The organism is Mucilaginibacter gynuensis (genome assembly GCF_039541195.1).
GTDB classification, from domain to species: Bacteria; Bacteroidota; Bacteroidia; order Sphingobacteriales; family Sphingobacteriaceae; genus Mucilaginibacter; species Mucilaginibacter gynuensis.
Genome location: NZ_BAABFT010000013.1, coordinates 1 through 57671, shown reverse-complemented (window position 1 = coordinate 57671; position 57671 = coordinate 1). Strand labels below are relative to the sequence as shown.

The following is a 57671-nucleotide window of genomic DNA, read 5'->3' as shown; positions in this document are numbered from 1 at the left end:
AACACCCGATTATTAATCTTTTTTATAGCGAAATGAAAAAATTTGACACTGATTAAATAAAAAATTTGATTAATTTGCAGGTTAGAATGAATATGGTAATTTTTTGGAGGGTGATAAAAAATTTACACTCGACATCGTTATATATTATTTATTCATACTATTTTTACAAAAAATTTAAGCAGGGTTAATACATGGGTAAAAAGCTACACCAAAAGATTGCTCAGTTCCAGGATGCAAATATGATCAGGGAGAAAGGTCTGTATCCGTTTTTCAGACCAATCGAATCAGGACAGGATACTGAAGTTATTATTAATAATAAACGCGTACTCATGTTCGGGTCAAACTCCTATTTGGGGTTAACCAACCATCCTAAGATCAAAGAAGCATCCAAGAGAGCAATTGATAAATATGGTACAGGCTGTGCAGGTTCTCGTTTTTTAAACGGTACACTTGACATACATATCGAATTAGAAAACAAGCTGGCTACCTATGTAGGTAAAGAAGCCGCGGTTTTATTTAGTACCGGTTTCCAGGTGAACCTGGGGGTACTGTCGTGCATTACAGGCCGTAACGATTATTTGATACTTGACGAGTATGACCACGCTTCTTTAATAGATGGCAGCCGTCTTTCTTTTTCAAAAGTTATAAAATACGCGCATAATGATATGGCTGATCTTCAGCGCAAGCTTAGCTTGTTGCCAGAGGAAGCAGTTAAGGTAATTGTGGTTGACGGTATTTTCAGCATGGAGGGTGACATTGTTAAGTTACCTGAAATTGTGAAACTTGCCGATGAGTACGGTGCCAACATTATGGTTGACGATGCCCACAGTTTAGGCGTTATCGGCGAAAATGGTTCGGGTACAGCGTCACACTTCGGCCTAACCGGCGAGGTGGATCTGATCATGAGCACATTCAGTAAATCACTGGCATCATTAGGTGGTTTCATCGCCAGCGATCATGATACTATTGATTACCTTAAACACCGTGCACGTTCATTAATGTTCAGCGCGAGCATGACCCCGGGCTCTGTAGCCAGCGTAATTGCCGCGTTAGATATCATCGAATCAGAGCCTGAGCGTATTGCCAAGCTTTGGGAGAACACTAACTACGCCACCAAATTATTTACAGAAGAAGGTTTTGATATCGGCGCGTCAGAAAGCCCGATATTGCCTATCTACATACGTGATAACGATAAAACCTTCCTGGTAACTAACCAGCTGCAAAACGATGGTATATTCGTTAACCCGGTTGTATCACCTGCTGTACCTTCTGATTCATCGTTACTCCGCTTCTCGTTAATGGCCACACACACCTTTGACCAGATAGACGAAGCTGTTGAAAAAATATCGAAAGCCTTCAAAGAGGTGGGCGTTACCACCATCAAAGAAAGAATATAAATTAAATAGAGCACCGCGACAACGGTGCTCTATTTAATTGTACCACTACATAAACATCATTATACCATAATGAAACAATTAGTTTCGGTTAAATCGAAAAAAGAACTCGCGGCTTTTATTGATTTCCCGCACGATCTGTATAAGAACGATCCTAATTATGTCCCCGAACTATTTATCGCCCAAAGGGACATTTTAACTGACACCCACCCCTTTTTCAAGCACTCATCCCTGCAATTGTTTTTGGCGTATGATGGCGATAAAATAGTTGGCCGTATAGCCGCTATATTTAACAACAATCATAACAGCTTCAATAATGTTACCGATGGCTTCTTTGGCTTTTTTGATTGTATAAACGATTGGGAAACCGCCAAAATGCTTTTCGACGCGGCTACCGATTGGGTAAAAGAAAGAGGTGCTACCAAACTAGTTGGTCCGGCAAATCCTTCAACCAACGAAACAGCAGGTTTATTGATCAAAGGCTTCGATAGTCCGCCTGTAGTGTTGATGACCTATAACCCGCCGTATTATATTGATTTGGTGGAGAAATATGGTTTAACCAAACAGGTTGATCTTTTTGCTTACAGCTGGAAAGGCCAGCATTATAACGATAAATCGCTTACCTTGCTTGATAAGCTGCAACAGCGTTTAACACGCAGCAATATCATCATCCGTAAAATCAACCTTAAAAACTTCAAACAGGAAGTTGCCGCGCTGCGCGAGGTGTATAACCATGCCTGGGATAAAAACCTTGGTTTCTTCCCGATGACGAATGATGAGTTTGATTACATAGCTAAAGACCTGAAGCTAATATTAGACCCCGACTTTGCCTTTTTGGCCGAGCAGGATGGTAAAATAGTAGGTTTTGGCGTAGCCGTACCCGATGTAAACCAGATATTGCGCACCATTAAAAGAGGCCGCCTGTTGCCTACCGGTATCTTCAAATTACTATTCAACAAAAAGAAGATACGTGGCATACGCATTATGCTGCTTGGTGTAATAGATGGCTACCGTAAAATGGGCATCGAGGCTTGTTTGTATGGCAGCATTATTAAAGAATACCGCCGCAAAAACCTCGATTATGCCGAGGCCAGCTGGACACTTGAACACAATGAGATGGTAAATCGTGCTATTGAAGCCATAGGCGGCAATCAGTACAAAACATACCGTATCTACGAAAAAAATATATGAAGGAGCGGGTTTTAATAACCGGTGCAAGCGGCTTTGTAGGGTATCATCTTGTTAATGAAGCTTTAAAGAACAATTTAGAGGTGTGCGCCGCTGTACGTAAAAGCAGCAAAATAGACCACCTTAAAGAGTTTGATATTCAATATATCTACCCGGATTTCAGCGATCGTGAGGCATTGACCGAAACGCTGAAAAATGAGAAGTTCGATTATATTATACATGCCGCGGGGGTTACCAAAGCGCGTTCGCAGCGTGAATATGATCTTATAAACGCCGGTAATACAGCCAATTTAGCTGCCGCTGCTGCCGATTCGGGCGTAAAAAAGCTGGTGCTGATCAGCAGCCTTGCTGCCGTAGGCCCTCTGCACAGCCTTGATGGTATTATAAAAGATAACACTACGCCTAACCCGGTAACGGCTTATGGCCGCAGCAAACTGGCAGCCGAAGAACGCCTTAAAGTATTTAAAACCTTGAACTATACCATACTGCGCCCAACGGCTGTTTATGGCCCGCGTGATAAGGATATATTTATTTTTTTTAAACAGGTTGTTAAGGGCATTGAACCTTACATTGGCTCAAAAGCGCAAAAGCTGAGCTTTATTTACGTAACAGATTTGGCGAAGGCCAGCATAAAAGCCTTATACGCAGGTAATAAAAAAACTTATATCATTGCCGACGGAAATTTTTATGATAAATACGCGTTAGGAGATATAACAAAAAGTGTGTTAAATTTGCGTACCTACAAATTTCATCTGCCTGTAAACTTTGTAAAAGTGATAGCCGGTATTGCCGAAAAAGTTAGTTCTTTGAGCAATAAGGCTTCGGCACTGAATATTGAGAAACTTAATGAACTTACTGCTGCTAACTGGTATTGCGATATAGAAGAGGCAAAACACGACCTTGGTTTTACCCCGCACTATGACCTGCATGCCGGCTTAACAGAAACGCTTAATTGGTATAAAGCTAATAAGTGGCTCTAAACCATATTATATAATTAACAGAAGAAGAAGAATGAAAAGCAACATTAAACCTGCTGAAGGTAAATTAGGAATTTTACTTCCTGGCCTCGGCGCCGTAGCAACCACACTGATTGCCGGTGTTGAAGCTGTAAAAAAAGGCATCTCACAACCTATCGGCTCTCTTACTCAATTGGGCAATATCCGTTTAGGTAAAAGAACTGAAAACCGTAACCCTAAAATCAAAGATTTTGTGCCATTGGCTAATCTTAACGATATTGTTTGGGGCGGATGGGATGTTTACGCTGATAACGTATACGAGGCTGCGAGCCACGCGCGTGTATTAGAACAACATCACATTGAAGCTGTAAAAGAAGAATTACAGGCCATTGTGCCTATGAAAGCCGCGTTTGATAAAAACTACGCTAAAAACCTTGATGGTACCCACGTTAAAGAAGGAACCCGTTATGAACTGGCCCAGCAATTAATTGAGGACATCACCAACTTTAAAGAAAAAAATGGTCTTGATCGCGTTGTATTGGTATGGTGCGGTTCAACCGAAGTTTACTTTGAAGCATCTGACGTACACAGCTCGCTTGAAAAATTTGAGCAAGGCTTAAAAAATGACGATAAGCAAATTGCACCAAGTATGCTTTATGCTTACGCTGCATTAAAATTAGGTATTCCTTTCGCTAACGGCGCGCCTAACTTAACTGTAGATATCCCTGCACTTATCGAATTGGCTAAAGAAACCCACACGCCGATTGCCGGTAAAGATTTCAAAACCGGTCAAACGTTAATGAAAACCATTTTGGCTCCGGGCTTCGAGGCTCGTGCTTTGGGTGTTAGAGGCTGGTTCTCTACCAACATTTTGGGTAACCGCGATGGTTTGGTACTGGATGATCCGGATAACTTTAAAACCAAAGAAGTATCAAAATTAGGTGTACTGGAAGATATTTTAAAACCGGAAAGCAATCCTGAATTGTACGGCGAGATCTACCACAAGATCCGTATCAACTACTACCCTCCTCATGGCGATAACAAAGAAAGCTGGGATAACATCGATATCTTCGGTTGGATGGGCTACCCTATGCAAATTAAGATCAACTTCCTTTGCCGCGATTCAATCTTAGCCGCGCCTATCGCGCTTGACTTAGCTTTATTTAGCGACTTCGCTAAACGCGCTAATATGAGCGGCGTACAGGAGTGGTTATCATTCTACTTAAAATCGCCGCAAACCGCACCTGGTTTACCGGCCGAGAATGATATTTTCAAACAACTGATAAAACTGCAAAACACTTTGCGTTACCTGATGGGCGAAGATTTGATAACCCACTTAGGACTTGACTATTACGAAGAACTTGTTGAAAGCGAACAATAGTTAAAACTATAAATTGTAAAGCCCGGTTATTGTTATAAATAACCGGGCTTTTTTGCGTACTTTCGCGCCAATTAAAAATTATTTATAGTAAGTAACTTTTTGCTGTTTTTTACGTCAATATAACAAAGCTAAAACAACAATTGCCTTACAAGCCTGGTAAATGAAGTACGCCGGCAAATAATATTAATGAATTGCTATTTAATGATTTAGGAATATAGTTTATATTATGGCTACGTTTATAAAAGCCCAGGCTTCTTCGTTAATAGCATCAGTAATTGACTATCTGACCACCGTGGTATGTAACGAGGTTTTCCATGTGTGGTACCTTTATTCAAACTTTACGGGTACGGTTATGGGCGGCGTTGCCAACTTCGCTTTAGGCCGGTTTTGGGTTTTTGATGGTAAAAAAAAAAATGCGCCTACACAAATTATTAAATACATAGTGGTTTGGATAGGTAATTTGATATTGAACAACGGAGGCGTTTTTTTAGCTACACACTTTGGTGGTTTAGATAAATATATATCAAAAATAATTGTGTCGTTGGTGGTGGGTATAGGGTATAATTATTTCCTCCAAAAAAAGTTTGTTTTCGCGTAACGCTCAATCATATAAATGGACTGTAAAATCTTGTTGAAAAAATTACTTTTATTCCCCCTATTCCTACTCACTTCATCCATACTGTTTGCTCAAAACACGGTTGTTAACGGCATAGTTACCGATGCCCGCACCCACAAAAGCATATCTTATGTATCGGTTTCGTTTACCGGCAGCACCATTGGTGTAAGTACCGGTAACGAGGGTAAATTCACTATACGCTCTACCAAACCGCAAACTGCTATACAGGTTTCATTTGTTGGCTATAAATCAGCCACCGTAAATATTAAGCCGGGGATTGAACAAACGGTTAACGTACGCCTTGTGGCCGAGGCACAGGAGCTTGACGAGGTGTCTATAAAGGGGGCCAAACGAGCAAAATACACCAACAAGAATAATCCTGCAGTTGAGCTCATCCGCAAGGTTATTGAAAATAAGGAGAAGAATCAGCCCGAAAGCTATCCGTTTGTGGAGTACAAAATGTACGATAAAATGCAGTTTTCGTTCCTCAACGTATCTGATAAACTATCCGAAAAGAAATTTTTCCGCAAGTATAAGTTCATTATTGAGAACCGCGATAGCACCACCGTACCGGGTAAAACGCTGCTGCCATTTTACCTGAACGAAAAGATATCGCAGTACTATTACCGTAAAGATCCTAAAAGGGAGAAGACCATTGTACTGGGCGAACGCGGTGTAAACTTCGGGTCGTTTATTGATAACGATGGTATGGGCCAGTACTTTAAGCACATGTACGCCGAGGTAAATATATACGATACCAATATATTTTTACTTACCAACCAGTGGCTTAGTCCTATCTCGGGCCCGGCACCAACATTTTACAAATTCTTTATTACCGATACCGTTACTACCGAAAATAACAGCAAACTGGTGGAGCTGAGCTTTACGCCCCGCAATACTACCGATATGCTTTTTGAGGGTAAAATGTATATCACCACCGATGGTAATTACGCCGTGCAGCGTGCCGTTTTATATCTGAACCGCAACATCAACCTTAACTTCGTTAAATCGATGCGGGTTGATCTGGATTTTGAACAAAACCCTGATGGCCGTTATCACCTGAGCAAAAGCAGCACACTTGCCGACTTTGGTTTCAACAAGAAAAGCAATGGTGGCTTGTTCGGAATACGGACGCTCACCTTTAAAAACTACGCGGTTGGTTCGCCTCGGCCCGATAGTACCTACCGGGGCGATGCCGTTGAACAAAACGACGAGGTAAAAAACCGCGACGAACGCTTTTGGACGGAGAACCGACTGGATACCCTTACTACGGCAGAATCAAAGGTTTACAAAAACATCGACAGCCTTACCCACATGCCATCGTACAGGCGCTTATCTGATATTGCCTCGTTACTGGTATTTGGCTACAAAGGCTTTGGTAAATTTGAGATGGGCCCGGCTAACTCATTTTACAGCTTTAACCCGGTTGAAGGTTTCAGACTGCGACTGGGCGGGCGTACCACGCCAGAATTGAGTACACGCGTTTACTTTGAAACTTACGCGGCTTATGGTTTTAAGGATGAACGCTGGAAGTATTTTTTAAGCGGTACGTTCTCGCTTAATAATAAATCTATCTACAAATTTCCGCAGCATTTTATAAGGGCAAGCTTTCAGCGGGATACCAAGATACCCGGTTTAGTGCTCGATTTTGTACGCGAGGACAATTTCCTGCTATCATTTAAGCGTGGCAATAACGACAAGTACCTGTATAATGATTATTACAAGCTTGATTATGTACACGAATTTAAGAACCGTTTTTCGGTTAACCTGGGCTTCACCAAATGGACACAGGAGCCTGCCGGGTCATTATATTTCAATAATTTTATAAATAATACCCTTACTACCGATAAAGACCTCACTACTACCGAGCTATCGGCTACTTTGCGCTATGCGCCGCACGAATTGTATTATCAAGGTAAAATGTTTCGCAGAACGGTGCCAACCAAGTATCCTATCTTTTATTTTAACTATACTCGCGGCGTGAAAGATCTTTTCAACGGCGAATACAATTATAACAGGATATTTGGCCGTATAGATAAGCACTTTTACCTTTCGGTATTCGGTTATGCCGATGTATCGGTTGAGGCCGGACGCATATTCGGGCAGGTACCTTATCCCCTGCTGAACATACACAGGGCCAACCAAAGTTATGCTTACGATATTGAATCATATAACCTGATGAACTTTTTGGAGTTTGTGAGCGATCATTACCAGGCTATCAATATCGATCAGCATTTTTATGGTTTCTTCTTTAACAAGATCCCGCTGCTTAAAAAATTAAAATGGCGCGAGGTTGTATCATTCAAAGCGCTTTATGGCGGTATCAGAAGCGAGAATGATCCATCTCTTCACCCTAACCTTTACCAGTTTCCGGTGGATGCCAATGGCGCGCCTATAACTTATGCACTTGGTAAAACCCCTTATATTGAGGGTAGTGTAGGTATTGAAAATATTTTTAAATTTATACGTTTAGATTTGGTTAAGCGATTTAACTATTTAGATAACCCAAATGTATCTGAATGGGGTATACGCACCCGTTTAACGTTTGATTTTTAATAACACGAATTAAAAATTATGGCACAAACAACAACAACTACAACGCTGCGCACCAATTTGCAGCTGGGTATTTATAAGGTGATTGATCCTTTTGTAAAGGTATTGATCAAACTTGGCCTTACTCCTAACGCGGTTACCTCAATCGGTTTTATACTGAATGTGGGTGTGGCCATTATATTTATTACCGGCGCCGAAGGCGGTAGCCGTATTGATTTTAGCTATGTAGGCTGGGCCGGTGGCCTTATCTTGTTTGCAGGTTTATTTGATATGCTCGATGGGCAGGTAGCCCGTTTAGGCAACATGAAATCAACCTTTGGCGCGTTGTACGATTCGGTGCTCGACCGCTACAGCGAACTCATCATGTTTTTGGGTATTTGCTATTACCTGGTAGCGCACCATTATTTTTTAAGCTCGATATTTGCTTTTATAGCGTTGATTGGCTCAATGATGGTAAGCTATGTACGTGCACGTGCCGAAGGCTTAGGTGTTGAGGTAAAAGGCGGTTTAATGCAACGCCCCGAGCGTGTGGTAACCATTGGCCTTTGCGCCATGCTTTGCGGTATCATGTCTAACTACATTGGCGGCGATTATAAATTGTTCATCCCCGGTATCAGGTACCACGTGTTCGAAACCATGTCTATCTTCACCATACCTATTACCATACTGGCCGTTTTAACCAACGTTACCGCTTTTAACAGGTTGAGAGACGCTAAAAAAGCCCTTGAAGAAAAGGAACAGGCGTAAGCATGAGGTTAATTTTTACTGTACTATTCTTTTTTTCGTTCGTATATTTTAATGCATCTGCAAGTGTAAATAACCATGGCATTGCTAAGTTAGATACCCTTGCAGATGAAAAGTTCCCCACCCCGGCAGCCAATCATTTACGTTTATTTTACCTTCAGCGCGATCCTAATACCAATACCGTAGCCTACGATATTGTATTGAATAAGAACGGCGAAGCCGATGAAGACGACGGCCCGGTGCATGCTTACTGGCTGCGTTATACCGATAAAGGGCAACGCGAAGAGCTCAATTTTATCCAGCGAAAATTCGCTTACGGGCTCAATATTAAAAATGTGGGCAAGGATAAGTACGATATCAGATTTGTGTCATACAAAAAAATTCCGCTCACGTTAATGAAGGGAAGTGACGGAAAATATCATATCTTCGTAACTATTTCTAAAAGGCAAGTAATTCTTAACCGTATTTTCATCAGGATTAATGGAGGAGCCTTTTGGTCGCCAAACGTTATATATGTGGAATTTAAGGGCACAGATATATCAACAGGCAAAGAAATAACAGAAAGGTTTAAACCCTGAATAGTAAGATGAAGAATTTTGTTTCAAATTCACAGGAATCGGTAAGGATGTTCAAAAACGACTTCCTTGAAAGTTTATCTAAAGTACATTACACCGTACCATTATATGTGTACGTTCCGGTTATTCTATATTGCTCATACCTTGCGCTTTTTGAAGATAATATTGGCGTAGGCTTATTCTTTGGCCTGGTGTTGGGCGGCTTATTCGTATGGACGTTTGTTGAATACATATTACACCGCTTTGTTTTCCATTTTGTACCTAAAGCCGGGTGGGCATTGCGTTTGCATTTTATTTTCCACGGCGTACATCATGATTACCCGAGCGATGCCAAAAGATTGGTAATGCCGCCATCGGCAAGTATCCCATTGGCTACCGGTTTTTACTTTTTGTTTAAATGGTTATTGCCGTTGCATTATGCCAATGCTTTTTTCCCGGGCTTTATTATAGGTTACCTGGTGTATGATATATCTCACTATGCCATCCATCACTTTAATTTCAAAAACAGCTTTTGGAAAAAAATTAAGCAGCATCACATGCTGCATCACTACTCCGACCCAAGCAAAGGTTATGGCGTAAGCTCACCTATGTGGGACAAGGTGTTCCGTTCAGATTTCATTAAAAAATAATATGGCACAAACTGCTGCCGCAGTTAAAACATTAAACGCCACATCGGTACTTACTGTTTCGCTTGCTTCTATTGCATACCTGCTGCTATCATGGCTGCTGGTAGGTTTTAAAACCGACCAGTTATTTCTCGTATTTCTTTTTAACGCGTTCTTTTACGCGTCGGGCATTACGCGTAAGTTTATTACAGGTTTTGCCATCTTCGTGATCTACTGGATCATTTATGATTATATGAAGGCTTTCCCTAATTATGATTATAACCCGGTACATATTGCTGGCCTGTACAATGCCGAAAAATCTATCTTCGGGATTAATTTTAACAGCAGCCTGCTTACCCCCAACGAATACTGGCGACTAAACAGCCTTACATTTTTAGATGTAATGAGCGGTATATTTTACCTCTGCTGGATCCCTGTACCTATGGGCTTTGCGGTTTACCTGTTTTTTTATAACCGCAGGCAGTTTTTGAGCTTTCTGCTCACCTTCTTTTTGGTTAACCTGCTGGGCTTTGTGGTTTACTACACCTATCCCGCCGCACCGCCATGGTATGTGCAGCATCACGGGTTTGATTTTATTAAACATACTCCCGGCAATACCGGCGAGCTATTTAAATTCGACCGCTTTTTTGGGGTGAATATATTTCAAACCATTTACGCCAAGGGATCAAACGTTTTCGCGGCTATGCCTTCGCTACATTCATCGTACCCGGTTATTGTACTGTATTATGGCATCAAAAACCGACTGGGTTTAGTTAACCTGTTTTTTGGTTTGGTGATGATAGGTATATGGTTTTCGGCAGTATACACCAGTCACCACTATGTGTTGGATGTATTGTTTGGTATTACAACCGCCATTGTGGGTATTATCACTTTCAACCTGCTGTTTACCAAAGTGGCTTTTCTGCGCAACTTTTTAAACAAGTACGAGCTGCTGATAAAATAATTTCCTGAACATTTATTGTACTAAATATTATACTAAGCCGATGATCTGCATTATCGGCTTATTTTTTATCCGGAATATTTTTCAACCACCGAATGTCCGAAACATACTAAAAGGCTATAATGTTTTTACATGAGTGAAATAATTTGAGTAGAAGCAAAATCGGGGCATTCTATTTGTTGTAGGCGTAATAAGTTATTTACAGCCTGTACAGTATATGAAAAAACTGCTTACCCTGATTACAATTATTATTGCCGTTTCCATAAGATCATCAGCCATTGCCGGTGATACCGATACCCTCCGTATTGGCCTTGATAGCCTGAAACAACAACTGCAACTTACTACTAATGATTCGCTGAAAGGTCCTATCTATATTCAAATAGCCGGTGAATACATGCTGCAATACGATAGCTTGCTGAATAAACGCCAAAAACTAAATTGCCAAAACGAGGCCCTTAACTATACCTATCAGGCGTTGCATGTGTACAGCAAATACAGCGATACTACAGGTTTGCGTACTTCTTTTGATAACCTGGCTAAGATATACCATACTCAAAAAAAATACAGCCAAGCCAAATGGTTCATACTGCAATCGAACACGCTATCGCGGATGAAGAATGATACAGCCAACATTATCACATCGTTGATAAAACTGGCGGCTATAAAAACCGATATTAAAGATTATACCCTTGCCATGCGCGATCTGAACGAGGCCCTCGAGCTATCTACCCATACCGGCGTTGCACCTAAGCAGGCTGTGGTGCAAAAAAGCTACGCAAGGCTGTACACCAAAATGAAGGATAAAAAGAAGGCATCAATAGCGCTCCGCAAATCAAAATTATTGAGCGATACCTTACGCATCAATAGCGCGAAAACGCTTAGCATAGCCGATAATCAACCGGTAAAGAAGAAAGCGTTGAATAAAAGAACCGCGAAACCTGTTGTAACTAAAAAGCTGGCATCTATCTGATCCTGATTTAAAAATCAGCAAACCTACATAATTAAACCACCGGCTTTATCGTTTGTCATACTGATATATGAAACGATTGGGATTAAGTATAGCAGGATTAAGTTTTGTATTGATACTGCTCAGCAACACGCAGGACAGTAACAGCAGTTTTAAACAGGAGTTTTTAGACCGCATAAACCGCGTACGACAGGCTGGTTGTAAATGTGGTACGCAATACATGCCGCCCGCACCTCCCCTGGTTTGGAACGAACAACTCGAAAAGGCCGCCGAAGGCCATGCCGAAGACATGGCCAAACGCAACTACTTTAACCACGAAAGCAAAGATGGCCGCCGCATTCAGGATCGTGTTATTAACGCGGGTTATACCTACAAAGGTTTCCGTAGTTTTGAGATTGGCGAAAACATAGCCTTTGGGCAAATAAGCATTGAAGAAGTACAAAACGGCTGGTTTAAAAGCGAAGGCCATTGCCGCAACCTCATGAATCCGGGCTTTAAAGAAGTAGGCGTATCAACCAGTAAAAAGTATTGGGTGCAGGATTTTGGCGGTCGCGAAGAATTTTCGAAAGAGCAGCAACTGATGATTAAGAAAGGTGCCAAGATCATTCAGAAACGGGGCTAAACGTTACAGTTCATCCTGCTCTTCGTTTATCCTTTTTATGTAGAGCATTATTTCGTTTACCTGCTGGTAGCTGATGTCGCCGAAGCCGTTATACTCCCAGTTTTCCATCTTACTGTCAAACACGATCTCGCCCAAACCTACAGGCCCTTCAGAAAGTTTATACACACCCGTTGAATGCAGCATCCCATTTGGAAGGGTTTCATTTACAGGAATAATGGTAATAACACGATACTTTCCATCATGGAATAGTCTATAACTAACAGGGGCTAACATAACACGCTTTTTTAATAATTACAACGTGCCTTACAATTTTGTTTTTGAAAACGTGATGCTAAATCGTTATTGAAACAATATTTTTACGAGATACTCATTTCGGTTATTAATTACAAAGCCCAGCCCATCATATCCATAACCTGTTTAAAGCCAGGCAATACAGGCGCGTTTATAGTTACCTGCTCACCGCTTACGGGATGTTTGAACACTAAATTTTCAGCGTGTAATAACATGGTGGTCATGTCCCACTTCTCTTTAAAAAGCTTGTTTTGTTTGTTACAGCCGTGGGTACGATCGCCAATAATTGGATGAAAAATATGGCTTAAATGCTTACGGATCTGGTGCATACGCCCCGTAGTGGGCACCACCCTTAGCAGCGAATACCTTGAAGTGGCATGCGCGCCCAGCGGCACATCAATTTCGGCACGTTGCAAGGTGGTGTAAGCGGTAAAGGCCTCCTGCAAGGTTCCGTTCTCCTTACGTAAGGCATAATCTATCTCGCCGTTGTCATCAGTATAACCACGCACTATGGCCAGGTAGCTTTTGCTCACCTGGTTTTCCATAAACTGCTGCTGCATGGCTATCTCTGTTGGTTTATCGAAAGCAAACAGCAGCAGTCCGCCGGTTTTCCTGTCTATACGGTGCACGGGGTTCACCTTTTGGCCAATCTGATCGCGGAGCATTTGCAGGGCAAACTCCTCGGCATCAATGGCAATGGGCGAACGGTGCACCAGCAAACCATGTGGTTTGTTAATAGCTATCAGGTGTTCATCGCGAAAAAGAATATCAAGCATGCTGTTTATGTAAGCCGCAAAGATATTCTAATTTCCGCTTATCGTTCATTTATGGTGTAAACGTGAGTTTGGTATCGCGCCCGGCAGCCAATGGGTATTGCTGATGGGTACGATCTAACACCACGTAAATAGAATCTTTAAACTCGTTTGTTCCCCACAAAATAACCCGGTTTGCCGTTGGCCTACTGTAGTGCAGCTCCTGTTTCTGATCGCGGTTCGCTTTGTTTTTATTGATCAGGTGCAATACGTGATTAACCGTATCGGCCTTATAATAATAGTATTGCCTGCCGCCCAGACCGGATAACTCCCAGGTAATGCTCAAATCGCGTCCTTCAGCGCTGTGCTTCTTCTTTTTCTTTCCTTCTTTAAACCTGCGGATATCGCCACGCCAGTCAAAATGCCATTTACCATCGTACACCTCATCATTGCCGGGATAACTGCCTGCGGCAAACATTTCTATTTGCTGCGGCCTGTTAGCTACCTTAAAGCTTAATGACGACCATTCTTCAAAAGCGGCATCGTGCCATCGTATGCTATCCAGCGGCGAATACGGGATCACCTTGCCGTTCAGCTTAAACTCGGTTACATTGTAGTAGCCCTTCGCTCCTGCTAAACCTGGCGTGTTCGGGATCTTATAAAAATCGTTATGCGTATAGCCATATACTTCAAAAATGAAGAACAACAGCACGAATACAAAATTGAACGAATACTTAATAGCCCAGCGCAGGTACTTTTGCCAGCGCACTTTAAATACCGGGTAGTAATGCACTATGCGGGTATTCACCTGGTTCACTATCAAATTCCATATTCCGGGCAGATCATACCATAAAATAAACAGCGAAACAGCGGCCAAACCTGCGCTTGGTACATGCTCACCAATATCATAAGCGTGATTTGCTATCGCGATGTTACCGAACACCACAAAGGTAATGGCCGCCCCTAATCCCGTAGTTTTACGGAACAATAGCAGGAAGCCGCCAATAAATTCGGCGAAGCCTAAGAATACTTCGTAACGCGGGGCTACACCAATGGCTTCCCAATACAAACGCTTGGCGAAAAAATCGATAAACTCGGTATTATACAAGCCCTCGTTTCCGCTGGGCATTTGCATAATGAACAGCTTTTTATAACCCCACGCAATAGCGGCATAAGCCACACGGTAACGGGCAATTACCCTTACCCAATAGTAGAGCTTATGATACTCTTTACTGTTTTTATCAAGCCTTGTCCAGATAGCCGCGGTAAGCAAGGCTACCAGCAGCACAAAGGGTACGTTCACATAACTCTCCAGCCCGAAAAAGCCGCTTGCCGAAAATATATTTATGAACTGCGGATTAAAGAATGCCACAATTTCGGTAAGCTGCCGGTAGTTTAAGTGGGCATAATCAATATTGTATATGAACACATAAAAGCCTTCATCTAACGGGATAGAGAACAAACCGAAAAACACGAAGGCTATACGGAAAGCGATCTTCTCGATGTTTGTCCAGGGGTTAAATTCAAATGCCTGTGCCGGTATTTTCACTTCCGTGTTAGCAGGAGCGGTTTGGGGTTCGGTAATTACTTCAGCCATGATTATTAATTGCTAAAATTTATATTATCAGGGGTTATCAATAAAGGGCTTTTCGCGGCCCTCGTAAAGCGCGTATTGCTTGTCGTTTCTGTCCAGCACTACGTAAATGGGTTGTTTATACTCGTTGTTGCCCCATAACACAATGCGGTTATTATTCGGCCGGTTATAATGCAGCACCAGCTTTTCGTACTTATATCTTTTGTTCTTATTATATAGCACGAGGATCTTTTTCACGGTATCCGCCTCATAATAATAATGTCTGCGGCCACCGCCGGTACCTGCCGACTCATACGTGCGGTCAACATCTTTAAACTGCTTGCCCCGCCCCGCTTCGCCATGTATATTGAAGGTGTTGAACACGGTAAATGATATGGTTGACCATTTTTCGAATGTTACATTTTGCCAGCGTAAAGAATCAAGCGGCGAGTATGGCACAGGCTGATTATTCACTTTAAATTCGGTGACCTCATATAACCCACGTGAGTTGGCCAATCCCAGCCTTGCAGGTACTTTGTACGAGTCGTGCTTGTAGTTATCGTAATGCAGATAAGCGCTCAGCACAAAATAAATAGCCACCGTAAACATTTTAAGCCCAACGCGGACAGCCTTTTGCCATGGCTTATTGAACGGGAAGTAGTACAACTGCGGCTTTACATTTTTTTCGCGCACCAGCAAATTCCATATCGCGGGCAGGTAGCGCCACAATACAAAAGTGCCGCCCAGGGCGTAAAACGATGCCAGTACATGCACCCCGCCATCATACACATGGTTTGATATGGCGATGTTGCCTATCATTGATACCGCCAGCGCGGCACCAAATGCCCTTGTTTTACGGAAAAAGAGCAATATCATCACCAGCAGTTCGGCTAAGCCTAAAAAGGTTTCGTACCGGGGTACAAAGCTCAGCTGTATCCAGTAAAGTTTTTGCGCTACAAAATCGCCAAAGGGGGTATTCAATTGTGTTAAGGCCAGTTCGGGCATTTGCGAAGGGAAGATCTTTGAAAAGGTAAGCCCCTGCAAACGCGTGATCATGGCGAAGGTTACCGCAACCGTAATAAAGTAGTACAATACCCGGTAATTGGTAGTTTTACGATCAATCAATGTCCAGATGCCTCCACCAATAATGGCGATCAGCAAACTAATGCCCCAGTTGATATAACTGGCCAATCCAAATATGCCGCTCTCTGATTTAATACTTGTAAAGTAAAGACCAGAACCACCAAGGCCTCCCAGATCGCGGATATGAGGATTGAGCCAATTTATATTAAACCATTGCTGATAGTACTCCAGTGTGAGCGGAACTGTCAGTATAAAAAAGAAGATAAAAGCGATACGGAAGGCTATCTTTTCGGTATTTGTCCAAACCGGGGCTGCCGTATCTGAACCTGTAGCGGCGGCGCTTGCTGTTGCTACAGGTTCTTCTGCAATTGTATCTGTGTATGCTGCCATGGCCTTACAGTTTTATAGGTTTTCTGCGGCCTTCAAACAAGAGGTATTTCTTGGTGATCTTGTCCAGCACTGCATATACCGAATCGCGGTGCTCATTTACCCCCTGAACAATAATGGTAGAATCGTTTACCAATTGATAGCTAAGCTGATACTTTTCGTTAGGGTAATATTTGTTTTTATTTTGAAGCGATATGGTTTTGCCCAGCGTATCGGCCTTGTAGGCATAATAACGCCTGCCGCCTACCCCTACCGATTCAAAATCGCGGTCGATATCGTTTACATGGTATACATCGCCGGTACCCGCATCCAGCTTAATAGGCTTGGCTATCTTGATACTGATGGTAGCCCATTTTTCAAATACCACATTTTGCCAGCGGTTGCTATCGGTAATGGTGTATGGAATCTCTTTATTGTTCAGCTTAAACTGGCGTACATTGTAAAAGCCATAAGTGCCTTTTATGCCCGGCGTTTGCGGTAATTTATAGGGTGCGGTATTGTAGTTGGCATAAGTAGTAAAACCTAAAAGCACTACAAACAACACAAACACTGCACGTAAACCAATCCGCAATTTCTTCAGCCCGCTTTCGCTGAAAACAGGGTTGAACTTATTGGCGATGGTATAATTTTCCTGGATGAGCAGGTTGTATAAACGCGACGCATCGTAAGCGAATAAGAACAGGGCTATAACTACGAGGTAGGCGCTGTACACCTGCTCGCCGGCATCATAAGCTATGTTGGCAGCCAATACGTTACCGGTAAAGCCCAGTATAATGCCGGTACCAAATGTAACCGTACGGCGAAAGAACAGCAGCGCGCCCGCCAGTATTTCGGCTATGCCCAAAAACACCTCGTAGCCTTGTACTATACCTATGGTATGAAAATATATCTTCCAGGCAAAAAAATCGCCGTAGTTTGTGTGCAGGTTGCTTAACGATGGATAAGGCATTTGCAGCGGGAACAATTTAATGAGCCCGTAAGCGATAATGCCGATAGCCAGCCTGTAACGCAATATTACCCGCAACCAGTAAAGCTGACTGTCGTAATTCTCTTCCTTTTTTTGCACGGCCGTCCATATAGCGGTGCCCGCTAAAGCTATCACTATAGCTACCAGCCAATTGCTGTAGCCGGTAAGTGAAAAAAATTGCGGCGAGTATTTCGACAGGCTGAACAGGTCGTAAAAATTGAGGTGCAGCCAGTTTATCGAAAACAGGGCACGGTAAAACTTCCAGTCGAGCGGTACGGCCTGTATCACAAAATAAATGAAGAAGAAGCGCAGCGCCAGTTTTTCATAATTCTTCCATTGCGAAGAATGTCCTTTGGATATATTAAAAAAACTCATACGGTTATAATTTTAATAGCGGTCTGATAAATTAATTGCCTATGTAGCCGGGGTTTTGCGTTAAGTTATGGTCGAGCTGTATTTGGGTAATAGGAACCGGGAACAGCAACTCATAAGCTTCAACTTTAATGTTAGGGTCGATGGCTTCCAGCACTGTTTTAGCCCTGCCGGTACGTGCCAAATCAAACCAGCGGTGTGCTTCCCAGGCAAATTCCACACGGCGTTCGTTCTCAATGGCCAATAGTATTTCCTGCTGCGTAACAGCGGTTGATGGAGCTACCTCTGCCCTTGCACGTACCTGGTTCAAGTCGAACAACGCGCCATCCACATCTGATAATTTATTAAGATGCGCCCTTGCCTCTGCACGGATCAGGTATATTTCGGCTATCCTGAAAATGTAAGCCGGATCGGTAGCATCTTTACGATAGTATAAATTACCAAACCACAAGGTATTACCGGCTTGGGTAACGCTGCCTATTAAAGCTTTACGGCCACCCGATACAGCAGGATCATTCAGTAACTGCACAAACTTATCTGTTGGCGCGTAGCGATAGGTACCGCCATTGGTAGGATGCTGCATTTGCGCACGGATGGTGCTTTGGTTAATGGCACTGTATTCCAACTCAAAGATCGACTCCTGCGTGGCCACCACATTATTGGCAAACCACGAGCTGAAAGGCTTCAACAGTTTGTAATCGGCCGGTTTATCGATCAGCTTGGTTGCAAATTCTTCGGCCAATGCCCATTGCTGGCGATACAGGTATAACCTTGCCTTTAATGCCCACACGGTACGTTTTGTAGCACGAATGCGGTTTACGGCATCGGGCAATACAGCTTCGGCTTCGTCCAGGTCTTTTAACACCTGCGCATAGGTTTCATCTAAAGTACTGCGTTTTATGTTCGGCAGGTCTTGTATGGATGTGGTTGGTTTCAGGATGATCTGCGCGCCGCCCCATGCCCTTGCCAAATCAAAGTAAGCCAGCGCGCGGATAAATTTAGCTTCGCCTACTACCTGGTTCTTGGCAGCGTCGGTAAACAAAGGATCTTGTACATCGGGCACGCGGGTAATTACGTTGTTAGCACGGTTAATGGTGTAATAAATAGCCGTCCACGCGGTATTAAAGTTTACGTCATCAGCCCTGAAATTTACATTTACCAGGTTAGCCGCGCCGCCAGTGGTGAGGTTTTTCACATCCCCGGTAGGGAAATAACCTAACGTAACATAGGTTTCGCCATAATAACCGGTTGAGCCTAACTGGCGGTATACACCACGCAAAGCGGTTTGACTGGAAATGGCATCGAATATGGGTGTTTCGTCGGAAACAAAGTTTTTGGGCTCGGTTTCAAGGTACTTTTTGCACGATGACAGCGCGAATACCGTTATCAGCGAAAGTGTTATATATGTTAATTTTTTCATGATATTAAAGCGTTAAGTTTAAACCGAATTGAATGGTGCGCGGCTGCGGCGGCACGCCATAATCGTATCCCTGTATGTTATCGCGACCGATGTTTGATTCCGGATCGGCACCTTTGTATTTGGTGAACAGCAGCAGGTTTGAACCTGTAACAAATACACGCAGGCGCTCAATTTTAGCCCTTTCGGTAAGTGATTTTGGCAATGTGTAACCAAATGACAGTGAGCGCAATCTCACAAACGAGCCATCTTCTAAAAAGCGGCTGTTCTCCTGTCTTGAATAGTTGGCATCAGTTAACCTTGGTACATCGGTAATTTGTCCGGGAGTTGTCCACCTGTCCAATTGTGAGGCCAGTAACACGCGGTTGGCATCCAGCGTACCGCCGGTTTCGCCCAGCATACGGTTGTGGTTCCATACTTTATTACCGAATGAGTAAGTAAAGAAGATACCCAGGTCAAAGCTTTTGTAGCTGAAGTTGTTGGTTAAACCACCAAAGAACTTAGGCCAGGTACTGCCGATAATCTGGCGGTCTTCGGCGGTAATTTTACCATCCTTATTTACATCTTCAAATACGGCATCACCGGTTTGAGGGTCAACAGATAGTTGTTTGTATAACCAGTAAGAGTACAGTGGTTTACCTTGTTGCAGGCGGATCAAATCGCGACCTGCGAAAGGAATATCGGCCTGGATCTTATCAATATTGTTTTTATTTTGTGAGATGTTGAACTCGGTGCTCCAGTTAAAGCTTTCTGTTTTAACGTTGGTAGAAGTAATGCCCAACTCGAAACCTTTATTGCTGATCTGCGCGAAGTTATTGAAGTAGCTTGGGAAACCTGCTATGGCGGCCAAAGGAATCTTCAATAATGCATCGCTGGTTTTTTTATTATAGTAGTTAAACTCAATGCCTAAACGATCGTTAAACAAGCCCAGATCTAACCCAACGCTGAACTGTGTAGTACGTTCCCAATGCAGCTGGCTGTTGCCTAACTGATATGGCGCCGTACCCGGACCTTCGCTGCCGCCGGCCTGGTCTGAATAGCCGTAACCGCCATTCCATAATCCGCGAGAGGCGAAATCGTCGATGCCCTCCTGGTTACCCACGCTACCATAGCTGGCGCGTAGTTTCAGATTGCTGATCTGCTGTACATCTTTCAGGAATTTCTCCTGGTTAATACGCCATGAAACACCCGCTCCCGGGAAAAAGCCCCAGCGTTTATCCGAACCGAATTTTGATGAGCCATCGGCACGTGCAGTAAACTCTAAATAATATTTTTTGGCATAATCATAACTCACCCTCGAAAAGAACGAAGCCAGCTTATTTACCGAGTTTGACTGCGATGCTGTTTGCAAAGCCGCCGATGAAATTTGAGTATATGAGTCGTTAGGGAAATTGGTACCTGTAGCGGTTACGTTCTTTACAAACTGCCCTTGTATGGTGTTACCAATAAGTACCCCAAAACTGTGGTTTTCAACTTTGTTATTATAGTTCAGCGTTTGCTCGTTAACCAAGGTTGACAACGCCGTTACGCTCTGCGTACCCTTACCACCGGCATTACCCAAAATGGTGTTCTTTTGCCAGTATTCGTTCTCTTCGTAGTTGTTGTAATCAACACCCACGCTCGAATGGAATTTTAAGTGCTTGCTGATCTCGATATCTAAATAGGTATTACCTATATAATGCAAACTGGTTGACCATAGGTTAACACGGCTGGTTAACGTGGCAATGTTATCAAAGTTCACCCATTTAAGCGGTGTGCCATTGGCATCAAATATGGGCAGGTAAGTTGGTATGTTTAACGATGCCTGTAACAGTGTACCATTACCTCCATTAGCCGGGCGGGCCTGGTTGCGGTAGCTTCTGCTCAGGGTATTGCTTGTACCTATAGAGATCTTGCTGCTGATCTTATGGTCGAGGTTGATCTTCATGCTCTCGCGCTCAAACGACATTGGTTTCCAGATAGATTCCTGGTTGGTATAACCGGCACCTAAGTAAAACTTCGTTTTTTCGGAACCTCCGCTGATGCCCAGATCATAATCGCGCAGGCTTGCGGTACGGTTCAGGTAACTCATACGATCATAAGTAGGCTGATCCTGGGGTAATCCCCTGCCTGCTACGCCATTCACAACCTCGCTGGCCGGTCTGAAAGGCTCGGCCTTGCCCATATTGCGGCTGTATTCGTTCACCAGTAAAGCATGCTCGGGACCAGTGGTAGTTTTCCATACCCTATCGGCTGGCGCTTTCGCGAAACCTTCTGTAGCGCTAAACTCTATTTTGGTTTTTTGTCCGTAATTACCACGTTTAGTGGTTACTATAACCACACCGTTAGCACCGCGCGAACCGTAAATAGCTATGGCAACGGCATCTTTCAGTACCTCGATACTTTGAATATCTGATGGATTGATATCCGCCAATGGCGATGTAGCCCTGTCCTGGCCAATGTTTTGCAGCGTACCGTTATTGGCAAATACACCGTCAATTACATATAGCGGACTATTGCTCGCGTTAATTGAAGTAGCTCCACGCACACGGATAAAGATATCAGAACCCGGTACACCAATGTTTGAATTGATTTGTACACCGGCCGCCTTGCCTTGCAATTGCGCATCGAAGCTGCCCTCGGGTATTGTTTTTGTTTTAGATGGATCTATTTTAGAAATGGAACCCACAACATCTTTACGTTGTTGTGTGCCGTAACCTACCACTACCACATCATTTAACTGTTGCGATGCCGGTTGAAGGCGAACTTCGATAGTGCCGCTGTTGGCCACAGTTTCCTGTGTGGTATAGCCTACAAAGGTTACAATAAGCGTGTACGGGAATTTTTGGCCGGTAACAAATTTGAATTTACCATCGCCATCGGTTGCTACCTGGTGGGTGGTACCTTTTATTGATACCGATGCACCCGGCAAGGTTTCTTTGGTTTGCGCGTCTACTACCCTACCCTCCAGTGTGGAGTTAATAATGGGTGTGTTTTGCGCCTTTGCCGCAAACGGAACTGTTAATATAAGGCTGATAAGCACAAGGGCCGTTTGCCTGTTAAAAAGCGAAAAGAAATTAGTAACACCCGGCTTTGCAAATGTTGAATTACGTGAATAAGCCGGTTTTTTGCTTACTAATGAGCTTTGCAGGGCGGTTTTATACCACTGCCCGGCATTGTCATTTTTTTGCATATTTTTACAATGTTTAATTATATGATTGATTCAGGTGCAACGCCAATTGATAACCTGTTTCAGTTTGATTGAATGCTGGGGAGGTGCCTCGTGCATCTCCTTTATGTTTATTACTGCTGTTTAAGCAGTTAACTGGTTTGATAAATGTTGTATTCCGTTAAACCTCCTTTTTAAATCAGGTAAAAGTTGAATGTTTTATTGACTGCCCCGTTGGCGGCAGTGCATACCCGTAGCATGAAAATTTATTTCGAGGCGCAACAAAACAAAGCTGTAAGCAGTTACAGTTAGGTATGAGCAATTAAAAAACCTGAAAAACTTTAAGACTTATCGGGATGGGATCAGCAACAACAACATACACATACTAAAATATTGTTGTCAATATTTAGCCATTGAGATGGAACAGTATGTGATAGCTTTTTCATTATTGAAAGTACATTGTGGTAATTGACAGCAAACTTATATAAAATAAACTACTAATCCTATAGATTTTATATTTTTTGTTAAATAATTTGTCAAACAGTGCTTCATACACAATATTTCATCCTTCAAAAAACCTCAAAAGACACAAAAAAACCTGCAATGCGTTATGCATTGCAGGTTTTTGAAATATTGAGGGAAATTATATCTTGTCTATACGAATCCATTGCATACCGGCGGCTTCGGCGGCTTTTACACCTGCATCGCCATCCTCAAACACCATACACTTTGCCGGATCGACACCCAGTGCTGTCGCGGCAGCCAAAAACGGATCGGCATGCGGCTTGCCATGCGGGGTTTCCCCGGCGCATACTAACACATCTGCCAATTCATATATACCGAGTATGCGCAACGTTTTTTCAACCGCGTGCCTGTGCCCTCCGGATACTATCCCTATCCTGATCTTACCCGCGTTGGCTTTCAAATGCTCTACCACAAAATCAATCGGCAAGGTGTCATCAATAAACTCGTCAAAAAATATCTTATAGCGTTGCTCGGCAAAAGTTACCGGGTCAAATGTGCTGTTAAAGCGTTTATTAATTTCTTCTACTACGTTAACTACCGGCCAGCCGGCCAGTTCGTCAACAATGGCGGCGCCATCCAGGTCAACACCGCTTTGGGCGGCCAGTTTTATAAAAGCTGCTTTATGGGCAGGCATATTATCGGCCAGGGTGCCGTCACAATCATATAAAAAAGCTTCGAAATCGCCGTCGGCCAGCTTGCTTAGGGCCCGGAATTTTTGGTCGGTATTTGCATTCATGTATACAAAAGTGTAAAAAATACACCAATGCTTCTGCTACAATTTTGTCAATAAAACATAAAATAGTTTCTTTAATAAAAACTTTTGATTTATATATTAATTTATTATTATATTTATATATAATTAACGTAACCAATTATGGACCGCTTATTCAAAATATTCGGGACAGTTTTACTCCTTTTAACACTTACAACTACCTACGGGCAAGATAAGCGCAGCTTCTCTATTGACTTTTACGACGGCACCTTTAACGCCGAGATCAACACCAATATGGTTGTCACGGCACCTGCCGAATTAAAACCGGCAGATATAAAAGCCTTTTACAGCAGCATTAACCAATCAGCCTATCAGCCATTGATGGATTCGCTTTTAGCTTATAAAAACGGCCACCACCTTAACGATTGGCTGTACTATCAGCTCATTCGTAAAACAGCGCAGGAAATAAGCCCCAAAGCTGATAATTACAGTCGCTATACCCTGTACAAATGGTTCCTGCTCGCCAAATCGGGCTATGATGCAAGGCTGGCGCTTACTGCCGACCATAAGGTGATATTTTATATTTATAACGATGAGGACATAAGCGATATTCCGTTTTTTGAGGTGAATAACAAAAAATACATGTGCCTCAATTACCACGATTATGCTAAAACAGACCTGCATAAGGATCCGCCCTACCCGGTAGATATTATAGTGCCAGAAGCTAAAAAAGCGTTCTCATACAAGGTTACCCGCATGCCCGATTTTAAACCCGAAAACTACGTAGAGAAAAAGCTGGAGTTTGAGTATAAGCACAAGGTATACCACTTTAATGTGAAGTTGAATAAGGACGTGCAAAGCATCTTCGCCAACTACCCGGGGGTTGATTTTGAATCGTATTTTAACATCCCGCTAAGCAAAGAAACTTACGGCTCGCTCATTCCGCTATTAAAGATAAACCTGGAAGGCATGAGCCAAAAGAAAGGCATCGATTACCTGATGCGTTTTACCCGCTACGCCTTTTTATATGAAGATGATGAGGAAAACTATGGCAAGGAAAAACGCCTGTCGCCCGAGGAAACCTTGTTTGCCCAATACAGCGATTGTGACGACCGGGCAGCTTTGTTCTTTTATTTGGTGCGCGAGATCTATAACAAACCAATGATAGCCATGCTGTATCCTACACACATTACCATAGCAGTACAGCTTGATAAACCTGTAGGCAAACCTATAGTTTACAAGGGCAAAACCTATTCGGTATGCGAACCTACCCTGCAACCCGAAGACCTGCGCATTGGCCAGATCTCCTCCAAACTTAAAAATACGCCTTTCCAGATCGTGTACCATTATGAGCCGGAAATAGTAAGATTTTAACCAGTACCTTTTACAACACAAAGCGCCGTGTATTTCTTGTACACGGCGCTTTGCTTTTTATGGTAGTTGTTTATACTAATCTTTTCGCTACGGCATCCCAGTTTACCACATTCCAAAAACCGGCGATGTATTCAGGTCTGCGGTTTTGGTATTTCAGGTAATAAGCGTGCTCCCACACATCAAGCGCTAAAAGCGGAGTACCTTTTACTTCGGCATTGTCAAATAGCGGGTTATCCTGGTTAGCGGTTGAAGTTACTTTTAGCTTACCGCCATCATTAACCAACCATGCCCAACCCGAACCAAAACGTTTGGTAGCGGCATCATTAAATTCAGTCTTAAATTTATCAAGCGAACCAAATGAAGCAGTGATAGCATCAGCCAGTTTACCGTTTGGGCCTGCACCACCCGGTGCACGCAGGCTTAACCAAAAGAAATTATGGTTCCAGGCGCCGCCTGCATTGTTACGTGCTTTTGCCGATAATTTTGAAGCATTGGCAAAAAATTCCTTTTCGGTAGTGTAGGGTATCTTTTCGGCAACTATGGCATCGTTTACATTTTTAATGTAAGCGGTGTGGTGCTTGGTATAATGTATTTCGTTGGTTAAAGCATCAATGCTTGGCTCCAGGTCGGCATATTTAAATGGCAATGCCACCTGTGTAAATTTAAAAGGCTCGGCACCTGCTAATGCATCGGCGGCAAACGCGCCTTTGGCCTGTAAACCTACCGCTATTGCCGCTGTAGCGGTTAAACTTGTTTGTATGAATTTTCGGCGACTTTTATTTTCCATGTCTTTATATTGATATGATGTATTTCGAACTGCAATTTATAAGATAAAGTATTCATATTCTCAACAATTACCTTATGCAACGGTTTTTTGACATTGCAAGTAATTTTTACAGACGTCGCGGGCAGATTCGAACTGCCGTATAAGGTTTTGCAGACCCCCACCTCTCCTCTCGGTCACGCGACTGTTTTGTGTTATTGAGTGATTTGGTGAATGAGTGATTGAGTGGGCACGATAACTAATTAACCTACAATGTTGTTATCACACCCTGCACTCATTCATCAAATTGCTCAATAAATTATTTGTTGGGTTGCGGTGTTAAGCGCAAATAAGGTTTAACCTGGGTAAAACCTTTAGGAAATTTGGCCGGGATATCTTCTGTCTTAATCGCGGGTACTACTACCACGTCCTCGCCTTCTTTCCAGTCGGCAGGTGTGGCTACGCTGTAGTTGGCGGTTAGCTGTAATGAATCTATCACCCGTAATATTTCCTGAAAATTCCTTCCGGTTGATGCAGGGTAAGTTATGATCAGTTTAATGGTTTTATCGGGCGCTATGATGAATAATGATCTTACCGTTGCGGTTAGCGATGCATTCGGGTGGATCATATCATAAGCCTCGGCTATTTCGCGGTGCTCATCCGCTATGATCGGGAAGTTCACTTCCACATTCTGGGTTTCGTTAATGTCCTGTATCCAGCCTTTGTGCGATTCTACTCCGTCAACACTTAAGGCAACTACCTTTACATCGCGTTTATCAAACTCATCTTTTAATGATGCCGTGCGGCCAAGCTCGGTAGTACATACAGGTGTATAGTCAGCAGGGTGCGAGAACAGCACGCCCCAGCTGTCCCCTAAAAATTCGTAAAAATCGATTTCGCCTAATGATGTTTGCGCCGTAAAGTTGGGCGCTTTGTCTCCTAATCGTAAACTCATGGTGATTATGTATTTATGTTGTTTGTATCCTAATTAATTATGCGGCAACCGAATCATAAACTGCTGCCAATACGCTTACTGCATGGTCAATTTCGGCAGCGGTATTGTATTTACTGAACGAAAAACGAATGGTGTTCCTCGATGCATCGGCATTGATGGCCTGTAATACATGCGATGCCGAACCGGTAGAGCAGGCACTGCCGCCTGATACCGATATATTGTTTTGATCGAGATAAGCTAACAGATCGAAAGCATTGGCGTTAACCGGCAAGCTCGCGCTTAGCACAGTGTAAAGGCTTTTATCTGCAATGGCCGAATTACCATTGAAATATACATCGCCAACCTGCTCCTGTAGTTTATAGATCATCCTGTTTTTTAATGTTTGTATATATTTTTGATGCTCATCAATATCGCGGTAAGCTATTTCCAACGCTTTTGCCAAACCAATTATACCGTGAATATTCTCGGTACCTGCCCTTAATTTGCGCTCCTGCGAGCCGCCATGTAATAACCTCGAAAGCTGTACACCATCGCGGCAGTAAAGAAAACCTACCCCTTTTGGCCCATGAAACTTGTGTGCCGAAGCTGCTATAAAATGCGTTTTTAGTTTTGACAGATCGTGGCGGTAATGCCCGATGGTTTGAACTGTGTCTGAATGAAAAATTGCCCTGTAGCTACAACAGACCTCGCCGATCAATTCGATATCGTTCAGGTTACCAATTTCATTATTGGCATGCATTACCGATACCAGCGAACGTGTATTGTTTTGCAACAAGGTTTCGAGGTGATCGATATCAAGGTTACCCCTGCTATCTATATTGATGAAGCTTAATTTTATTTCGCCCTGTTTTTGCAGCTCTTCCAGTGTGTGCAGTACCGCGTGGTGCTCAAAGGGCGTAGTAATTACGTGTTTTATTTGATGAGAACGTACGCTTGATAGTATGGCAGTATTATCGGCCTCGGTGCCGCCGCTGGTAAAGATGATCTCGTTTGGCGAGGCGTTCAGTAAACCTGCAATGGTTTGCCTTGCCTGCTCAATAGCGCTTTTTACCTGCCTGCCATGCTCGTGATGCGACGAAGGGTTTCCGAAAAATTCGAGTAAGTAAGGGGTGATGGTGGTAAATACCTCGCTATCGAGTTGAGTAGTTGCGGCGTTATCAAGGTAAATTCTCATTTTGTTTCTCTTTTTTATAAATCGTTAACAGTTATGTTTTTGTATCGACTTATCCGGAAAAGAGGCAAAAAAGAAAAGCTACTGAGCGAGTCTTAAAATATTTGTCATCTTATCTTCCTCCTTTGTGGCGGAGCAGGAATTAGCACCTTTTACAAGCTCAAGAGCCGGTACAGGTTGCTAAGACGTCATAGGGCCTTTCCCTCTGTCTTTCTGGATAAGTATAATAAAGAACAATTATTATGATGCAAACATACATATTTAAACTACTATTTACATAGATTTTATAGTTTTTATTTGAAATAATTTATTTAATACTGATTTACAGCTAAATAAAAATGCGCCCGGTAATTAAACCAGACGCTTTTTTCTCTATTTAGGTTGTTGAAAAGCTCAATTAGCAGATCATCTGCCCGCAAAATATTGCTCGCAAAGACCGAATGACAGCGTCATCCCGTTGCCGCCAACACCGTTGATAATGGTTACACCCGGTTCCGGATCGGTTATAAATTCAGTTTCGCCGTTCATCATTTTGGGGTAGATACCATGCCACGATTGCAACAGTTTCCAGTCTTTAAAAGTAGCGAAGGTATGCAGGTAATCGGTAATTAGTTTGTTAATGAATTCCTTATCGAACGGGTCATGCACCAAACCATATTCGTGCGAATCGCCTATGGTGAGCTCGCCGCCGCCATTCTGCGATACCATTACGTGGATGCCCCATTTTAAATGTTCAGCATATTGCTCCTCATAACGTTGCTTAAGCGCAGGCAATGATGCCGCGATTTGAAAACCCGGATAATGGATCATAGATAAACCACCGCAAAGCGACGGACCTATGCGCCAACCTTCGGGCTGGGTAACCAAACGCATCATTTGCAATTTACATTTGCTGATATTGGTTTGCAGGAATAATTCGGGATACAGGGTTTCAAAATCGGCACCGCTACATACAAATATTTCGTCGGCCTCCCAGGTACGTTTACCGGAGTAAACCTTTGGCGCTTGAATTTGGCTTATGGCCGTGTTCCAGTGAAACTCTACACCAAACTTGCCGGCAAGGTATGCGGCCACCTGCCCTACTGCTACCCGCGACTCGATGATCATTTCCTCACCGCTCCATAAAGCACCCTTTAAACCATCCGGGTTTACAGCCGGTGATCTTTGCAGCGCTTCGGCCGGTGTAAGTAAGGCACAGTCGCGGTCATTTTTGTTGGCTTCCACATAGTCGGCAATTACCTGTAGCTCATCATCGTGATAAGCCAAGTGCAGCGAGCCAACTTCGTCATGCCAAATATCGGCTTCGGTACAAACTGTTTTCCAGATGCTGCGCGATAACATGGCCCTTTCAAACATTGGCCCGGTGGCCTGCCCTATTGGCCACACCATACCAAAATTACGTATTGATGCACCCACAGCACGCTCGTTACGTTCAAATACGGTGACTTTATAACCTCGTGTAGCCAGTGCCCTTGTCGTTGCAAGGCCCACTATGCCTGCTCCTATAACTATTGCCGACTTTTGTTTCATACCGTGATGATGTTTAAATTTTTGGCGCTTTTGTTACTTTTTCGCGCACTTTGTAAAAAATATATTAATGACATTACCGCGCTTACGCCGCCAACTATGGCAACGATCAAAACGCCTTCCTTAAAAAACGCGCCCCAGCTAATGGTAGGTCTGCCAAGTTCTTTGATAAGTAATACGCTTACGCTGCCCAAATATCCGGCGGCATCGGCTATGTACATCACAAAACCCACGTTGCTTCGGTATTTAAATGAAGCGATCATCCGCTCGAAGAAAATAGCGTTGTAAGGTACATAACCCAGGTATAAACCTAATCCGGCCATAGTCATCCATGTTATTGCGCTGATGGCTTCCAGATCAAACAATATGGTTGACACGCCTACCAGCACACAGCCGCCGATGATCATGAGGTGAATAACGCTGAATGCCCGTAAGTTCTTTTTAATGAGGATGAGCAAGCTCATGGCTACCAGTACAATAACAGAGATAAGCGTATCGATATTAGTATAAATGCTATTGCTTTTCACACCCAGATCGGCCCATATCTCTACCTCGAAATTATCGCGTACATCGCGCATTATGGTGAGCAATACGTAAATGATAAGCGTGAGAATAATACCCGGCAAAAAACGTATGATAAATTGCCTGCGTTCGGCGGCGTTCATAGGTGTGCGCTCGGCACGCTGTTGTTTATCTTCCGCGGATGGTTGTGGTATCAGTTCCAAACAAAAAACGAACAGCAGCAGAGGCAGCACAAAAATAGCCCCGGTGATAAACGGCATCCAATATTCGTTTATATGGAACGCGCTAAGCAGCGTACGCCCCACCGTTTTTACAAAACCCGACGCGAATATTAAACTTATAGACATAACGGCTGCCATAAACTCGGTTGAGCGGCGGCCTTCGAGATACCCGAAGACCAACCCCCATATCATACCGAGCGGAAAACCGTTGATAAAAAGAAAAACTATATTGTAAGGTGCAGGTACAAATGCAAAACCCAGCAAAGCCAGCCATGATACACCGATGAGCAGCAATATGCTTTGCGCCCGCTTGGCCGGGTTTACTTCGGCAATAAATTTTATACCATAAAACTTACTGAAGGTGTAACCAACCACCTGCGCTATTACCAGCCAAACTTTGTAATCAACATTAAAATAGTGCTGACCGGTAAATGTACCTGCTGCAAAAGCCTTGCGGAAAGCGTACATAGAAGTGTAAGCGCCAAAAGCAGAAACCGCTGCCATTACCGATAATAAAGCGTAAGGCCAGCCCGCGACCTTTGCGCGCAAATTGTTAATGATACTCATTTTATTTGGCGCTAACTATGTCAACAATTTGTGCTATATCGTCAATTATATGGGTTGGATGGTAGGCTTCCAGCTCGGCGCGGGTGAATGTGCCTGTGGTTATGCCTATCACATATTTACAACCTGCGTTTTGGCCTTCGCGTACATCAACCTCGGTATCGCCAATTTTGGCCACTTCTTTTCCGGTTTTAATGCCGGCGGCATCCATCATTTTTTGGATCATGTACGGGTGCGGGCGACCAAGTTCTACCTCGTCAGACCCTACCAAATAATCGATCAACCCTTTCTCCTGCCATTGCAGACGGTTTACGATGGCATCGGCAATATCGCGCGAAAAACCCGTATTGATACCTATCTGTATATTTTTGGCGCGGAGCGCGGCAAATGTTTCTTCTACATTGGGCAATGGCTCAATACCGGGCGCTTGCCGGTAGTGCAGTATCATTTGCTGTACAAACTCTTTATGTATTTTGCCTACCAGTTCGGCAGTGATCTTTTCTTCGCGACGCTCGTGCAGGCGCAGCATTTGCCTGATGGCCTGATTTTTTTCGTAGCCCATCAACGGATCGATCAGCTCGACCGGAACCTCGTAACCAAACTTTTTCAGCGCCGCTTGGAAGGCTTTGCTTACATCATGGTCGTCTTTAACCGTGGTACCGGCTATATCAAATACTACTAATTTTATTGCCATTTATCGCACAAACAAAGTTTAACAATACTAAACTTTGTTTATTAAAATCAAACTAATTTTGTGTTAAAGTATAGTTAAGTATTCATGGCGAAATAAAACCGGCTATTTTTTATCCTCAAAGAAGTAAATCACCAGCATGGTAGCTCCCGTATCAGTAAGGCTGCGTGGCGTGTGGGGTATACGACCGTCAAAAAGCATCGAATCGCCTTCGTTAAGCGCTATCAGGTCATCATTAAACTGATACTCTACCCTGCCTTTTAATATATACTTATACTCAAAAGCTTCGGTTTCTACCAACGGACGATTAGCATCGGGTGTTAACTCCAGTATAACGATATCAATGGTTGATTGCTGTATTGATTGTGTGAAGATACGCTGGTAACTGAAACCATTAGCATGCTCCTTCTCAAAATGATCGTAATCTTCCTTACGTTTTATAAGTATAGGCTGCTGATTATCTTTTGAGCGGATATCTTTAAAGAACTCGTTCAAATCTATATCCAACGATTTAATAATATCTATCAATACTATTAACGATGGTATAGTGCGGCTGTTCTCAATTTGTGAAATAAGTCCCTTACTTACATTGGCCCTTATGGCAAGTTCCTGTACGGTTATATTTTTTTCGCGGCGACGTTCTTTTATTCGGTTACTTATCTGTAGCAGGATATCCTCTTCCATTGGTATAAGGTAGTTTTAAAAGTTACAAAGTAACTAATAAGCAAGTGCATTAGAAATAGGTTAACGGGTTAATATCTTTTAAACAAAAAAGCAACGGATGCTCATGGAGATATAAAAACCTGAATTCCAAATAGTTTAATAAAAACTTAACATACTGTTAGCCGCTCACCAATAGCACAATGTTACAAACACTTAATATTTTCATAATATGGTTATCCTGTTTTATGTATAAAAACATAACGGCAATCATCTTATATCAAAAAAATCAAAGTCGCGGTAGCATAATAGTTACCGCGACTTTTTTGTGTGGTTTGCTTATAAAAGGTAAATTATTGTAAATTCACTGCCTAAACCTGCCGTATGGCCAAACCAGCTATTTTGTGAGTGATTATTTTTTGTTTATTGATACCGAAGCTTCCGGGTTGCCCAAAAACTGGTCGGTGCCTTACACGGCTGTCGATAACTGGCCTCACGCGGTTCAGGTTTCATGGATAATTTACAATCACGATCGTGAGGAAATAAAACGGCAGGACCACTACATCCGCAATACTGATTTCGAGATCAGCGAATCGGCCCTGCGCGTGCATGGCATTACCGATGAATACCTTGCCCAACATGGCAAAAGCCGCAGCGAGGTAATGAATTTACTGGTGAACGATATGCTGAGGTTCAGGCCAATGGTTATAGGCCATTTTATTAAGCTCGATTATTACGTGATCAGCGCCGACCTGCACCGTGCAGGCATTGATAACCCATTGCATACCCTGCCCGTTTTTTGCACCATGCTCGCCTCCAAATACCTGGCCCGCAACCCTATGCCACGGCAGCTGCGGCTGGATGAATTATACAGGGTACTTTTTTACAAAGAACTGGAAGGCCAGCATAACGCGCTGGTGGATACCGAGGCTACCGCCGAATGCTATTTTGAACTGCTTAACCGCGGAGAAATTACTTCTAAACTTATTGATGAGCAAAACGCGGAAGCTGCTAAGTGGCGAAATCCTACAGGCAAAAATACGGGTTGCGTATTGCCCGCGTTATTAGTAGTATTGATAGGCATTTTAATCTTTTATCTGGTATGAATGAACGATTGGAATTTCTTAAAAGCGTAACTCCGTTTAACCTGCTCCCCGAAGATACGCTGCTGCAAGTGGCCGATCAGTTACAGGAGATCAGCTATAATAAAGACACCATTATTTATCAGCAGGAAATAACCAAGATGAATGGTGTGGATATTATTGTAAAAGGCCATTACGAATCCTTTTTTTACGATAGCGCCCAAAATAAACGATTGGTTGAAATACACGAACCCGGCTTTTGCTATGGTGGCGTATCCGTATTGCTGAACAGGCGACAATCATTACGTACGGTAATGGCTACCAAGGGTACTACAGTTTACTTTTTGCACCGCCGCGATTTCAGGGCGCTTTGCAAATCGAACGAAGCCTTTTTCCAGTACTTTTCGTCGGAGTTTGGCAAACGCATGCAGAACGAAGAGTTTGTGCATTTTTTTAAGCGCCCCACAGCCGTTGAAGAAGATTATTCGGCTGCGGATCAGCTGTATTCGCGGAAGATAGAGAGTATTGAGTACCGCTCGATTGTAAAATGCAGCAGCCTTACCCCTATCCACGAAGCGGCGCGTATTATGGCAGCGCAAAAGGTGAGCTGCCTTTTCATCTGCAACGAGCAACATAAAATAGAAGGTTACGTAACCGATATTACCCTGCGCGATAAGGTGATAGCACAACAACGCAATCCGCAGGATGCCATTAACACCGTAATGGATAAACCGGTAGTAAGTGTTGATGCCGAGGCTTATGTGTATGAGGCCTTGCTGATGATGTTCAGCACCAAAACACGTTATCTGCTGGTAAAACGCGATGGAGATTATATCGGTTTTTTAAGCCGCAACAAGTTATTGAGCGAGCAGGCGCAATCGCCGCTGGTATTTATCCAGTCGGTAAAGTCGGCTGTATCTGATGATGAATTGAAGCGCAAATGGGATGCCGTGCCAGCCTTTGTAAACCAGCTTTTACAGCGTGGTGTACATGCCCAGATAGCCAACCAGGTAGTAACTACTATTGCCGATACCATTGCCCAAAAAGTAATTGAGCATGTAATTGCCGGTTTAGGGCAGCCGCCTGCCAAATTTGTTTTTATGGTGCTGGGCAGCGAAGGCCGTAAAGAGCAAACCTTTAAAACCGACCAGGATAACGCCATTATTTACGAAGACAAGGCCAACGAACACCGCGAACTGGTAAGGGATTATTTCCTGGAATTTGCCACGCAGGTATCAACCAAGCTGGATACCATTGGCTTTAGCTTTTGTACCGGCGGCTTTATGGCGCAAAACCCAAAGTGGACGCATTCGCTATCGCACTGGAAAAAGAATTACGAGGAATGGATGGATGAATCAGTACCGGAAACGGTGATCAATTTTTCTACCTTTTTTGATTGCCGCACCATTTATGGCGATGATACCATTATGGATGAGCTTCATGATTTTTTGGGCGAAAAGTTACAGGAACCATTAGGCCGCTTGTTTTTCCACATGGCTAAAAACGCGTTGCAATACGAGCCGCCGTTAACCTTTTTTAACAATATCCGCACCTTTACTAAAGACTCCCGCGAGGTGTTCGATATAAAAAAAGCGATGTCGCCCATTGTTGACCTGGTGAGGGTTTACGCGCTAAAGAACAGCATTTTTGAAGTAAATACAGGTGAGCGGATGAAAGCGCTGAAAGAGAAAAGCATCTTCACCGATGCCGAGTATAACGAGCTAACGCAATCGTACTATTTTTTGATGAGCATGCGGCTTAAAAACCAAACCATCCAGCTACTGCACGATCATACATCGCCTGATAACTACATAGATATTTCGGGATTGAGCAAAATTGAGCGGGTTACACTGAAGGAGATCTTTAAGGTGATTCAAAATTTTCAAACTAAAATAAAACTCACCTTTACCAGCAGCTTGCTTGGGTAACATAAAACTTGTAACGATTACGGTTAACAGACAGGCCTCGCGCCGTCATTTGCAACCGTAATCGTGTATTTTACTTGGCTAAAGTCAGTATAATTAGCGCGGTGTTCAGTAATAGCAAAGCAGGTTGTGCTATTAAAGAAAAATTCTGTAATTTCTCGCTGCGGATGGCGCGTTTGTTTTGCGCCACATAAACAATGTCCTGGTTTTGCAGTACAATTGCCGGGTTGGTGAGCGAATTGATATCACTCAAATTGATCACCGTGGTTTGCGGATTTGATGTACCCCCGCGAATGATCTTTATCGTTTTTTCGTTCGCCTTATCGGTTAATCCACCGGCCTCGCCGATGATGTCAACCAACGTGGTTTTATCTTTAATTAACGGGTAGTTGCCGGGCACTTTTATTTCGCCAAAAAGGGTAACTTTCAGGTTAACTATCTTCACCTCAATAATGGGGTCTTTAAGCAGTTTTTCTTTGTATGATGCCTCTATTTTCTTTGCAGCTTCCAGTCTTGATAAACCCGCCACCGGGATGCGGCCTATAACCGGTAAGGCCACTGTTCCGTCTTCTTCCACCTGGTAAGCCTGGCCCTGCGCGTTGGCTGATGAAGATGAGCCACCGCCTGATGGCGTGGCAGCCGATGAAACATCTTCAACTATGTATTTGATATTTTGCAGGTTACGCACCTGCAAAATATCCTGTGGTTTAATTTTATATATCGGTGCTTCGTAGCCTGTGTTGCTTACAGGTGCCGCGCCCACCGGATTTTCAAAAAGCACCTGGTTTTGCTTGTACGAGCACGAACTGAATAACACTGTGGCCATGCTGATGAGGCAAAGCAAAGTAAGAAACTGTTTTTTTATAGGCATATATGGTTAGGTTTATGAATTTTCAAGCACTAAAGCAACCTCGGTACGGCCGGATACATTCGGGTATACTTTGGTTCTTTCCAAAACTATCGATTCAAAATGGCTTGCATAAGAATTGATGATGTTTTCGCAGGTATAAATATTGTTAATTTTATCCTTATTATTCACCAAAAACTTATTATAAACCCCGCTGCTTTTTACGGCGGCTATTAAACTATGGGCCACTTCATCGGCATTGGCAAAATACAATGCGTCATCGCCTAAAATGGCTTTATTAAACTTGTTATTGTGCGAGCAGATCAGGCTGTTTGATGCCATTGCCTCCAGTAACGAAGGGTTGGTACCACCCACTGTATGCCCGTGGAAGTATACGTTAGAATGATAGCGCAGGTTGTTCAGTTTACCCATATCATAAATACCTCCGCAAAAAATAATGTTATGGTGATCTTTAAATTTATCTTTAAGATAAGTGCCGAACGTATTATCAGTACAGCCTACCACCAAAAACTTACGGTTAAGGTTTGATTTGGCTACCCCATCCAGTATGATCTCTACACTGTTTTCGGGTTCCATACGGGCTATCAGCATATCGTAATTATATGGTTCCAGCTCAAAATCGGCTAAAATTGAAGTATTGGGTTGTTCAAACACGATAGCCCCGTACGGTATATAGGTTGACGGTTTGTGGTATTTACCACTCAAATAGCGTTGTATCTCTACCGAATCGGCAATTAAATGATCGCTATACCTTACCGCCAGTTTCTCCGCAAATTGTAGGAACTTTTGTACCGGTTTTGAATACTTCTGACGTTTCCATTCCATGCCATCCATATTGGTGGTGACTACGGCATTGCGCGGCAGTAACCATCCCCAAACCGAACCACTGGTGTAACCCAATTGAAGGATCACATCAAACTTATCTTTACGCACATCTTTTATGCAGTTAAGATCGTAAAGAAACTGGCCTATTGTACCCAGTTTAAATTCCGGATCGTAACAGTGCCGTATCTCCACCCCGTTCCAGTCTTTTTCCTGGTAAGGATGGTTGTGCGAGTTGTAAACTACAACCTCATAGCCCTTTTTTGCTAAGCCTGCCGCTAAATATTCGGCACATTGTTCAAAACCTCCGTAGTGGTTCGGAATTCCCCTGGTTCCAATGATGGCGATACGCATATTCTCAAATGTTTTAGTTCACGGATATAATTAATTACTATTTTTGAGTACCTGATGATGTGTTATCCCCCGGCTTCAAAAGTTTAATAATTATACGGACGAAAGCCCTTAAATGCCGTGTTTCAGGCTGTTATGAACAAACTGAATGAATTTGTTCACAGGCGAATAGAATAGATATTATGCCGAATTGGAGTTGTAAATAAATTGTGGTATAATTAAAGTATAGCTACATTAAACAACTATCAACGTATGAGCAAGGTGCTGAAACTGCTGAAAAGGATCAATCTTAAAACCATTGTTTTCAACCTTAAATACTTCCCTTTTAAAACCGCTGTTAAGCTGCCTGTATTTATATCAAACAATGTATACTTATACAAAACCCAGGGAAAGGTTACGCTGAACGGCCCCATTAAAACGGCCATGGTGCAAATTGGCTACGGCCGCATCGGCATATCTGATTTTAAGCGGTCGCGGGCTATTTGGGAGGTTTACGGCGAAGTGGTATTTAACGGCAGGGCCTTTATTATGCACGGCTGCAAAATCAATGTTGGCCCCGAGGGACAGTTGATCATAGGTGAAGATTTTAACATGAGCACCGAGTGCGCGCTGGTAGCCGCCAAAAAGATAGAGATAGGTAACCAAAGCGGCATCTCATGGGAATCATTAGTAATGGATACCGACTTTCACCATATATTCGATGAGAACGGCGAAGTATTCAATCACCCTAAAGAAGTAATTATTGGCGATAAAGTATGGGTGGGCTGCCGTTGTACTATATTAAAAGGTTCTGTTATTCCTTCGGGAAGTATTGTGGCGGCTAATTCGCTGGTAACTAAAAGACTGGTGGGCGAAAACAATATTTTTGGCGGAAACCCTATGCGGGTGCTCAAGTCAAATATCAGCTGGAAGCTTTAAATCGGATTATTATATAATGGGCAATATGGCATCGCCCAGATCATAAGTAAGATCTTCCATTCGTTTGGCTATCGGTTTGGCCGGTATGCCGCCTACCACGGTATAAGGTTGCACATCTCTGGTAACCACCGCCCCCGCGGCTACAACCGCGCCTTTGCCAATAGTTACTCCCGGCAAAATTACCGAACGCGAGCACAACCAGGCATAATCTTCAATCACTACCGTTTTACCTACCTGCGCGAAATCCGTAGTGTTATAATCATGGTGCAGTGTCCATATCATTACCTCGTTACTGATGTTCACATTACTGCCTATATGCAAACCCATGCGGGCATCAAGCAGGGCATTATGACCGATGATAGAACTATTACCCACGCGCAACTTCCACGGACTGCGTACCTCAAAGCCCCTGTAAATACCCACCCGGTTGCCTATTTTTGCTTTTAACAAACGTAATAGCCCAATACGCAACGTGTGAAACGGCAGCCAACTGATAAAGCCGCAGGCGATAAACAGGCATGATCCTTTAAACTTATTGAAACCGTTGCTCATTATTATACTGTATCTGTAATTAATATTATACCGGGATATCCCTGCTGTTTAGTTCTTTGCGGCTTTTTAATACCCTGCCCGGCACGCCAGCCACTACCGAATTTGCCGCTACCGATTTGGTTACGATACTGCCCGCCGCTATAACGCAACCTTCGCCAATAGTAACCCCGGCTAAAATGGTTACACCGGCCCCAATCCAGCAGTTGTTTTTGATACTAACCCCGCTGCGCGATACGCCCTGGTCTTTAATGTTCACATGCAGATCGGAAAAGTTATGGTTTTCTGAAAATATTTTTACCCCAGGCCCTATGATCACGTTATCCCCTATTTCAATTCCCCCCTGCCCGGCTAAATATGTGCCCGCGTTAATGCCGCTGTTATCGCCAATGGTAATGCCTTTTCCTTTTTGCGATATTACCCCTGTGCAAATAATGGTGCAGTTGCGGGCTATGGATACGTTGTTTTTGATATTGATGCCATCAAACGATAAAGCGTTAACATACACATTATCTTCCAGTATCAGGTTGGTGCCTGCCGAAAACAGGTAGGCGTGTTTGATCACTACGTTTGAACCCATAAACACCAGTCCGTGCGAGCTTTTGAAGAACATTTTGCCCCAAGCCCCACGCAGCAACTGGCTAAAGCGTCCCGACAGGATCACGAATAATTCCTTCAGGCTGTAGCTGTTCTCCCACTTATAATCAGGGTTGCCTTTTAGTTTGCGTATGATCTTTTCAATTAACATACGCGTTATCAATTATGTTGAGAAGATTATTAGCCGAACGTTCCCAGGTAAAGTTTTTAGCGTGGTTGATCCCTTCGGTAACCTTTTGGCGGTAATAATCTACATCGTTTAGCAGGTTATTTATTTTGTGGGCAATATCGAACGTACTATCCGGGTCGATATAAACCGCCGCGTCGCCGCATACCTCGGGCATGGCCGTGCGGTTTGATACTACTACAGGCACGCCGCATTGCATGGCCTCCAAAGGCGGTAAACCAAACCCCTCGGCAAATGAAGGGAAACAGAAGATCGTCGCCCGGGCGTAGATCAGGTACAGGTCTTCCTCGGGTACATGCCCGGTGAACACCACCCTGTCCTTCAAATTACCGGCCTCAATATGATCTTCAATTTGCGAGTTAATGCTGCCCTGTTCACCCACGATCACCAATTTAATAGCAGGGTCGTCTATCAATGCCAGCGCTTTCACCAGGCTGATCAAATTTTTGCGGATGTTCACCCGCCCTACACACAGCAGGTAGCGGCCGGGCAAATTATACTTGCGGGCTACATCGTCCATTTGTTGCAATGGGTAGCTGGATAGTGTTTTGAAATGATCGTTTATACCATGATACACCACAGCTGTTTTGTTCTCGCTGGATACATGGTTTTTTACCAGTCGCTCTTTCTCCGTACCTGATATGGTGATGATCATATCTGCACGGGCGGCGAGGTATTTCATGTTTTTAAAGTAGAGCAGCTCGGCTTTGGTGTAATACTGAGGATGATCGAGAAACAGCACATCATGTATATAGGCAATGGTATACAAACCCAGCGACCATAAACTGCTGAAATTTTGGAACAGCATTACTTCGATATTATGTTTCCAGGCCACGTAAGGGATGATGAGCATGTTGGATAACAGGTTGGGCACGTTTGGCAAAAAAATAAGGTTTATCCCTGCCGGGAAATGTGCAATAGCCTGCGCTTTCGATTTTTGGGTAAGCAGCAGGTAAATATCATAGCGGCCACGGTTGTTGCGTATAATTTCATCTACAAGGTTTTTTACCACCATGTTACCACTCGGCGGCCCCTCGAAGAACCATTTGGCATCGATACCTAATTTTATCTTGCTATTTAAGTCCAACTTCATTTGGTTATGCCATTAATATTTCAGGAACCCGTTTACGCTCGTTATGCAATGAAATTGCCTCGTTGTACATATTCTCTAACCGTACCAATCGTTTATCCCAGCTATGCGAATCGGCGCAAATACCTGTATTTTTGGCCAAAATCTCCAACCGTTGCGGATTGGTCAGCAATCCGTTTAAAGCCACAGCCAAATTGTTCACCATCATATCGCGGTCGTCTATATCTATACGGATGCCGCAGCTATCGCAAATCACATCGCGCATGCCGCAATGGTTAAGCGCCAGCGTGGGTACGTTAAAGCTCATGGCTTCAAATATTACGGTGGTATTATCTTCGGCAATACTGGTGATGATATGTAAATGCGATTGCGCCATTACGTTTATAGCCTCTTCCCGTTTTAGGTGACCATGCCATTTAATACGGTCGGCTATATTCAATTGGCTGGATTTGAGTTTCAGTTTTTCGGTAAGCGGACCGCTGCCTAACACATTGAGTACCCAGTTGGTCGCTTTAACTTTAGCCAAAGCGTCGAGGCACAATTCCAAATTTTTACGTTCGATATGACTACCCGACCATACCAGCTCCACATTTCCATCTGCAATATTTTTAAACTTATTGCGATCAAAAGGCATTTGCTTTAAAATGCCGACCTCGGGTAAGTAATAGCTATCCCTGTCAAACTTTTCTTTTACTATTTCCCTGCCCGATTGCGTTGAGGTGAACAGTACATCAGCCTTTTCAAATGCAGTTCTGATACGGCCCGAATTAAGCTGATAGGTATTAATACTGTTCTTTAACCGGAATTTCAACCGGGTTAAAAGAGCTTTGCCCTGCAAGAGGCGTTCATCTGTGAATATCATCCCGCCTATCGGCCCCCAAACCATTGGTTTGTCCAGTTCCCACAAAAAACCCGGCTCACGAAAGCCAATTGGCCCCAGTTGGTGCACTACATCAATATCAACCCTTTTTAAAATTTCGCGGGCTGTTTTTAAAGCCTCCTTTTGCCATAAATAATAGGCGAAGTAAAAGAACCAGCCCAAGCCAACCTTGTTCAGCAGGTTAATGGTATTGGCCAGCCAACTCCCGCGCACCTCAATAAAATGAACCGATGGCAGCGGATGGTCGATAATATACTGCCGCATGGTTTGCGTATCGCCCATGTGATCGTCAGACATGCCGTAGAGCACCCACAGTTCGTGATGATCGGCCAGTTTGGTAACCGTGTTCCAGGCCACCGCGAACTCCGACCCCTTCACCGGGGATAAAGCATAAGCCGATATCAGTATCTTTTTTTTCACAGGCTGACAGCGTTAGTTTAATTGCGTTCTGAAAGGATCGTTATACACAAAGCGCCAGCGCAAGCGGTTCAGATAATTGAACACGTACGAACTGATATAATTTAAACCGCGTAAATGCCTGCGCATTACGGCCAGTTCTTCACGGTGCATTTTAGCGGTATCGCTGCTTACACCGGCAGTGCGCATGTACACAATCAAACTATCTATATATCTTATTTTGAAGCCTTTACGTTTTATGCGTAAAAACATATCAAAGTCCATGGCTATTTTTAGGCCTATATCATAATTGCCTACCGCCTTGTAAACCTCCCGCCTTACAAAACAGGTGGGGTGCATAATATACATGCCGAAGTTGAGCCAGCCTACCTTGCTCTTTTTCTCCTTCTCAAAACCGTTATTACCTACCAGCATAATATTGCCGCAGCAAACCACATCCTGTGGGGTTACGTTATCCATCATTACTTCTACAGCGTTTGAGGTGTACCAGTCGTCGGCATTGATCATGCCTATCCACTCGCCCGTGGCCATGGCAATTCCTTTGTTAAAGCCATCGCCAATACCCTTATCCGGGCCTGATACGAAACGGCTGATCTTGTTGCGGTATTTCTCTATAATTGCCAGTGTGCCATCGGTAGATCCTCCGTCAACTACAATGTATTCTATATTCGGGTAGGTTTGCCCTATCACGCTCAATATGGTTTCTTCAACAGTTGCTTCGGCATTGTATACGATGGTTATTATCGTAACTTTTACAGGATTGGTGTTTGTCTGTTTCATATATCTAATAGCTAAGAGGCCTGAAACCCGGTTACTTTTATTTCAATTGGTTTTTCCATCTCCTTCAGCTTAAACAGCAGCGAGTGGAAGTTGAGGTAACTATAGCCCAGCGTTATCATGATGATGCTCATCTCCACATTAAAAAACGCGGTAACTATGTAATTGGTAAGCAGCAGACTAAGTATACAGCCTACCGTTAAAGCGGCAAAAAGACGTATTACAGGCTTTCCGCGTGCATCGGCATATTTTTTCCAGTTGATGGCAATGAGGGTGAAGAATACAATAATGTAGGCCATTACACCCGTAATACCCGTTTTCACCAGTATATACAGCCAGCCGTTATGCAGTACGGGGATAAACTGAAAATCAGAATCTTCGCCCAGTCTCACAAAGGTTTTAAGATCGATCAGTTTACCCAGACCGCCGAAGATCCAGTCTTTCACATCGCCTTCGGCATAACCTTTTAACGCCATAAATGATTCGTAACCACGATATTTGGTATTAATATCCTGCTCGGTATTGTATTCGCCGATGCTCATTTCAGAGAAAGAGTGCAGTATTTTATTTACGAAGGGGTTGGATGAATCGCTCTGCAATAAGTTGAACGGCAACACGATGAATATACTCGCGATGATAAAGATGATAGGCAGTATCCACACCTTCTTCATTTTATCGGCCACCAATAAAAACAGGAAGCATAACGTAATGATGAGATATGTACGCGACGCGAACATATAGATACCGAACGCGTTAATAGCCACCAATGCGTTAAACATCATAGGTTTATACAGCCTGATATTGAACTTATAAGTAAGCAGCAAGCACGCGAATGCTATGGGCGGCCCCGGCGTACCTACTATACCGATGGCATAATGCGCCGAATAAGGATCGGTAAGGGCGCCAAAGCCTACGTAGGATACCGATATAGCCGTAACCAAACCCGTTACTACTGTGCCCGCAACAACCAGCGTTTTCAAAAAGCTTTCGATAGTGATACGGCAGGCCAGCACTATGCCCGACGCGATGAACAGCACCGGCATCAGGAAGTAGTAAAAATCTTTTATAATCAGATAGTTATCGTTTTTATACCCGGCAATAAGGCCCAATACCGAAGGCAGCAATAATACAGCGAACAAGCGAGCCATTTTTATGGCGGTAAAGTGCCATTGCATAGGCATGGCAATTATAAACAGCGCTATAGCCAGTACAATGGCCTGCATGTGAAAGTACGATGCCAGTATCAATACCAATAATAAAAGCGGATATACTCTTTGTGCCATTTTATGCTGTTTTAAAAGCCGGTTGATAATAAGGCGATGTATCGCGGATGTAAACCGCCGGGTTGCCCGCCCATATCTGCTCATCGGGGATGCTTTGAAACACCACCGATCCTGCACCAACTATTGAATTTTTACCTATGGTTACCCCTTTTAATATAGTGGTGTGCCCGCCTATAAAAGCGCCCTCTTTTATTACTACCGGTTTGGTTTTTACGCCGTCAAGCCGTTCGGGGATACTGTTGCGCATATCGGCATACAGCGAGTGGAAATCTGTATCGTATATTACGGTGTTGATGCCTATTTTCACGTTATCGCCAATGCTGATGTTGTTGTGGCAAATAATAGCCACCGAGGTTACGCCTACGTTGTTGCCGATGGTAAGTTCGCCGCCGGCAGCTACTACAAAGTAGCACTGCTGCTGCCTGCCCCCCATGGCATGGTATTTACCGCCATTGAACCAGAATTTTTTGCCGATGCTGAACTTCCCCTTCATGTTTATATCCAAAATGGGGATGCCATAGCCTACAAAATCCCGTTGAAAGTCGACCCCGTTCAGGTAAAATTTAAAGCAGGATATAAGCCACGAGTAACCCCGCGACAGTTTATAATATAAAAACCGTAATCCTCTGTAAATCTTCCTGATGAAATAAATCGGGCTCATACGCTAAACATTTATACCTGTTTATTCAAAGCACGCTAAGCATTAAAAATGCCGATAGCGGTACGGTTAATTATTTTATTTGTTTGGATAGAAAAAGTTATGCCCATAATGACAAACAGAATGATGTTTGACAGCGTAACCCCTGCTATACCCAGCAGCGGGCCTAAAAAGATGGATAGCGGAATATTGACTATCGATCCTATTATCCCCAAATACACCTGCAATTTTATTTTACCTATGCCATTTAATAGTTGAACGTGTATAGCCTGCCAAATAATGGTGATTGTATACAGGCACATGGCAATTGACAGTGTTATAGGCATAGTAATGCTTTTACCCAACCATGCCTTATACAACCACGGCGATACAATAAGCAGCAGCACCGAGCAAAAACTCAATACCAGCCACAGCTTGTTGATCTTGTTCACCGCGTTGCGGATCCACTCATAATCGTTTTTGGTATAAGCCTCGGTAAAGGCGCTCCAAAACGGGGTGATCACAATTACGAAGAACATCAGTATTATGGAAAACAGCTTATAGGCTACGTTAAACGTGGTTACTTCTTTAGGGCCAAACAATTGAGTAATCACTATATTATCAGTTTCGTACAATACCAGCGCGTTTATCTGAATAATAAAGAAAGCACTGCCTACAGCCAGTAACTGCCTGGCATATTTAAAGTTTACGTATTTAAACCCAGGCGCAATGTGCTTGTATTCGCCGCGGTAAAACCATATACTGCCCAATATTAAAACCACCAGTGGGATACCTGCTATTACGATCACCAGATCTGTCAGTGTACCTTGTTTTACATTGGTGAGTATTAGGATAGCCGCCAACGAACATATCTGCCCTATCAGGCTTATCAATGCTACCTTTGCGGGTACCTGGTTGGCCGTTAGCACATTGTTGATGAGCTGTACCACAAACTGGAAGCAGAAGCAGCCGAACACGATCAGCACAACACGGCTCAACTCCGCGCCTGAACTGCCTTTGGCATTGAGCACCGTACGCCAGTCGATAAAAGGGTTTACAAAGTAAAACACCAAAAACATCAGCAATGCGATGATAAACAACAGCGCATAAGTAGAACTTATATAACTGCGTGCCCCCGATACATCACCCAGCGTGATCATCGTAGTGAGTTTATTTTTCAGGCCATTACCCAAACCCATATCAAATAGCCCCGCCCAGGTAATAATAGAACTCAGCGTAAGCCAAATACCATATTGGGTTGGGTTAATGTAATGGATAGTAAGCGGTATCAGTGTAAGAGAAACAGCCACACTGCCGCCTTTTAACAGGATGGATTTTACGATGTTCTTTTTTGTTTTTAAAGAACGCTCGTGCCCCCTGTTAAAATAACGGTGGAGATTGGTTTGGATAGTTTGCAGCATAAAGTTTACTTTATCTGGTTACCGGCTTTAATCTTTTTATCAGTGCCGAAAACTTGTTGCTGGTTGGTTCGGGTATCTGGTAGCCGTAATTACCATAACCGTGGCCATAGCCTGTTATGCTATTCTTTTTAATTTCGATATCATTTACTATAAGGTACAGGTGTTTTGCTTTTTTAGTTTTGTGCAGATCGTTCACTATTCCCAGCTGCGATTTTAGCGTGTAGTTTTGCCTTACCACGTAAAAAGTAATATCGGCAAACTCTTCAATAATCAGCGCGTCAGACACCATACCTACCGGCGCGGTATCAATAATCACGTAATCGAAACGGGTTTTCAGGTCATCTATCAATGTTTTCAGCTTGTCGCTCATCAGCAACTCTGCCGGGTTTGGCGGTATTGGGCCCGATGATATGAAAGAGAAATTATCGTTAAAGGTTGATGGCTTGATAAGTTTATCAATGGCATTCTTTTCGCTTGATATTACATAATTGGTGAAGCCGTAATTGTTATCAACCCCAATATTTTCGAGCAGGCGTGGTTTACGTAAGTCGAGCTCTAACAGTACCACCCTTTTGCCCGATAAGGCGATGGAGTTACCCAAATTAAGCGAGATGAATGATTTACCCTCGCCGCTCATGCTTGACGTAAAAAGGATCACATTACACTTTCCTTTTTCGGTAACGTATTTTAAACTGGTACGCAAGGCTCTTATCTCTTCAGATATGATAGACCTGTTATCATTATACACCAACAGCTTTTTACGATTAACATTACGGCTGATCTCGCCCAACAGCGGCACATTGGTGTGTTTCTCAATATCTGATTTGGTATTGATGCGGATGTTAAAGATCTCCTTGGCACTTAAGCCCGCCGCCGGTATAAATACCCCGGCAAACAAAGCGATCATATAGATCAGTGATTTTTTTGGCGCGAATGGCTCATCAATACTTTCTGCCTCGTCAAGCACGCGGCAGCTGGCCAGCGTAGCCGTTTGCGATATGGCTGTCTCTTCACGCTTTTGCAGCAGGAACAGGTAAAGATCCTGCTTCAGGCTTTGTTGACGAGCGTAGTCCAGGTAGATCCTTTCTTTAACAGGGGCGCTTGATATTTTATCTTCAATGGTGGCGTTCTGCCTTTTAAAGGCCGACAACGATACCTGCAAACTCTGCCTGTAATTCTTAAGGCTCGACATCAGCGCCAGCCTGGCCAGCTCAATTTGCTGATCGAGGTTTTTAATGATATTGCTCGATTCGGTTAGCGTTAGTTTCAGTTGCTCCCTGCGCAGCAGCATTTCATTGTAGCCGTTAATAGCCGTACCGAATGCCATATCCTTGGTAATAAGCGAACTTGGTACCACCTGCGGATTATTACCATCGTTAACGTACTTGTACAAATCGTTAGCTATGGCCAATTGCACCTCGTTATCATTCAGTTTGCCCTGGTATTCGTCGGCACCGGTTATCAGCGCCTTCGCCTGGGCGTTAATGTCTGATATTTTGTTTTTTACCTTGTATTGTTCCAGTGTTTTTTCGGCATTGTTAAGTTCGGTACCAACCACCGCCAAACGGGTGTTGATGAACTTCATGGTGCTATCGGCAATGCGGATCTTGTTGGCGCGGTTGTTTCGCAGGTAAACTTCCATTAGTTTTTCAAGTACCTGCTCGCCACGTTTAGGGTTATTGTAGCTTAGTTGCAGGTTAATCACGGTGGCTTGCTTATCATCCAGCCCTACCGCGAAGGCCGAGGAAAGTTCTTTCTCTGTTTGTTTAATGGTTTTTACAACCAGTTTATAATCGCCTTGCGGCTGAAAGTATTTTGTTTTATTGAGGGTAACGGTATAATGATCAAACGATACGGGCTGACCAAAAGTGGCATTTTCCAGATTGTCGCTTTTCAGCTTACCTATTTGGTAGTGGCTTGCATCGGTTACTATTATCTTATAGCCATCCAGCTTTAACGAATCAGATTTGTAATCCATAGTAACGGTGAAAGGCGCTTCGTCAAATAATTCGTGCTGTCTTAAACCATTGTCGTCATACACATGCACGTTAAGCTGCATATCGGCTATAACGGTTTTCAGCAACCCACGCGATTGCAATATCTTCACCTCATTATCGGCACTGTTCTTCATATCGAATATCGAAGCCATGTCGGCATTTAAACCGTTGGTGAGCGATTTAGCCGGTGAGTTATTATCTTCCTCAACAATTACTTTACTCAATATATTCCACTGGTTGGGGGCGTATTGCACATAAAAGAACGCGCCACCAAGGCAAGCAATTAAACTTAGTACAAACAAGTACCAGTAGTTACGGCATATAGCCACCAAATTTCGTACTTCACCCGGGCCTTCCTCCTTTTTGTATGTAAAGTCAAGTTTATCGGCTAAGATGTCTCCGTTGTTCATATCATATAGTGATTAGATGTTTTTCAAAACCAGCCTTATCAATCGCAGCTATCCTTATTAAATTCCCGCTGTTGAAATCATACGCATCGCAGGCATTTTGATGCTCCGTTTAATACGGTCTTATTTATCGGAAAGTTAAGTGAGAATTGCCGTTTCGAGCTCAAAAAGGGCAGAATGAACAAAGTGAACACGTTTATTATAATGAACACAATAAATACTATACTTTATAATATTTAGATATAAATATGTATTAATTATATTCCTGTAACTGACCAGGCTACCTAAAAGATAAGTGATATGGCCGAGAATTTTTACGATAAGACCCAATTTCTGGTAATTGGCTTAACCCTGATAACAGGTGTATCGGGTATTTTAATACTACGCAAACTAAAGATAAATCCGCTCGATTATAAATTGAACGATGAACAGTCGGACAGACTGGTGATGGGCGTTTTCCATTTGCTCATCAGCGTTATATCGATACTATTTATAGTTTAGTTTACTACTGACTCACCCGGTCTACGCTTCGCTGGACCACCCTCTCTGCTTCGCAAAGAGGGTTGGAATGCAATGTAATAAAACCACAAAAATCCCTCTTTACGTTTACGTAGAGAGGGACGACGAGCGAAGCGATGTCAGGGTGAGTCAACTATAAAGCAAAAAAAACGGCCGGTGGTAAACCACGGCCGGGCGATATATAGGATGTGTCTTTGAATATAAAGCAGGTTATCAGTTTGTATTAAACCAGCCTCTTATTGTTAAACACAGTTATTTTCTTCGTGAAAAGTGATCAGCTTCAACATTACATCTATAGCTATCTCGTAATTTTTAACTCCTACTACTTTTTTATATTCGTCTTCTAATTCAAACACCTGTTTCTTTACGTTCTGGTAAAAGCTTTCGCCCTCGTTGGTAAGGTATAACATGGCTACACGCGCGTCATTAGCGCTTTTTTCGCTTTTAACCAGGTGTATATTCTCCAGCTCTTTTATTACTTTACTGGTGGCTTGCTTGGTTACGTTAAGCTTGCCGGCAAGCGCGCTGTTTGAAATACCTGTAGTGCCAATACTCATTAACAAAGGCAGGTGCGAATTATTAAAACCCGGATGCCCCACACTGCACAAACGTTTATCCATCCACTGATCGGTAAAGCGTTTAAGCAAATAAACCAGCTTACATGCAACTCTCTTACTATCCTCGTTCTGTGTATTCATTATCTTTCTCCGCTGAATATTTAAACTAACAGGGTGTTTAAAAAACTATATGATTATAATATGCAATTATTATACCGTTGTGTATTTAATACGTCAACCCGGTTTACTAAACTACAATTAAAAATCAAATTTCACTAAGGTTCTTACGCCCCACTCCGGCGCGCCCGGGTGGTCGAGATAAGTGAACCTCTTAACAAGGTCAACACGTATCAGTTTAAATATATTTCCTATACCCACGCTGCCTTCCATATACGGTGTTGAACCTAACGAATAGGTACCGCCACCCGCGTTAGGGAAGCGCAATAACGAATGATCGTACGCAGGGTTGTTCTCATCCCTTACACCGCCCCAAAGGCTCTTAAAGCTAACAACCTCACGCAGTTTCAGTTTTTTAAGCAATGGTACACGGTTAAAAATGTAACCGTTAAAGTTATGATCGATAAATATGCTGGCGTAGTGGTCGCTCACAAACTCCTGGAAGTTCATCAGGTTATATGATTGTAATTGCAGCGCGTAAGTTTGGTTGGCATGGTGAATATCCAGCAACGGAAAAGGCACTTTGCCAAACAGGTAACCACCCTCGGTAGTAATATCGGTATAACCCAATTGCGACAGGTAGAAACGTTTGCTGATATTACCTACCAGGTTTGAATAGCTATAATCGCCACCGAAGAAACCTTTAATACCCTGTGTATAGTTTAATGTAAAAATCGGGTACTTATCAGGAATTGGTGTACGGTATAATTTACCCTGATAAAACTTCTCATGCGGAGCGTAACGCAGTTGCAATGACAGCTCGGTAGTGTGGATCAAGCCTACATTGTTAAGCTCGCCATTCGGCATCAAGTTTTGGAATAATAACGCGCCGGCAGGGCTTTGGTTCCATTTTTTAAAGCCAACCGCGTACGAAAAGTGATTCAGGTACTCATGCACATAATCAAACCTGAAAATGTCGTTGTATAACCAGATATCATTATCGCCCCTTTTAAACGACAGGAAGAAATTACTCTCCTGAACAAATTGCAGCTCTTGTCCCGGTATTTTTGTATCGTGCTGAAAACTTGCCCTGATGTAGTTTTGAGGGAATGAATAGATCGACTTGTTATTTAACGAATATGTTGAACTTAAAAAGTACTTAAAACGTTGGTCTTTTGCACCATAAGCACCGTAAGTTTCAAAATAGTAGCGTGTGCTTAACGAGGTAGTGGTACGACCGCCTAACCTGCCACGGAAACCTTCTACCGGGTTAAAGCTGTAAAATGTATTGATTGGGCCAACCTCAAACGGACCGAAGTTTTTATAACCCGCCAATACCAAAGTGGCAATATCCATAGTACGCCTGAACGATGGGATAGTTTGCAGGCTATCGATGTTTTTATACACCATTGCCGATGCCGAATCCAGTTTTACAGGGCGGCTTGCTGTCCAGTACAGGTCATCCTTTTTCTCCGCATTTGAAACGAACACCTGTGCAGGGCCATCGTAAGTTTCTTTAGGACGTGGGGTGTTGATCACAAAATCGTTAATGGTAACCAAACGCTCTCCGAAGATACCGCCGCCTTTGTTTTTGTTCAAACCGAAATCGATACGCAGGTTACTTTGGCTAAGGTGGTAACGGCCATCATTGTTTTTCTCAAATGATAGCGAGGCCTCCATTTGGCGCACAAAGTTGAGGTTGATGTTTTTGTTAACGGTTAGGAACGCGCCTTGCACAGCGTAGTTGCCATCCATGGTGATGTATATTTTACCCTCAAACAGCATGTTATTGGTGTTGCGCGGGGTAAAGCTCAACTCAATCAGTTTTGGCGATTGATCTTTAAGCGTATCAGTAATAAAGAACTTGTAAAAATCGGGAGAGTTATTGGCAATAGGGCTCAACAACTGGTTACTCAATAAGGATACGTTATTATCGTAGATGTTGATATCCTGGTACATACGGTTAAAGTATGCGGCCAAACCCTGGTTATCCACAAAGTTTTCGTCGTACTTTACCTGTTTGTTGGCTTCAATTATTTGTTTTTTAACATAAGGCGCTTTGCGGAAGTAGTTGCTCGATAGCTTTTCTTCCATATAAAGAGGCAGCAATGTTTTACCGCCGATAGCTGTTGAATCCTGCTGCTCGCGAAACAGGAACTGGTAGTTTTTAAACACACGGCGCTGCCTGAATTTATCCGACAGGTTACTCAACGAAAAGGCCATCTTTTCGTACTGTTTGTACTCGGCGTAGTTATAATTTTCTACCTGGTTTTGTGCTTTGTGAGCAATAACCTGGCGAATCAGTTCAACAGCGGGATTATTCTTATTGGTATATTTCTTCTTCTTGCCCGATTTGATAAGCACTTCGGCTAAGTTATTACGCTCTTCGGTTAATGCTATATTGATGGTTTGATCTTTACCTACCTCAATATCTCTCAACACGGTGCGGTAACCCACAAAAGATACCTGTATCTGTTTGCGGTCGGTTGCGTTGGTGGTTAAGCTGTAGTGGCCTTGTCCGTCGGTGCTCATACCTTGCGAGGTACCTGCAAAAGCGACAGACACATAAGCCATAGCTTCATGTGTGCGGGCATCGGTAACTACCCCCTTTACCGTTGTTTGGGCAAAGCCTGCTGTAAACGATGCCAGCACGAGGGCTATCACCGTAAGGCTTTTATGTATGGTGGAGGCGAAAAACTGTTTCATTACTAAATTGTGTTGGTGGTTGTTAAAATGCTGGTTGACTAAGTGATGGGTATTTTACAGCCGTGCGTGTTTTGGCCGCGATGGGCTTTATCACTTTTTGCTGTATTGTTTTTATTGATGCCGATGCCATTACGCGAATGGCAAGCGTTAAAAACTCCATATTGATATCAGCTCCCAAAAAATTCTGCTTAAGGCCTTCGCCCAAAGCATCTACTACGTAAGTAGTGGTATTTTTTAGCAAGCTGCTGCCACCGCTTACCGGGGTGCGTATTGTGCTTGTGTTACTGATGTGTACTGGTGTATTCATAACGTTTAAAACGACAGTACAAATGTAAACCAAGTTGACGATATTAGTAAACCAAGTTGACGTATTTAAACCTATTTTACGCCTCCATGACATTGAAAACGGGTTTTGTCATACTTGTGTTATCATCACAAAATTTGTGTCAGGCAAATATCACAAGGTGCATTTTATTTAAAATGTTTTGGGCTGATGATCGTCTACAGGGGAATCAGATGATCTTTAAATGCAATGTTATAGGTAATTGTCTGGAGATAAAATCTGTCAATAATTCAAGAGAAGTAACCGGAAGCGATCAGCTTATATAAGCACTATCAATGTGCCGAATCTTGAAATTTGTCGATTCAGAAAATACCGCATAAAAAATCCAGCACTATCTGCCTTTTGGTTTTTCAAAAGGAATTAACGCTGCATCTTTCTTTACCAATATGCATGCATTGTCTTGATCATTATTAGTGCCGATGACGGGCTTTAAACTGATAATCTTTCTGAGGGTAAATATGTGGTACTGTTCAAAATTCAAAGTACGAGGATATAGGCCATTAAAAAACTGCGGCTTGTCATTTACTGTATATTCATCCCACAAGGCATCAATAATCCACATTTTAGCTACTGCGCCGGTTTGGGTTTGCATCAGGTATACATCATTATCTTTCCAACCGGGAGCAAAATCTTCCGGTTTAGGTTGATCTTTAATGAGCTTTTGTTTGTTAAATTTATACTCGTTGCAAAAAGCTTGATAGATCCCATTTTGGTTAATATCATTTATCAAGAAAATATCTTTGTATAAATATTGATAAGGTTCTGCATGTAATTCATTCAGATATGTATTTAGCGGCCAATGAAAATTGTTAGGTTGGTTTTTATCGTACGGAATCAGCATCCAAAACAAATTATCACCCTGCATATTAGCCTTGACAATTTTATTGCCTTTATCATCAAATTGAGTGGTAGTCGCTTTATCTCCTAATCCGTAATTTCCTACATATTTTAAAGCTATTATAACCTCCCTGCGCACAGGCTTCTTGGTTTTAATTTGCGCCAATGAAGTTTGTACTCCGGTTAAAATCAGCAAAAAAGTAAATACTCTTATTTTCATATCGATATAGCCAAAAAGTTAGGAATAAACAATATATAAATGTATGTACATATTTACAATATATGCTTTATATTTCAACTTTTTCAATCTCGCTTTGTAATCATATCTTGGCTTTACGGAAACAAATTATTTATAAAATTGTCCTGATATTGTAACGCAAAGCAAGCACCCATGATCAACCCCGTAACCTTTACAGTAATTAGCCCCGATGGCAGTGAAAGAAAATTGATTATTGAACCGGTAATTGAAAGAAGCGCCGGCGAACAAGTGCATGCAACAGGCGTTTACAAATTATACAAAAGCGCCTTCGACGATAAAACCATACTCTTTACCGAACCGCTGGAAATAGGCAAGGAAAACAATGACCTGGCCGACGCCTCCAACCCCGACTATTTAGGAAAGATAACCACAGAAAGCAATGCGAAATGGCATTACGAAGGCGATTTGCTAAGCCATGAAGAGCAACAGCAGGTGGTGGATTATATCGCCAATGTTTAATGCCTTTTTAGGCTTATAAAAATCAAACCTGTGGTCGGTGTTATCACCGCACCACCTCTACGTATTAAAAGCAAATATAATGGTGCGGTGATAACACCGACCATAGGCTGAATAGTATGAGCACCAAAGGCAGCAAAATAATCTTGTACATGTTAAAAGTTTATGGTTACTCAAACTTAAGTAATTGCAATCAGCAAACAATATATCAATAACCTATATGATAATTTAAGCTGATATATTTGCGGATGGATTATTTTAAGGAGCAGGCTGATCTGTTGAAGATGGAATGGGATGAGGATCGCAGCCAATATCTGAAACTTACCGAAACATCATCGGCGGCTGATCGTCGCGGAAGCGGCATTACCTGGTACCCTGTTGCTATAAGGGATACCGAACTGGGGCGTGGTGATTATTTGCAGGTAGAGGTTGAACGTACCACCCATCATGATATAGCGCACCAGTTTCGTACAGGGGTGCCTGTGGCCTTATTCTCCAATCACGATGCTAAAAATGACCGTATTGAGGGCACCGTGGTGTACCAAAACAATACCCGGTTAAAATTCACCCTCAATACCGACGAGCTGCCCGACTGGACCCGAAACGGTAAACTGGGCATCGACCTGCTGTTCGACGATAATACTTACCAGGAAATGCAGAAGGCACTTAAACAAGCCGCCACCATTCAAGGTAAACCCGAAGGGCACCTCATCAACGTGTTAACGGGCAATATAGCACCAGCTTTTACTGATGAAAAATTGCCGATAGCGTTTACTAACCTCAATGCATCGCAGCAGGCGGCGGTTGATAAGATCATTTCGGCTAAAGACCTGGCTATAGTGCATGGCCCGCCCGGAACGGGTAAAACCACCACCATTGTACAGGCTATTAAACAACTCTTGCAGCATGGCGAAAAGCAATTACTGGTAGTAGCGCCCAGCAATACCGCCGTTGATCTGTTAAGTGAAAAGCTAAGCGAACAAGGCCTTAATGTGCTGCGCATCGGCAACCCGGCAAGGGTATCTGAGAGGCTGATGAGCCTCACGCTCGATCATCAAACTACCCAGCATAAGGATAGCAAGGAGATAAAAAAGCTGCGCAAACAGGCGGGCGAGTATAAAAACATGGCACATAAATACAAGCGCAGCTTCGGCAAAGCCGAACGCGACCAGCGCAATGCCCTGTTTAATGAAGCCCGCAAACTGGTTAAGGCAGCCGACGATGCCGAACAGTTTATTATTGACGACGTAATAGAAAAAGCGCAGGTAATTACCGCTACGCTGGTGGGCGCCAACCATTACACCATAAGGAACTTAAAATTTAACACCGTTGTAATTGACGAAGCCGGGCAAGCGCTTGAACCTGCCTGCTGGATACCCATTATAAAAGCACAAAAGGTAATTTTAGCGGGCGATCATTGTCAGCTGCAACCTACCATAAAATCAATACAGGCCTCCCGAAACGGATTGGGTACTACCCTGTTCGAGAAATGCGTTAACCTATATCCCGAAGCGGTAATATTGCTGGAAGAGCAATACCGCATGCATAACCAAATTATGGGTTATTCGTCGGGCGTGTTTTACCAGGACAGGCTGATCGCCCATCCATCGGTTGCTGAACATTTGCTGTTTAATGAAGACAGGCCATTGCTGTTTATTGACACCGCGGGTTGCGGCTTTAACGAAAAACAGGAAGGTACCAGCGTAACCAATCCCGAAGAGGCGGTGTTTCTGCTAAAGCATCTCGAATTGATGGCGACGCAATTAGGCGAGCACTACCCGGCGGCGCAATTTCCGTCGATAGCTATCATAGCGCCGTACAAGCAGCAAATTTATACCATTAACGAACTCATCAGCGCATCAACCATACTGCAACCGTATTTAAAAAAGATCTCGATCAGCACGGTTGATAGTTTTCAGGGGCAGGAACGCGATATGGTATACATCAGCATGACGCGGAGCAATACCGATAACGAAATAGGTTTCCTGGCAGATATCCGCCGCATGAACGTAGCCATGACCCGCGCCAAAAAGAAACTGGTGATCATCGGCGACAGCTCTACCCTATCGGTACTGCCGTTTTATGCCAACCTGATTGACTATGCCGAAAAGATGAACGCCTACCAAAGCGCCTGGGAATACGCCGACTAAATCAGTCGGTGATCAGCATATTGCGGAACGCTATCGAGTCGCCGTGAAAAGCGTCGAAATCAACCGTGTGGTTAATACCGTTCACCCTTGCCTTGTCGGAGTGTTGCCAAAACAACCATTGGGTATTCCGGCCTGCTTTTAGCTCGGGTTTGTAGTAATGGGCTATCCACAAACGGTAGCCTTCAAAATAGCTTTGCAGGTAATCCTTATAAAAACTCAAACCCGAATAAATGATAGGTTTGGTGCCGGTTTTGGCTTCCACGCTTTCTAAAAACGCCTTCAACTCTTTACGCATTTGTTCCGGCGATGCGCCTTTCAGGGTTTCTACATCAACTACCATGGGCATGTCCCCTTTTTCTACGTTTACATTCTGCATAAAAAAACGTGCCTGCCATTTGCCGCTTTTTTCGGGCCGAAAGTAGTGATATGCCCCGCAGATGATGCCTGCTTTAGCAGCCTCGCGCCAGTTGCGCTTAAAGTACGGATCGACCAATAAGACCCCTTCGGTAGCTTTTATGAACGCGAAGGTGATGTGCACGCTGTCTTCCTGCATAACCTTTACCTTGTGCCAGTCTATTTTACCCTGCGCGTACGATACATCAATGCCATGCACCGTATATTTTGTGGGGATATTGATATCGAAACTTTTGTAGGTGCGGTAATGCGGATCTTTTCCGAAATCCCTCACCCATTGCCAGGCCGACGAAAAAGTATTGAGCACATAACCGTAATAAAATGGCGACAGTAAAATGAGCGCTATTCCCGTAAGGGCAATAATGAGATTGGTGTTGATCTTGTTGGTCTTCTTCTTTTTCCGGGGCGATGGCTTACGTTTAACGGCAGTTTTTTTGCGTGGAGGAGCGGCAGGTTTTTTCTTTACAGTCACGATGGCAAAAATAGGAAAATGAGGCGATGACGTGTGCAGTATTGCCGAAATTATCTATCCACAATGAAGCAAATACAAACTATGCGCTTAGCGGCAAAAGCGAATCGTATAGCTAACTCACCCGGTCTACGCTTCGCTGGACCACCCTCTCTGCTGCGCAAAGAGGGTTGGATGATCTTGCAAAATAAAGAACTTCGAATCCCTTCTTTCCGCTTGCGGAGAGAAGGGATTTTTGCTTTTTTATTCCCCCCTCTTTACGGCAAAGCCGAAGAGGTACTGTCTTTAAAAGCAAATAATATTTAATAATTTTGATCATTCAATGAGGGCCTCCACTTGGAAGTTCATCACGTGTAGCCCTGGTTTGCCGGGGCTATTATTTTTTCAGATTGATAGGTA

Annotated in this window: 51 protein-coding genes, 1 tRNA gene and 1 riboswitch; of the genes, 20 read left to right on the top strand and 32 right to left on the bottom strand. The window is 43.2% G+C overall.

Annotated elements, in window-relative coordinates; genetic code table 11:
• The first annotated feature begins 191 nt into the window (after window positions 1–191).
• The 12 genes from spt to ABD894_RS20495 all read left to right on the top strand — a co-directional run bounded on the left by spt (window position 192) and on the right by ABD894_RS20495 (window position 12562).
• Window positions 192–1397 carry a serine palmitoyltransferase gene (gene spt / locus ABD894_RS20550; protein ID WP_345212953.1) on the top strand — a complete coding sequence of 402 codons (1206 nt, stop codon included), beginning with the start codon at window positions 192–194 and terminating at the stop codon, window positions 1395–1397.
• A 69-nt stretch (window positions 1398–1466) separates the two neighbouring features.
• A complete protein-coding gene (locus tag ABD894_RS20545) occupies window positions 1467–2585 on the top strand; it encodes a GNAT family N-acetyltransferase (protein WP_345212952.1) in 1119 nt (372 codons plus the stop codon).
• Complete coding sequence (locus ABD894_RS20540) at window positions 2582–3562, top strand: NAD-dependent epimerase/dehydratase family protein (RefSeq protein ID WP_345212951.1); 981 nt, start codon at window positions 2582–2584, stop codon at window positions 3560–3562. Before ABD894_RS20545 ends, ABD894_RS20540 begins: the two co-directional genes overlap by 4 nt.
• A 31-nt stretch (window positions 3563–3593) precedes the next feature.
• The gene (locus ABD894_RS20535) at window positions 3594–4919 is read left to right on the top strand and encodes an inositol-3-phosphate synthase (RefSeq protein ID WP_345212950.1); all 1326 of its coding nucleotides are present in this window, start codon (window positions 3594–3596) and stop codon (window positions 4917–4919) included.
• A 226-nt stretch (window positions 4920–5145) separates the two neighbouring features.
• Entirely contained in the window at window positions 5146–5517 is a 372-nt protein-coding gene (locus ABD894_RS20530; RefSeq protein ID WP_345212949.1) for a GtrA family protein, read from the top strand.
• Window positions 5518–5532: 15 nt separating this feature from the next.
• Window positions 5533–8091 carry a DUF5686 and carboxypeptidase-like regulatory domain-containing protein gene (locus tag ABD894_RS20525; protein WP_345212948.1) on the top strand — a complete coding sequence of 853 codons (2559 nt, stop codon included), beginning with the start codon at window positions 5533–5535 and terminating at the stop codon, window positions 8089–8091.
• A gap of 18 nt (window positions 8092–8109) precedes the next feature.
• Window positions 8110–8835 (top strand): CDP-alcohol phosphatidyltransferase family protein, encoded by a 726-nt coding sequence (locus tag ABD894_RS20520; protein WP_345212947.1) that lies wholly within the window; start codon window positions 8110–8112, stop codon window positions 8833–8835.
• Between the two features lie 2 nt (window positions 8836–8837).
• Window positions 8838–9410, top strand: a complete 573-nt coding sequence (locus tag ABD894_RS20515) for a DUF4833 domain-containing protein (protein ID WP_345212946.1) — start codon at window positions 8838–8840, stop codon at window positions 9408–9410.
• A gap of 8 nt (window positions 9411–9418) precedes the next feature.
• Window positions 9419–10036 carry a sterol desaturase family protein gene (locus tag ABD894_RS20510; RefSeq protein WP_345212945.1) on the top strand — a complete coding sequence of 206 codons (618 nt, stop codon included), beginning with the start codon at window positions 9419–9421 and terminating at the stop codon, window positions 10034–10036.
• 1 nt (window position 10037) lies between these two features.
• Window positions 10038–10976, top strand: coding sequence for a phosphatase PAP2 family protein (locus ABD894_RS20505; protein WP_345212944.1), 939 nt, complete (start codon window positions 10038–10040; stop codon window positions 10974–10976).
• 214 nt (window positions 10977–11190) lie between these two features.
• Window positions 11191–11943: a tetratricopeptide repeat protein gene (locus ABD894_RS20500; protein ID WP_345212943.1), complete on the top strand. Its 753-nt coding sequence runs from the start codon at window positions 11191–11193 to the stop codon at window positions 11941–11943.
• 67 nt (window positions 11944–12010) lie between these two features.
• Window positions 12011–12562 (top strand): CAP domain-containing protein, encoded by a 552-nt coding sequence (locus ABD894_RS20495; RefSeq protein WP_345212942.1) that lies wholly within the window; start codon window positions 12011–12013, stop codon window positions 12560–12562.
• A 3-nt stretch (window positions 12563–12565) separates the two neighbouring features.
• Here ABD894_RS20495 and ABD894_RS20490 read toward each other — a convergent pair whose 3' ends face one another.
• The 8 genes from ABD894_RS20490 to ABD894_RS20455 form a co-directional block, all read right to left on the bottom strand.
• Window positions 12566–12835: a hypothetical protein gene (locus tag ABD894_RS20490; RefSeq protein WP_345212941.1), complete on the bottom strand. Its 270-nt coding sequence runs from the start codon at window positions 12833–12835 to the stop codon at window positions 12566–12568.
• Between the two features lie 110 nt (window positions 12836–12945).
• Entirely contained in the window at window positions 12946–13629 is a 684-nt protein-coding gene (locus ABD894_RS20485; RefSeq protein ID WP_345212940.1) for a pseudouridine synthase, read from the bottom strand.
• Between the two features lie 49 nt (window positions 13630–13678).
• Window positions 13679–15202 (bottom strand): hypothetical protein, encoded by a 1524-nt coding sequence (locus tag ABD894_RS20480; RefSeq protein ID WP_345212939.1) that lies wholly within the window; start codon window positions 15200–15202, stop codon window positions 13679–13681.
• Between the two features lie 27 nt (window positions 15203–15229).
• On the bottom strand, window positions 15230–16651 hold the full coding sequence (locus ABD894_RS20475; RefSeq protein ID WP_345212938.1) for a hypothetical protein: 1422 nt from the start codon (window positions 16649–16651) through the stop codon (window positions 15230–15232).
• A gap of 4 nt (window positions 16652–16655) precedes the next feature.
• Window positions 16656–17990 (bottom strand): DoxX family protein, encoded by a 1335-nt coding sequence (locus tag ABD894_RS20470; RefSeq protein ID WP_345212937.1) that lies wholly within the window; start codon window positions 17988–17990, stop codon window positions 16656–16658.
• 31 nt (window positions 17991–18021) lie between these two features.
• The gene (locus ABD894_RS20465; RefSeq protein WP_345212936.1) at window positions 18022–19407 is read right to left on the bottom strand and encodes a RagB/SusD family nutrient uptake outer membrane protein; all 1386 of its coding nucleotides are present in this window, start codon (window positions 19405–19407) and stop codon (window positions 18022–18024) included.
• Window positions 19408–19411: 4 nt separating this feature from the next.
• Window positions 19412–22576 carry a SusC/RagA family TonB-linked outer membrane protein gene (locus tag ABD894_RS20460; RefSeq protein ID WP_345212935.1) on the bottom strand — a complete coding sequence of 1055 codons (3165 nt, stop codon included), beginning with the start codon at window positions 22574–22576 and terminating at the stop codon, window positions 19412–19414.
• 619 nt (window positions 22577–23195) lie between these two features.
• Window positions 23196–23813: an HAD family hydrolase gene (locus ABD894_RS20455; RefSeq protein WP_345212934.1), complete on the bottom strand. Its 618-nt coding sequence runs from the start codon at window positions 23811–23813 to the stop codon at window positions 23196–23198.
• A 138-nt stretch (window positions 23814–23951) separates the two neighbouring features.
• Here ABD894_RS20455 and ABD894_RS20450 point away from each other — a divergent pair, with 138 nt between their 5' ends.
• The gene (locus tag ABD894_RS20450; protein WP_345212933.1) at window positions 23952–25163 is read left to right on the top strand and encodes a hypothetical protein; all 1212 of its coding nucleotides are present in this window, start codon (window positions 23952–23954) and stop codon (window positions 25161–25163) included.
• 70 nt (window positions 25164–25233) lie between these two features.
• Here ABD894_RS20450 and ABD894_RS20445 read toward each other — a convergent pair whose 3' ends face one another.
• The 8 genes from ABD894_RS20445 to ABD894_RS20410 form a co-directional block, all read right to left on the bottom strand.
• Window positions 25234–25950, bottom strand: coding sequence for a superoxide dismutase (locus ABD894_RS20445; RefSeq protein ID WP_345212932.1), 717 nt, complete (start codon window positions 25948–25950; stop codon window positions 25234–25236).
• Between the two features lie 112 nt (window positions 25951–26062).
• Window positions 26063–26133: transfer RNA gene (locus ABD894_RS20440), tRNA-Cys, on the bottom strand.
• 112 nt (window positions 26134–26245) lie between these two features.
• Window positions 26246–26881 (bottom strand): peroxiredoxin, encoded by a 636-nt coding sequence (locus tag ABD894_RS20435; protein ID WP_345209172.1) that lies wholly within the window; start codon window positions 26879–26881, stop codon window positions 26246–26248.
• A gap of 37 nt (window positions 26882–26918) precedes the next feature.
• On the bottom strand, window positions 26919–28055 hold the full coding sequence (locus ABD894_RS20430; protein ID WP_345212931.1) for a cysteine desulfurase family protein: 1137 nt from the start codon (window positions 28053–28055) through the stop codon (window positions 26919–26921).
• Window positions 28056–28161: 106 nt separating this feature from the next.
• Window positions 28162–28276, bottom strand: a riboswitch (SAM riboswitch).
• A gap of 181 nt (window positions 28277–28457) precedes the next feature.
• Window positions 28458–29582: a TIGR03364 family FAD-dependent oxidoreductase gene (locus tag ABD894_RS20425; RefSeq protein WP_345212930.1), complete on the bottom strand. Its 1125-nt coding sequence runs from the start codon at window positions 29580–29582 to the stop codon at window positions 28458–28460.
• Window positions 29579–30889 (bottom strand): DUF5690 family protein, encoded by a 1311-nt coding sequence (locus ABD894_RS20420; protein ID WP_345212929.1) that lies wholly within the window; start codon window positions 30887–30889, stop codon window positions 29579–29581. Before ABD894_RS20420 ends, ABD894_RS20425 begins: the two co-directional genes overlap by 4 nt.
• 1 nt (window position 30890) lies before the next feature.
• Window positions 30891–31580 carry an HAD-IA family hydrolase gene (locus ABD894_RS20415; RefSeq protein ID WP_345212928.1) on the bottom strand — a complete coding sequence of 230 codons (690 nt, stop codon included), beginning with the start codon at window positions 31578–31580 and terminating at the stop codon, window positions 30891–30893.
• A 102-nt stretch (window positions 31581–31682) separates the two neighbouring features.
• A complete protein-coding gene (locus ABD894_RS20410) occupies window positions 31683–32261 on the bottom strand; it encodes a helix-turn-helix domain-containing protein (RefSeq protein ID WP_345212927.1) in 579 nt (192 codons plus the stop codon).
• 380 nt (window positions 32262–32641) lie between these two features.
• Between ABD894_RS20410 and ABD894_RS20405 the strand changes: the two genes are divergently transcribed.
• Together ABD894_RS20405 and ABD894_RS20400 are read left to right on the top strand one after the other, a co-directional pair.
• On the top strand, window positions 32642–33343 hold the full coding sequence (locus ABD894_RS20405; protein ID WP_345212926.1) for a 3'-5' exonuclease: 702 nt from the start codon (window positions 32642–32644) through the stop codon (window positions 33341–33343).
• A complete protein-coding gene (locus ABD894_RS20400; protein WP_345212925.1) occupies window positions 33340–35247 on the top strand; it encodes a DUF294 nucleotidyltransferase-like domain-containing protein in 1908 nt (635 codons plus the stop codon). Before ABD894_RS20405 ends, ABD894_RS20400 begins: the two co-directional genes overlap by 4 nt.
• 70 nt (window positions 35248–35317) lie before the next feature.
• Here the strand turns inward: ABD894_RS20400 and ABD894_RS20395 are convergent, their stop codons facing one another.
• A complete protein-coding gene (locus ABD894_RS20395) occupies window positions 35318–36115 on the bottom strand; it encodes a polysaccharide biosynthesis/export family protein (RefSeq protein ID WP_345212924.1) in 798 nt (265 codons plus the stop codon).
• 12 nt (window positions 36116–36127) lie between these two features.
• Window positions 36128–37288, bottom strand: a complete 1161-nt coding sequence (locus ABD894_RS20390; protein ID WP_345212923.1) for a DUF1972 domain-containing protein — start codon at window positions 37286–37288, stop codon at window positions 36128–36130.
• A 249-nt stretch (window positions 37289–37537) separates the two neighbouring features.
• Here ABD894_RS20390 and ABD894_RS20385 point away from each other — a divergent pair, with 249 nt between their 5' ends.
• Window positions 37538–38203 carry an acyltransferase gene (locus ABD894_RS20385; RefSeq protein ID WP_345212922.1) on the top strand — a complete coding sequence of 222 codons (666 nt, stop codon included), beginning with the start codon at window positions 37538–37540 and terminating at the stop codon, window positions 38201–38203.
• Window positions 38204–38212: 9 nt separating this feature from the next.
• Here ABD894_RS20385 and ABD894_RS28220 read toward each other — a convergent pair whose 3' ends face one another.
• From ABD894_RS28220 to ABD894_RS20340, 9 genes are all read right to left on the bottom strand, one after another.
• Window positions 38213–38485 (bottom strand): DapH/DapD/GlmU-related protein, encoded by a 273-nt coding sequence (locus ABD894_RS28220; RefSeq protein WP_425562996.1) that lies wholly within the window; start codon window positions 38483–38485, stop codon window positions 38213–38215.
• 295 nt (window positions 38486–38780) lie between these two features.
• Window positions 38781–39500 carry an acyltransferase gene (locus ABD894_RS20375; protein WP_345212920.1) on the bottom strand — a complete coding sequence of 240 codons (720 nt, stop codon included), beginning with the start codon at window positions 39498–39500 and terminating at the stop codon, window positions 38781–38783.
• Entirely contained in the window at window positions 39490–40629 is a 1140-nt protein-coding gene (locus ABD894_RS20370; protein WP_345212919.1) for a glycosyltransferase family 4 protein, read from the bottom strand. The genes ABD894_RS20375 and ABD894_RS20370 overlap by 11 nt, the downstream gene beginning before the upstream one ends.
• A 4-nt stretch (window positions 40630–40633) precedes the next feature.
• The gene (locus ABD894_RS20365; protein WP_345212918.1) at window positions 40634–41926 is read right to left on the bottom strand and encodes a glycosyltransferase family 4 protein; all 1293 of its coding nucleotides are present in this window, start codon (window positions 41924–41926) and stop codon (window positions 40634–40636) included.
• A 12-nt stretch (window positions 41927–41938) separates the two neighbouring features.
• Entirely contained in the window at window positions 41939–42703 is a 765-nt protein-coding gene (locus ABD894_RS20360; protein ID WP_345212917.1) for a glycosyltransferase family 2 protein, read from the bottom strand.
• 11 nt (window positions 42704–42714) lie between these two features.
• Window positions 42715–43983, bottom strand: coding sequence for a hypothetical protein (locus tag ABD894_RS20355; protein WP_345212916.1), 1269 nt, complete (start codon window positions 43981–43983; stop codon window positions 42715–42717).
• Window position 43984: 1 nt separating this feature from the next.
• A complete protein-coding gene (locus ABD894_RS20350) occupies window positions 43985–44644 on the bottom strand; it encodes an acyltransferase (protein WP_345212915.1) in 660 nt (219 codons plus the stop codon).
• Between the two features lie 35 nt (window positions 44645–44679).
• Window positions 44680–46041, bottom strand: a complete 1362-nt coding sequence (locus tag ABD894_RS20345) for a lipopolysaccharide biosynthesis protein (protein ID WP_345212914.1) — start codon at window positions 46039–46041, stop codon at window positions 44680–44682.
• A 10-nt stretch (window positions 46042–46051) separates the two neighbouring features.
• Window positions 46052–48448 carry a GumC family protein gene (locus ABD894_RS20340; RefSeq protein WP_345212913.1) on the bottom strand — a complete coding sequence of 799 codons (2397 nt, stop codon included), beginning with the start codon at window positions 48446–48448 and terminating at the stop codon, window positions 46052–46054.
• A 297-nt stretch (window positions 48449–48745) separates the two neighbouring features.
• Between ABD894_RS20340 and ABD894_RS20335 the strand changes: the two genes are divergently transcribed.
• Window positions 48746–48946 (top strand): hypothetical protein, encoded by a 201-nt coding sequence (locus ABD894_RS20335; protein WP_345212912.1) that lies wholly within the window; start codon window positions 48746–48748, stop codon window positions 48944–48946.
• A gap of 260 nt (window positions 48947–49206) precedes the next feature.
• Here the strand turns inward: ABD894_RS20335 and ABD894_RS20330 are convergent, their stop codons facing one another.
• From ABD894_RS20330 to ABD894_RS20315, 4 genes are all read right to left on the bottom strand, one after another.
• Complete coding sequence (locus ABD894_RS20330; RefSeq protein WP_345212911.1) at window positions 49207–49662, bottom strand: MarR family winged helix-turn-helix transcriptional regulator; 456 nt, start codon at window positions 49660–49662, stop codon at window positions 49207–49209.
• A gap of 117 nt (window positions 49663–49779) precedes the next feature.
• Window positions 49780–52344, bottom strand: coding sequence for a DUF5686 and carboxypeptidase-like regulatory domain-containing protein (locus tag ABD894_RS20325; protein WP_345212910.1), 2565 nt, complete (start codon window positions 52342–52344; stop codon window positions 49780–49782).
• Between the two features lie 22 nt (window positions 52345–52366).
• The gene (locus ABD894_RS20320) at window positions 52367–52651 is read right to left on the bottom strand and encodes a hypothetical protein (protein ID WP_345212909.1); all 285 of its coding nucleotides are present in this window, start codon (window positions 52649–52651) and stop codon (window positions 52367–52369) included.
• Window positions 52652–53018: 367 nt separating this feature from the next.
• Window positions 53019–53744 (bottom strand): hypothetical protein, encoded by a 726-nt coding sequence (locus tag ABD894_RS20315; RefSeq protein WP_345212908.1) that lies wholly within the window; start codon window positions 53742–53744, stop codon window positions 53019–53021.
• Between the two features lie 171 nt (window positions 53745–53915).
• On the opposite strand from ABD894_RS20315, the gene ABD894_RS20310 reads away from it, so the two are divergent.
• Both ABD894_RS20310 and ABD894_RS20305 read left to right on the top strand, forming a co-directional pair.
• Window positions 53916–54242 carry a hypothetical protein gene (locus ABD894_RS20310; protein WP_345212907.1) on the top strand — a complete coding sequence of 109 codons (327 nt, stop codon included), beginning with the start codon at window positions 53916–53918 and terminating at the stop codon, window positions 54240–54242.
• Window positions 54243–54487: 245 nt separating this feature from the next.
• Complete coding sequence (locus ABD894_RS20305; RefSeq protein WP_345212906.1) at window positions 54488–56389, top strand: AAA domain-containing protein; 1902 nt, start codon at window positions 54488–54490, stop codon at window positions 56387–56389.
• A 1-nt stretch (window position 56390) separates the two neighbouring features.
• Here ABD894_RS20305 and ABD894_RS20300 read toward each other — a convergent pair whose 3' ends face one another.
• Window positions 56391–57275, bottom strand: coding sequence for a glycoside hydrolase family 25 protein (locus tag ABD894_RS20300; RefSeq protein WP_345212905.1), 885 nt, complete (start codon window positions 57273–57275; stop codon window positions 56391–56393).
• A 63-nt stretch (window positions 57276–57338) separates the two neighbouring features.
• On the opposite strand from ABD894_RS20300, the gene ABD894_RS20295 reads away from it, so the two are divergent.
• Window positions 57339–57578 (top strand): hypothetical protein, encoded by a 240-nt coding sequence (locus ABD894_RS20295; protein ID WP_345212904.1) that lies wholly within the window; start codon window positions 57339–57341, stop codon window positions 57576–57578.
• Window positions 57579–57671: the final 93 nt, after the last annotated feature.

Bases quoted from the DNA above. Each gene is read 5' to 3' on its own strand.
- spt (WP_345212953.1), top strand. From the start codon at position 192: ATGGGTAAAAAGCTACACCAAAAGATTGCTCAGTTCCAGGATGCAAAT.
- ABD894_RS20525 (WP_345212948.1), top strand. From the start codon at position 5,533: ATGGACTGTAAAATCTTGTTGAAAAAATTACTTTTATTCCCCCTATTC.
- ABD894_RS20415 (WP_345212928.1), bottom strand. From the start codon at position 31,580: ATGGCAATAAAATTAGTAGTATTTGATATAGCCGGTACCACGGTTAAA.
- ABD894_RS20535 (WP_345212950.1), top strand. From the start codon at position 3,594: ATGAAAAGCAACATTAAACCTGCTGAAGGTAAATTAGGAATTTTACTT.
- ABD894_RS20390 (WP_345212923.1), bottom strand. From the start codon at position 37,288: ATGCGTATCGCCATCATTGGAACCAGGGGAATTCCGAACCACTACGGA.
- ABD894_RS20510 (WP_345212945.1), top strand. From the start codon at position 9,419: ATGAAGAATTTTGTTTCAAATTCACAGGAATCGGTAAGGATGTTCAAA.
- ABD894_RS20330 (WP_345212911.1), bottom strand. From the start codon at position 49,662: ATGAATACACAGAACGAGGATAGTAAGAGAGTTGCATGTAAGCTGGTT.
- ABD894_RS20305 (WP_345212906.1), top strand. From the start codon at position 54,488: ATGGATTATTTTAAGGAGCAGGCTGATCTGTTGAAGATGGAATGGGAT.
- ABD894_RS20505 (WP_345212944.1), top strand. From the start codon at position 10,038: ATGGCACAAACTGCTGCCGCAGTTAAAACATTAAACGCCACATCGGTA.
- ABD894_RS20360 (WP_345212917.1), bottom strand. From the start codon at position 42,703: ATGAAACAGACAAACACCAATCCTGTAAAAGTTACGATAATAACCATC.
- ABD894_RS20375 (WP_345212920.1), bottom strand. From the start codon at position 39,500: ATGTTAATTGAAAAGATCATACGCAAACTAAAAGGCAACCCTGATTAT.
- ABD894_RS20350 (WP_345212915.1), bottom strand. From the start codon at position 44,644: ATGAGCCCGATTTATTTCATCAGGAAGATTTACAGAGGATTACGGTTT.
- ABD894_RS20395 (WP_345212924.1), bottom strand. From the start codon at position 36,115: ATGCCTATAAAAAAACAGTTTCTTACTTTGCTTTGCCTCATCAGCATG.
- ABD894_RS20400 (WP_345212925.1), top strand. From the start codon at position 33,340: ATGAATGAACGATTGGAATTTCTTAAAAGCGTAACTCCGTTTAACCTG.
- ABD894_RS20450 (WP_345212933.1), top strand. From the start codon at position 23,952: ATGGACCGCTTATTCAAAATATTCGGGACAGTTTTACTCCTTTTAACA.
- ABD894_RS20480 (WP_345212939.1), bottom strand. From the start codon at position 15,202: ATGGCTGAAGTAATTACCGAACCCCAAACCGCTCCTGCTAACACGGAA.
- ABD894_RS28220 (WP_425562996.1), bottom strand. From the start codon at position 38,485: ATGATATGGACACTGCACCATGATTATAACACTACGGATTTCGCGCAG.
- ABD894_RS20470 (WP_345212937.1), bottom strand. From the start codon at position 17,990: ATGAGTTTTTTTAATATATCCAAAGGACATTCTTCGCAATGGAAGAAT.
- ABD894_RS20410 (WP_345212927.1), bottom strand. From the start codon at position 32,261: ATGGAAGAGGATATCCTGCTACAGATAAGTAACCGAATAAAAGAACGT.
- ABD894_RS20315 (WP_345212908.1), bottom strand. From the start codon at position 53,744: ATGAAAATAAGAGTATTTACTTTTTTGCTGATTTTAACCGGAGTACAA.
- ABD894_RS20530 (WP_345212949.1), top strand. From the start codon at position 5,146: ATGGCTACGTTTATAAAAGCCCAGGCTTCTTCGTTAATAGCATCAGTA.
- ABD894_RS20490 (WP_345212941.1), bottom strand. From the start codon at position 12,835: ATGTTAGCCCCTGTTAGTTATAGACTATTCCATGATGGAAAGTATCGT.
- ABD894_RS20545 (WP_345212952.1), top strand. From the start codon at position 1,467: ATGAAACAATTAGTTTCGGTTAAATCGAAAAAAGAACTCGCGGCTTTT.
- ABD894_RS20430 (WP_345212931.1), bottom strand. From the start codon at position 28,055: ATGAGAATTTACCTTGATAACGCCGCAACTACTCAACTCGATAGCGAG.
- ABD894_RS20515 (WP_345212946.1), top strand. From the start codon at position 8,838: ATGAGGTTAATTTTTACTGTACTATTCTTTTTTTCGTTCGTATATTTT.
- ABD894_RS20425 (WP_345212930.1), bottom strand. From the start codon at position 29,582: ATGAAACAAAAGTCGGCAATAGTTATAGGAGCAGGCATAGTGGGCCTT.
- ABD894_RS20435 (WP_345209172.1), bottom strand. From the start codon at position 26,881: ATGAGTTTACGATTAGGAGACAAAGCGCCCAACTTTACGGCGCAAACA.
- ABD894_RS20500 (WP_345212943.1), top strand. From the start codon at position 11,191: ATGAAAAAACTGCTTACCCTGATTACAATTATTATTGCCGTTTCCATA.
- ABD894_RS20495 (WP_345212942.1), top strand. From the start codon at position 12,011: ATGAAACGATTGGGATTAAGTATAGCAGGATTAAGTTTTGTATTGATA.
- ABD894_RS20370 (WP_345212919.1), bottom strand. From the start codon at position 40,629: ATGAAGTTGGACTTAAATAGCAAGATAAAATTAGGTATCGATGCCAAA.
- ABD894_RS20385 (WP_345212922.1), top strand. From the start codon at position 37,538: ATGAGCAAGGTGCTGAAACTGCTGAAAAGGATCAATCTTAAAACCATT.
- ABD894_RS20320 (WP_345212909.1), bottom strand. From the start codon at position 52,651: ATGAATACACCAGTACACATCAGTAACACAAGCACAATACGCACCCCG.
- ABD894_RS20325 (WP_345212910.1), bottom strand. From the start codon at position 52,344: ATGAAACAGTTTTTCGCCTCCACCATACATAAAAGCCTTACGGTGATA.
- ABD894_RS20460 (WP_345212935.1), bottom strand. From the start codon at position 22,576: ATGCAAAAAAATGACAATGCCGGGCAGTGGTATAAAACCGCCCTGCAA.
- ABD894_RS20355 (WP_345212916.1), bottom strand. From the start codon at position 43,983: ATGGCACAAAGAGTATATCCGCTTTTATTATTGGTATTGATACTGGCA.
- ABD894_RS20465 (WP_345212936.1), bottom strand. From the start codon at position 19,407: ATGAAAAAATTAACATATATAACACTTTCGCTGATAACGGTATTCGCG.
- ABD894_RS20445 (WP_345212932.1), bottom strand. From the start codon at position 25,950: ATGGAAAATAAAAGTCGCCGAAAATTCATACAAACAAGTTTAACCGCT.
- ABD894_RS20540 (WP_345212951.1), top strand. From the start codon at position 2,582: ATGAAGGAGCGGGTTTTAATAACCGGTGCAAGCGGCTTTGTAGGGTAT.
- ABD894_RS20485 (WP_345212940.1), bottom strand. From the start codon at position 13,629: ATGCTTGATATTCTTTTTCGCGATGAACACCTGATAGCTATTAACAAA.
- ABD894_RS20475 (WP_345212938.1), bottom strand. From the start codon at position 16,651: ATGGCAGCATACACAGATACAATTGCAGAAGAACCTGTAGCAACAGCA.
- ABD894_RS20295 (WP_345212904.1), top strand. From the start codon at position 57,339: ATGAAGCAAATACAAACTATGCGCTTAGCGGCAAAAGCGAATCGTATA.
- ABD894_RS20455 (WP_345212934.1), bottom strand. From the start codon at position 23,813: ATGAATGCAAATACCGACCAAAAATTCCGGGCCCTAAGCAAGCTGGCC.
- ABD894_RS20340 (WP_345212913.1), bottom strand. From the start codon at position 48,448: ATGAACAACGGAGACATCTTAGCCGATAAACTTGACTTTACATACAAA.
- ABD894_RS20345 (WP_345212914.1), bottom strand. From the start codon at position 46,041: ATGCTGCAAACTATCCAAACCAATCTCCACCGTTATTTTAACAGGGGG.
- ABD894_RS20310 (WP_345212907.1), top strand. From the start codon at position 53,916: ATGATCAACCCCGTAACCTTTACAGTAATTAGCCCCGATGGCAGTGAA.
- ABD894_RS20520 (WP_345212947.1), top strand. From the start codon at position 8,110: ATGGCACAAACAACAACAACTACAACGCTGCGCACCAATTTGCAGCTG.
- ABD894_RS20335 (WP_345212912.1), top strand. From the start codon at position 48,746: ATGGCCGAGAATTTTTACGATAAGACCCAATTTCTGGTAATTGGCTTA.
- ABD894_RS20420 (WP_345212929.1), bottom strand. From the start codon at position 30,889: ATGAGTATCATTAACAATTTGCGCGCAAAGGTCGCGGGCTGGCCTTAC.